Below are 56,169 nucleotides of genomic sequence, written 5' to 3'. Positions count from 1 at the left end.
GCTCGACCGCCTCACCGGCGCCGAGCTGCTGCGGTACACCGGCCTGCTGCGCGGGATGCCGGAGGCGGAGGTCGTCTCCCGCTCCGGTGAGCTCCTCGACGCCCTCGGCCTGACGGAGGCGGGCGACACCCTCGTCGTCGACTACTCGGCCGGCATGAAGAAGAAGATCGGCCTGGCCTGCGCGCTCATCCACGCGCCGCGGCTGCTGATCCTCGACGAACCGCTCGAGGCGGTGGACCCGGTCTCCGGACAGACGATCCGGCAGATCCTCCGCTCCTTCGTGGACGGCGGCGGCACGGTCGTCCTCTCCAGCCACGTCATGGAGCTCGTCGAGTCGCTGTGCGACCGCGTCGCCATCGTGGCCGAGGGGCGTCTGCTCGCCCACGGCGCCCTCGACGAGGTGCGCGCCGGACTCACGCTGCAGGAGCGCTTCCTCAGTCTCGTCGGCGCCCACGACCTCGGAACGGAGACCCTCGCGTGGTTGCGCTCCTCGTAGGTCTGCGGCTGCGACAGCTCGGGCATCAGCTCAGGCGCAACCCCTGGATGATCGTGACCCTCGCGATCGTGGGTCTCATCGCGCTGAGCATGCTCGGGCTGCTCACCGTCGGGCTGATCGCCCTGCGGGTGGGAGCTCCCGACGCCGCCGTGACCGCGATGGTGCTCACCGGCGCCATCATCGTGCTCGGGTGGTGGATCGGGTCGATCCTGGTCAGTGCGGATGACTCGCTGGCGCCCGAGCGCTTCGCCCTGCTCCCGGTGACCGCCCGCACCCTCCTCCCCGGTCTCGTCGTGGCGGGGATGACGACGATCGGCGGCATCGGCACCGCCCTGGCCCTGCTGCTGATGCTCGTGGGATGGTCGGTCAGCGTGCCGGCCCTCCTCGTCGCGGTGCTCATGGTCCCCGTGGCCCTCGCGACCTGCGTCCTCGGCGCCCGCGTCGTCAGCGGTCTGCTCGCGGGGTGGCTCGCCCGTCGGCGGACGCGCGACCTCGTCCTCACCCTCGGCGTCGTGCTGCTGGCGTCCTCCGGCCTCCTCCTGAACATCGGGCTGCAGGCACTGTCGACCGTGCGCGACGTCGGCGGCGCCTTCACCGCGGTCGCCGAGATCGCCGCGTGGACGCCGGTCGCCGCCGTGTTCGGCGTCCCGGCCGCGGTGGCACAGGGCGACGTCATCACCGCCCTCCTGCGGCTGCTCGTCGCCGCCGCCACCCTCGCGGTCTTCTGGGTCGCCGCGCGCCGGATGCTCGCTGCGCGCCTCGTCGCTCCCCTGCAGTCGAGCGGGGGCGGACGCGTGCGCTCGGGAGGCGTGCTCGACCGCCTGCTGCCCGCGGGACCCGTCGGCGCCATCGCGGGACGGACGCTCCGCTACTTCCGCCGCGACCCGCGTCAGGTCGTCAACATCGTGATGCTCCTGCTACTCCCCGCGATCTTCCTCGGGCTCGCGCTCATGAACGGACTGCAGCAGGACAGTGCCGGCTTCGCGCCCGCGATCACCCTCATCCCCGCGATCAACGCCCTGCTCGCCGGGAGCATCGTGCAGATGGCGATCGCCTACGACAACGACGCCGTCGCGCTGCACATCCTGACCGGGGTGAGCGGGACCGCCGACCGCCTCGGACGCCTGCTCGGGTTCGCGCTGGTGGCGGTGCCGATCACGATCCTCCTGTGCGTCGTGACCTGTCTGCTGGCCGGGCGTCCGGACCTGCTTCCGGGCAGCCTGGGCGCTGCTCTCGGACTCATGGCGGTGTCGGCGGGCGCGGGCTCCTGGGTGGGCGCGTTCCTGCCGGGGCGAGCTCCGGCTCCCGAGGCCAACCCGTTCGGACGCGGCTCCTCCGGCGGCGCGCAGTCCTTCCTCGCGATGCTCATCATGTCGCCGATCACGCTGCTGCTCGGCGGCCCCGCCCTCGGCTTCGCGATCGCGTCGATCTGGATCCCGCCGCTGGGCTGGGCGAGCCTCACGGCCGCCGTCGTGCTCGGTGGGGTCGCGCTCTGGGGCGGCACGGTGCTCGGCGGGCGCACCCTGCAGCGGCGCTGGCCCGAGGTGCTCGCCGAGGTCGCCAGCGAGGCCTAGCCGCACCTCGCCGCAACAGGCACTCGCGCGCGTTCAGGCTCCAGGAGCACTGGCTGCCTGAACCCGCGTGGCAGCCTGTTCTCGCGTGGATGCCTGCTCCCGCGACCTCTCGCCGCAACAGGCACTCGCGCGCGTTCAGGCTCCAGGAGCACTGGCTGCCTGAACTCGCGTGATCGCCTGTTCTCGCGGGGTGGAGGCGCGCGAGAACAGGCAGGGATCAGGCGCCGGCGGCGAGCTCCTTCGCGCGGGCGAGAGCGGCGGCAGCGGCGGCGGCGAAGGTGTCGGACAGGTGCGCGTCCTGGAGCACGGCGACCGCGCGCTCCGTCGTCCCCTTCGGGCTCGTCACCCGGCGGCGCAGCTCGGCGGGGTCCTCCCCCGTCGAGTCCAGCAGCGCGGTCGCGCCGATGAAGGTCTGCTCGGCCAGCAGCCGGGCGTCCGCGTCGGCGAAACCCATCTCCCGCGCGGCTGCGGTGAACTGCTCGATGAGGAGGAAGACGTAGGCGGGACCGGAGCCCGAGATCGTCGAGAGCGCATCGATCTGCGCCTCCGGGACCTCCACCACCGCCCCCACCGCCTCGAACAGACGACGCACGAGCGCGACGTCGTCGGGGGTCGCCGCGGCGCCGGCCGCGAGGCCCGTGACCCCCTTGCGGATCGTCGACGGGGTGTTCGGCATGGAGCGGATGACGCGGGCCTCCGGGCCGAGGACATCCGCGAACGTCTGCAGCGTGACTCCCGCGGCGAGGCTCACCACGACGGTCTCGGGGCTGAGGTGCGGCGCGATCTCGCGGAGCAGGTCGGGGACCATCGCCGGCTTCACCCCGACCAGGACCACTCGTGCGCCGGCCACGGCGTCGGCATTGCCCTCCGGCCGCTCGGACAGCGCGATGCTGGTGACGCCGTCCAGGCCCGCGAACGCCTCCGCCTTCTCCGGCGTGCGGTTCGTCGCGGTGATCCCTCCGTCCACAGGGACCCCCGAGGCGAGCACACCGCGGAGGATCGCTCCTCCCATGGATCCGGCACCGAGGAACGCGAGAGACGGGAGCGCATCAGCCATGTCGTCATCCTACGGCGGGCGCTCCTGTGCCGCTCGGGCTCCCGTCCTAGACTCGTCGCATGAGTGCATCCGGAGGCAGCAAGGCCATCGTCGCGGCGTTCCTGGCGAACCTGGGCATCGCTCTCGCGAAGTTCCTCGCGTGGGCCCTCTCGGGCTCGGCCTCGATGCTCGCCGAGGCGATCCACTCCGTCGCCGACTCGGGGAACCAGCTGCTGCTGATGCTCGGCGGCCGCAAGGCGAAGCGCCACGCGGACCGCTCGCACCCGTTCGGCTACGGCCGCGAACGCTACGTCTACGCGTTCGTCGTGTCGATCATCCTCTTCTCCGTCGGCGGGCTTTTCGCGATCTACGAGGGCGTGGAGAAGCTCACCCACCCGCATGAGATCGACCAGACCTGGTGGTGGCTCCCGCTCGTCGTGCTGTTCATCGCGATCGGCCTGGAGTCGTTCTCGCTGCGGACCGCCGTGCGCGAGAGCAACGTCGTCCGCGAGAAAGGCCAGTCCTGGTTCTCCTTCGTCCGGCGGTCCAAGGCGCCGGAGCTCCCCGTGGTCCTCCTGGAAGACGTCGGGGCCCTCACCGGCCTCACCTTCGCCCTGCTCGGCGTCGGCCTCACGCTCCTCACCGGCAACCCTGTGTTCGACGCCCTCGGCACGGTGATGATCGGCGTCCTGCTCGTGCTCATCGCGATCGTGCTGGGCGTGGAGACCAAGAGCCTGCTCGTCGGCGAGGGCGCGACCCCCGCCGATTACGACCGCATCGTGGACGCGATCAACGACGGTCCGGAGATCGAGAAGATCATCCACATGAAGACCCTCTACCTCGGGCCGGACGAGCTGATGGTCGCCGCGAAGATCGCGCTCAACGCCGACAAGCCGCTGCGCGAGGTCGCCGACGACATCGACGAGATCGAGGCCCGCATCCGCGCCGCCGTGCCGGTCGCCCGGGTCGTCTACATCGAGCCGGACGTCTACCGTCCCGCGATCGATCCGGAGCCCTCGACGGACGTGTTCGTCCTCAAGTCCTCGGACTGAGCGTTCAGCGACGGTCCTCGAAGAAGGCACGCAACAGAGCGATGGACGCGTGCTCGTCCACGCCGCCGATCACCTCCGCGCGATACGGCAGGCGGCGGTCACGCAGCACGTCGTACATCGAGCCGGCCGCTCCCGCCTTGTCGTCCCACGCGCCGAAGACCACGCGGCCGATGCGTGCCTGGAGGATCGCGCCGGCGCACATCACGCAGGGCTCGAGGGTGACGACGAGTGTGCAGCCGTCGAGGTTCCACGACCCGCGGACCGATGCCGCGCTGCGGATCGCCTCGATCTCGGCGTGCCCGGTCGGGTCGTGCGTGGCCTCGCGGGTGTTGCGCCCTTCGGCCACGACAAGGCCGTCCGCGTCGAGCACGACGGCACCGACGGGGATCTCCGCGGCGGCGGCGGCCTCGGCGGCGAGCTCGAGCGCACGCTGCATCGCGAGGCGGTCGGCGGCGGTCATGCCCCGAGCCTACGGCAGCACGGGGCGGCCGCCACGGCACCCGATGTCGTGCGCGGACGCGGCGCGCATTAGCCTGTATCCATGCGTGTTCACGTCGCCGACCACCCTCTCATCACCCACAAGCTCTCGGTGCTGCGCGACGCGCGCACCCCGTCGCCGGTCTTCCGCCAGCTGACCGAAGAACTCGTGACGCTCCTCGCGTACGAGGCGACGCGGAATGTGAAGGTCACGCCCATCGAGATCACGACGCCGGTCACCACGACCACGGGTGTGAAGATCTCCGAGCCGCGACCCATCGTCGTCCCCATCCTGCGCGCCGGTCTCGGCATGCTCGAAGGCCTCGTCAAGCTCCTCCCCACCGCGGAGGTCGGGTTCCTCGGCATGGTCCGCGACGAGGAGACCTTCGAGCCCACCACCTACGCAGAGCGGCTTCCGGACGATCTCTCCGACCGCCAGTGCTTCGCGATCGACCCGATGCTCGCGACCGGCGGCTCTCTCGCCGCGGCCATCCAGTTCCTGTTCGACCGCGGCGCGAAGGACGTCACCGCGATCTGTCTGCTGGGCACCCCGGAGGGCGTGGCCGCGATCGAGGCGATGGCCGGCGACCGCGATGTGACCCTCGTCCTCGGAGCTCTCGACGAGCGCCTCGACGAGAAGGGCTACATCGTGCCCGGCCTCGGCGATGCGGGCGACCGCCTCTACGGCACCGTCTGACCTCGCTCGCGCTCTCGACTCAGAGGGTCAGGCGATAGCCGCGCTCCTCGCCGTAACGCGTGAAGCCGGCCCTCGCGAGGATCGGCGCCGAGGTCGAGACGCGGCCCTTGACGAGCGCCGTTGCGGCCCCGCGCGCGGCGCTCTCTCGCAGGCGCTCCGCGAGGACCGCCCGATACACGCCGCGCCCGCGGTCGGTTTCGAGTGTCGCGGCTCCCCACAGGCGGGTGAACCCGTCGACGATCGTGCAGCCGCCGGTGCTCACCGCGCGGCCGTCGATGCGGCCGAGCACCCGGAAGCCCTCCCCCGTAGATAGGCCAGCGGTGAGTTCGGCGAACTCGGCGTCCAGACCGTCCTCGTCCAGCGGCTGCTGCTCCCAGACGGGGACGTTGATCGCGTCGACCTCGCGGAGCTGGTCCCTCGTGCGCACGACCTCGGCGGTGACCCCGGGCGGCACGTCGACCGCGGCTCCGATGGTCGGACGCGCGAACACCGTGACAGTGTCGACGTGCACCGCACCGCGGCGCTGGAGCTCGTCCTCGAGGTCCGGGTCGTCCGCGGGGTTGGTCCAGAATGTGAAGACGTTCTCGCCCCAGGCTCTGGTGCGTTCCAGTGCCCCGTCCAGCACCTCAGCGGCGGGCCGCGTCGACGTCACCTGGGAGCCGCGGACGCCGCCCCCGAACCGCTCCGGGTAGCGCACGAGCAGCAGGTCGTCGCGGACGTCCTCGCTGCCGCGAGGGAACCACGCCCATGCGGCGGCGGCGCGCAGGATCTCATCGACCGTCGGCGTCTCGACGGAAGCGGACAAGGGGACGTACGACATCATGATCCCTCCTCTTCGGCCGCACCCACCAGGCGGGCGAAGGCGCTGAGCCTCGCGACCCCTTCGGGCGTATACGGCAGGTCGTCGAGCAGCGCCGGCGAGTGGATGAGGTAGGCCACGACCTGCGCGCGGGAGATCGCCACGTTGAGCCGGTTCTGCAGCAGCAGGAACTCCGGGCCGCGCGGGGCATCCCGACCGCTCGACGCGGCGAGCGTCGTGATGGAGACGACCGCCTCCTTGCCCTGGAAGTTGTCGACGGTGCCCACCGGGACTCCGCCGAATCCCGCCGCCGCGAGCGCATCGTGCACGAGCTGCCGCTGCGCGTTGTACGGCGCCACCACGATGATGTCCTCCGGCGTCAGCGGGCGGACGGTGCCCTCGGCGTCGTTGTCGTGGAAGGTGCGGCCGACGAGATCGCCGACGATACGCACCACCTCTGCGGCTTCCTCCGGCGACTGAGTCGCGTTGCCGCGGTGCCGCAGGGGCACCACGTGCAGCCCCGGGTCGATGCCCTCCACTGCGCGTCGCTCCGTTCCGGGAGCGGAGGCGAGCTTCCCGGCATAGGCGAGCTTCGACACCGGAGCAGCGACATACGGGTGCATCCGCCAGGAACGGGCGAGGAAGTAGCCGTACTCCGGACGAACGACGGGATCGCCGTCCATCACCCAGCCGAGCGCAGAGGTGTCCACCGGCTCCGGGTGGGCGCCCTGGCTGACCTGGGGCAGCTGCTGAGGGTCGCCGAGGAGCAGGAGCCGCTGCGCACCGGCGGCCACCGCGATGGTCGAGGCGAGCGAGAACTGTCCGGCCTCGTCGATCACGAGCAGGTCGAGCTCTCCCCTGGCGACCCGCTGCGTGTTGCTGAAGTCCCACGCGGTGCCGCCCACGACGGCACCCTCGTTCTCATGCTCGGCGAGGAAGGCGGCCATCCCGGTCTTCGGGATCACCGTGTAGCCGGGATCGGCATCGGCATCCTTGGGGCACTTCGCCACCCGAGCCGGGGCGACGCCGTCGGCGACCACGCGCTCCAGGAGCGTCTCGATGATCGCGTGGGACTGCGCGACGACGCCGATGCGGAAGCCGTGCTCGTTGACGAGCCGGGCGATCACCTGGGAGCCCGTGTAGGTCTTCCCCGTGCCCGGAGGCCCCTGCACCGCAAGGTAGCTGTGGTCGAGGTCGAGGACTCCGCGGACGATCGCGTCGATCGGATCGTCGCCTGCGGCCGGAAGCGCGTTCCCCGACACCGTGCGCGGAGGCAGGCGGCGGAGGATGTCGGTGGCCGCGTCCTCAGGGAAGTCCGGGGCGGCCGCGTGCACCGCGTCCGCCCACTCGTCGATCGCCTGCTGCAGCGACACCACGCGAGGCGGCGCCGCAGGGGTCAGCGCGACGGGGAGGTCGTCCCAGGTCTGTCCCTGCACGGCGGACTCGATCACGAGGTACCCGTCGTCCAGCACCTCGACGACCGTGACCCCGTGCGGTACGTGCACGGCCCGCGACGGGACGTCGGTGTCGAACGGGGCCGGGACGTCGTAGAGCGCGAACGGCTGCGCGCCGGGGCCGAGCGTCGTGCCCGGGGACACCTCCCCGCGGATCTCCAGCTCCCGCGACAGCACTCGGCGCCCTTCGCCGATGCTCCAGTCGCGGCGCACCCGCGATCGGGTGGCATCGACCTTCACCACATCGCGCGTGCCGTCCCACATGGTGACCGGCTCCCGCAGCCGCTGGAAGTGCGCGACCCAGAAGCTCTTCGCCTCGCGGGGGAAGTAGTCGATGGCGGCCGCCGCGATCCGGTGCACGAGCCCGTCGTCACCGGCCTCCACCGCACGCTCTGCGTCGCCGAGCAGAGCGAGCGAGCGCGGAGACGGCTCGTAGATGACCTCGTCCGCATCGTCCGGCGGGGCCGGCGTGACGCCCTCCGCGCGGGCGATGTCGATGAGCCAGTTGCGCAGCCGGCGGGTCGAGACGCAGTCGTAGCGGTTGTAGTCGGCGAGGTCGGCGAACACGGCATCGGCCTCGGACTGCGCCCCCGCCGCCGCGAGCTCCCGCGCGGCGACGTACTGCACGATGGAGTCGTCGCCCTTCTGGACGTCGCTCGTGCGCACGTCCTCCCCCATGTAGAGGGGCTCGAGCTTCTTGATGGAGTAGGACCGCGAACCGACCCGCACGGTGCGCAGCACCAGCGGGTACAGGTCGACGAACACGCCTTCGCGGAGGAGGCGGTCCACCTCGCCCTCGCGCACACCGTGGCGGGCGGCCATCGCGACGAGATGCGAGGTCTCGTAGGGGGCGTAGTGGTAGATGTGCATGCCGGGGTGGGCGGCTCGACGCACCTTCACGAAGTCAAGGAAGGTCTCCAGCGCCCGCCGTTCCTCCGCGAACGAGTGCGCCCAGAGCGCGGTGTACTGGTCGGCGTTGTCGACCCAGCCGAACAGGTAGTCGATGCCCCACTCCGCCTCGCCGTCGGGGGCGGGCTCGGTGTACAGCGGATCGCCCTCGAAGTCGAAGAAGATGTCGCCGTGGCTGGGCACCGGGAGGGTGTGGATCGCCGCGGCGTAGTGCACGTCGTACGTCGCCGCGCCCTCGGCATCCGCCCGCAGCTGCACGCGGGCCTGGGCACGGAGGTTCTCGAACGTGTCGACGTTCATGCCCTCGGGGGCCTGCGTCGCCGCAGCCAGGTCGTCGATCGTGAGGATCCCGGCGGCGCGGAGACGGGCCCGCTGTACCGGACGCATGCGGGCGACCATGAGGAGGTCCCGGTGGGCCAGCACCTGCTCCTCGCACGTGGCGCAGCGCCCGCAGGCGACCACGCGCAGGTCGCCGCGGTCGTCACCCCACGCGAGGGGCGCCCCGGCGACGCCCTCGGCCACGGCGCGGTCCGCGATGAGAGCGCGCAGCCGCGACCGACGCACCCGGAACAGCGGAAGGAGGTCGTCGACCGCGTGCGTGCTGACGCTGTTGTCGCCGTGGATGAGGTCGACCTCGTCGGCTCGAGGGATGCCGAGCCGGTCGAGCTGGTCGACATATGCCGCGAGCTGCATGAGGGCGGTCACCCTGGCCTTGCGCGCGAGCTTCGAGTCCTGCACACGCCAGCGCCCGTCCTCATCGCGGCGGAGGAAGTCGGCGAACCCGACGAACTCGTCGGTGGCGAAGGCCGCCTGGAAGACGACCAGCGCGTCGGACCGCAGAGCGCTCAGCGTCTCGTCGACGGCGGCCGCGAGGGCCTCAGGATCGCTCGAGGAGACCTTGGCGATCCGATGCACCCGTTCGTCGCCGAGCTCCCGGATGTAGCGGTCGAGCACGTTCTGCTCGTGCACGTCTCCCAGCTGGGCGGCGCGGAGGAGCGTCGCATCCTCCGGCTCCTCGACGGCGGGGACCCGCCCCAGCTTCGCGTCGATCGCGCGGGACCACGCGAACTCGCACTCGGCGGCCGCCTTGAGGTCGCTCGCGCTCCAGATGACCCGCCGCGCCTCTGTGTCGATCCGCACGATTCTCCCGTTCTGTCGGCTGCTTCGACACTATCCGCGGCGTCCGACACGGCGAAAAGCGGGCGGTCCCGCGTGCGCGGCTCCGGTCAGCGCCACCAGGTGTCGTCGGGGGTCACCGGGAGGTGACGCTTGTGCTGGGTCGCAAGGTACCGCGCCTCAATGCGGCCGGCGACCTCGGGGTCGACCTCCCGGCCCTCGAGGAAATCGTCGATCTGCTCGTACGTCAGCCCCAGCTCGTCCTCGTCCGTCCGCCCCGGCTGGTCGTCGAGGAGGTCGGCGGTGGGGACCTTGAAGGCCAGGCGCTCCGGAGCGTCCAGGAACTGGAGCAGGGCCCGCCCCTGTCGCTTCGTGAGACCGGCCAGCGGGAGGACGTCAGCGGCCCCGTCGCCGAACTTCGTGTAGAACCCCGTGACGGCCTCGGCGGCGTGGTCGGTGCCGATGACGATCAGTCCCTCGTGCCCGGCGAGCGCATACTGGGTGACCATGCGGAGGCGGGCCTTGATGTTGCCGCGGTTGAAGTCGGAGATGTCGCTGGAGACGGCGGACTCGATGTCCTTCTCGACGCCCTCGACACCGTTCTGGATGTTGACCTCGATCGACGAGTCCGGCGCGATGAAGTCCAGGGCCGCCTGCGCATCGTCGGCGTCGTGCTGGACGCGGTAGGGCAGGCGCACCGCGAGGAAGGTCGCCTCCCCGCCCTCCGCACGTACGCGCTCCACCGCGAGCTGGGCGAGGCGCCCCGCGAGCGTCGAGTCCTGTCCGCCGGAGATGCCGAGGACGAAGCCCTTCGCGCCGGTCGTGCGCAGGTAGTCCGCGAGGAAGCCGACGCGACGCTCCACCTCCGCTTCGGGATCGATGTCGGGCCGGGCGCCCAGGTCTTCCGCGATCTGCTTCTGCAACGACACGTTGTCCTCCGCTCATCGGTTCGGCTCCAGTATCCCCCCTCCATGTTTCGTGCGGGTCACGCCACCGCGCGGACGAGGTATCCAGCGGCGACCTGACAGACTGAGACGGTGAAGCTCCTCGTCGCCGCCCTCGAGTCCGAACTGTCCGCCTTCCCCGAGGAGCTCGCCGGCTTCGACCGGCTGGTCACCGGCCCCGGAAAGCTGCCGGCGACGTACGCCCTGACCCGCGCCCTCGACGCGAAGACCTACGACGAGGTCGTCGTCGTCGGCACCGCGGGCTCCATCGAGAAGGGGCGTGCGTACGCGGTGCACGAGATCGCGACGGCGGTGCAGCACGACGTGATCGACCTGGACGGCGTCGTCGGACGGCACGTCTCGCTTCCGCCGCAGGTGACCACAGGCCGCGAGGGCGTCGTGATCGCCACGGGTGACCACTTCGTGAACGACGCCGAGGTCACCGCCGTGATCCGGCCGATGGGTGCGGCGCTGGTGGACATGGAGACCTACGCCTACATCTGGGTGGCGGGGCAGTTCGGCGTGCCGATCCGCGCGTTCCGCGCCGTCTCCGATCAGGCGGAGGACGGCGCTCTGGCCGACTTCCGCGAGGCCATCGCCCGGTGCAGCATCGAGCTGCGTGAGGTGATCCGCGCCGAGTACGAGGTCTGACCTCAGCGCGTCTCGATGACGCTTGGTCCGTTCGGCAGCGCACGGACCGTGAGCTGCGCGGGGATCTGCTCCTGCATGGCCTCGACGTGGCTGATGACACCGACCGTGCGCCCACCCTGCCGCAGCTCGTCGAGCGTGCGCATCGCGACGTCGAGCGTGTCGCCGTCGAGGGAACCGAACCCCTCGTCGATGAAGAGCGTGTCCAGGCGGATGCCTCCGGCGCGAGCCGTCACGACCTCGGCCAGCCCGAGGGCGAGCGCGAGGGAGGTGAGGAAGGTCTCGCCGCCCGAGAGCGACTGTGGCGGACGGGTCTGCCCGGTGAAGGCGTCGGCGACCACGATGCCCAGCCCGGACGCCGCACCGCGCGCAGCCAGCGCATCGGAGTGCTGCAGCCGGTAGCGTCCTTCCGACATGTCGTGGAGCCGGCGGTTCGCGGCGTCGACGATCTCCTCGAGCTCCGCCGCCAGCACGAAGGTCTCCAACGTCATCTTGCGGGTGTTCGCCCCTCGTCCGGCGATCGTGTCGGCGAGGGCCTGGAGCACCTCGAACGCCGCTGCATCCTCCGCCGTGCGGGCGTACTCGTCCTTCGCGGCGTCGATGAGGCCGGCCAGCCGCACCGCGTCGCCCGCCGCCCTGGTGGCTCCGTCGACGGCGGCGGACCATGCCGACCTGGCCTCGCGTGCAACCTGCTCGACCGGTGCGAGGTCGATGGGCTCCTCGGGCAGCGTCCGCAGCTCGAGGTCGAACAGGAGGGCGCGCTCCTTCTCCCGCTGCACCGCGTGCATCCTCACCCGCTCGTCCAGCTCCATCTGCACCGCCGGCGGACGCAGCGCCGCGGTGGCGGCCTCGACGTCGGAGAATTCGGAGGCGTCGAGGGCGGCATCCCTCTCGGCAGCCGCCTCCGTCGCCGCCTGCTGCCTCCGCGTCCGTTCGGCTTCGGCGTCGAGGAGGCGGCGTGCGACGGCGAGGTGGGCGGTGGCCTCCGTCATGCGCTCAGCCACCGACGCGTAGCTCCCTCGCGCCTCGTCGATCGCGGTACGGGCGGCCTCGTCGCGCTGGACGACCAGGGCGAGCTGCTCGCGGGCTTCGGCGAGGGCCGCCTCGTCCTGGACGCGCCGCTCCTCGAGCGCGCTCTGCTGGGCACCGAGCTCGACGAGCTCGCCGTCGCGCAGCCGCGCGGTGTCGGCCGCGGCGCGGGCCTCCTTCTCGGCAGCCACGGCGGCATCGAGCTCGGCCTTCGCCGTCTCGACGTCTCGTCCGTCCGCACGCGCCAGAGCCGCAGCGAGCTCGACCTGCAGCGACGTGCAGGTCGCCGCCGCCTGCTGCTCGCGGCTCGCCGCCTCGTCCCTCCGAGTCTCCGCAGCCGCGATGTCCTCCACGGAGACCGCGGCGCTGTGGTCTGCCGGCGCCGGATGCTCCCGCGCCCCGCACACCGGGCAAGGGTGATCCTCGATGAGAGCGGACGCCAGCTCCCCGGCCATGCCGTCGATCCGGCGCTGGCGCAGATCGGCCAGAGCCGACTGCGCGGCGGCCTGCGCGGACGTCGCCTCGGCGAGGACCCGGTCGGCCGCGGCGCACTCCTGCTGCAGACGTGCCGCCTCTTCCGCCGCCTCCCGGCGGAGCTCGGCCGCGACGCGCGCGCTCTCCATGGCGGGGAGCCGGTCGCCGAGCCGACGGGCGTCGTCCCGCTCGGCGGTGACGGCGGCGATCCTCCCGGGCAGCGCCCCGCGCTCCGCCTCACCGTCGGCGCACCGGCGCTCGGCGGTGGCGACGGACTCCGCTGCGGAGACGCGCTCGGCGGCGCGGCGCGGTGCCTCGGCCTCCAGCGCGACGGCGCGCTCCCAGACCCCGGACGCCCGTGTCCGGTCGGCGATCCACGCATCGAGGTCGTCGGTCTCCACACCGAGCTGACCCCAGTCCGCGCGTGCGCGCTTCTCCGCAGCCACCGCGTCATCAGCCGCCGTCACGGCACGGTCCGCCGCGGTGATCAAGGACCGCAGCACCTCGGCCGCCCGCGCCCTGGCGAGTTCCGCCTTCGCCTCGGCGATGGCTCCCTCCTCGGCGTCCAGACGCGCCATCGCCGCACGGGCACGGTCGCGCTCGCTCTGGGCACGCTGATCCTCCCGCGCGGCGGCCAGAACAGCATCGGCGGCCTCGAACCGCTTCTCCGCCTCCTGACGCTCGGCAGCGCGCCGTTCGGCCCGGTACGCGGCGCGAGCCTGCGCCCGTTCCAGCTCCGCCAGGCGATCGGCCGTCGTGACGGCCTCCCCCTGCACCTCCGGTCCGACCTCGCCGTCGGCGTCGCCGGCGTCGCGCCCGAGGTCGGCATCCGCCACGAGGCGCTCGGCCTCGTCCAGCCGGGCGGACACCGTGGCGAGACGCGCCCCGAGGCGCTGCTCGGCGTGGCGCCGCCGCTCGTCGAACCGCGCCTGCACGTCTTCGAAACGCTCAGTGCCGAAGAGCCGGCGCAGCAGCGCCTGCCGGTCCCTGCTGCCCGCGAGCAGGAACTCCGAGAACCGGTTCTGGGCCAGCAGGATCACCTGCAGGAACTGCTCGCGGCTGAGCTGAAGGATGTCGTCGAGCTCGTGCGCCACGTCGACGGCCCGCGCCGCGCGACCGACCCAGCCGTCGTCCGTGAGCTCCTCCAGGGAGACCGCCGCCGCCTGCTTCGTCAGGCCGCCTCCCCGCCGGGCCGGCCGGAGGTACTCCGGCGAACGCGTGACCCGGTAGCGGCCAGACGGCGTGCTGAACTCGACGACCACCTCGGAGAGGTCGTCCGGTTCACTGTGGTCGCTGCGAAGCCTCTTCTCCCCGCCGTCGTACCGCGGCACCCCGCCGTACAGCCCAAAGCAGACCGCATCGAGGATGCTCGACTTCCCCGCTCCGGTACGGCCGGCGATGAGGAAGATCCCGTCGTCAGCGAAGGCGTCGAAATCGACGGTCTGCCGCGCCCGGAAGGGCCCGAACCCCTCGACCTCCAGTCGATGCAGCCGCACTAGACGAGGGCTTCCGCGCGGACCCGGTCGTCGAGCACCTCACGGATCAGCTCGCGTTCGACCTCGGTGACTCCGTGGCCGGCCCGGACATGCTCGAGGAACGCCTCGATCCGGTCGGCATCGGTCACCGCTGAGCGCAGCCGCTCACCGTACGAGCGCTCCTGCACGCCCGTGACCACCGCGGGCTGATGGAGCACCATGGCACAGTGCGGGTACGCCTCGCGGAGCCGTCGCATGGGCTCGGTCTGCGGCACGGCGTCGGTGTAGACGGCGCACACCCAGGCGTCGGCGTGCGCGGCCACGCTCTCTGCGGAGAGGATCTCCTCGAAGGTGCCGGTCAGCGTGACCAGTCGCCGCGGAACCGGCAGCTCCAGCCACTCGACGCCCGCAAGGCCGTCGGCATCCAGGTCGACGAGCCAGGAGCCGCGCGGCTTGTGCTGTTCGCCGAAGCTGTAGTGCAACGGAGCGCCGGCGTATCGCACCCGCTCGCTGACCTGCTGACGACCGTGGATATGACCCAGTGCGACGTAGTCGGGTCCGTCGAACGCACGGAGGGGGACGACGTCGAGGCCGCCCTGTCGCACCTCGCGCTCCAGGCCCTCCGTCGGCTCCACGCCCGCGGCGAAGCAGTGGGCGATCGCGACCGAACGACCCGCGTGCTTCTGCATGCCCGCGCGGACGAGGGTCATCGCGTGCGTCATGGTCTGCGCCTGCGTGCGCAGCTGCCGTCCCTCGGCGTCGCCCTCCGGCCAGTGCTGGCGGACGATCGCAGGCTCCAGATACGGGATCCCGAAGAAGTGCACGGGACCGTGGGCGTCGTCGATCGTGACGGGGGTGCCGACCGCGAGGGGATCGGTGAGCACGTGGATGCCGTCGCGCAGGAGCCGAGCCTGGAATCCCAGGCGGGCGGCGGAATCGTGATTCCCGCTGGTGACGACCACGCGTGCGCACGTCTCGTGCAGAGCGACGAGGGCATCGCCCAGCAGCGTGTAGGCAGCGGCCGAGGGCGTGGCGGAGTCGAACACGTCGCCCGCGACGATCACGACGTCGACCTCGTGCTCCCTGACCTGCGTGGTCAGGGCGGCGAGCACCTCGGCGAGCGCATCCATGGTGGAGTTGCCATGGAACGTCCGGCCGATGTGCCAGTCCGAGGTGTGCAGGATCCGCATACCCCCACGGTACGAAGACCCTCGGACATTCCCTCCGAGGCGTGCCGGGAGCGCCGTCTCCCGAGGCACGAGGAGGAAGCGGAAGGTCCCCTGACCCACCCTCGTCGCGGCGACCGGCACGCGGTGATGCGAGATGCGCTGTGCACCTTCACCTGTGCGGCGTGCGGGGCTGCGCGATGCGAGATCAGGGCTGCCCTCCGCCCACAGGGGCCGGCTTGCCCCGCCGGCTGAGGGTTGTGCCCGCTCCGTCGCGACTACCGACTTCCGCTCTCCTCCTCGAGGTCGTGCGACCAGTTCGCCTGCTGGATCCGGTTGTCGAGCTCGCGGAGCTCCTGGGCGACCGCATCCGCCCGCGCACGCAGCGCGGCGACGGGCAGCGCCGACACCTGCCGCAGCTCGGAGCGCATCTGGCGCAGGTACTGCTCGTTCGCGCCCGAAGCCGCGGCCGCCGCGTCCGTGAGCACGGCGTGGCGCAGGCGCAGCACGTCCCGCGCGGCCAGCGCATCGGTCATCGTCCCGTCCGGGCCGAGGTCGAGCCGGGCGTTCGTCGCGTTGACGCGGCGGATGAGGCTCTGCAGCCGGGTCAAAGCGACCTCCGCCTCCTCGATCAACGCCGTCGCGTCCTCGGCGGGCTCCTCGCCCTCCTGGTACCGGGCGTTCGCGACGATGCGCGCCCGCAGCTGCTCGATGCGGCGCTGCAGGTCGGCGCGGGCGGCGAGGGCTTCGGCGAGTCTCATGCCCTCATCCTCGCAGGCGGCGGCCGTAACAGTTCGTCATACAGGCGGAAGGTCAGCGCGTGCGGAGAAGACCCGACTGCTCGGGGTGCGCGGCGAACCACTCCGCCACGTACCAGCAGACGGCGTCCACCTTGCGGTCGCCTCGCTCCGCGATGTCGGCCACGGCCCCCTCGACCACCTTCCCGGCGTACCCGTTCCCGCGGAATGCCGGGACCGTGTAGGCCCGGGTGAGGGCGACCGTGTGGCCGTCGTCCCGGTAGTCGAGCACGCTGACGAGCTTCCCGTCGCGCGTGAGGGTGTACCGCGATGCGTCCTTCTCGTCGGTCAGGATGAAGCCGCCGACGGTGTGCGAGATCGTCATCCGTGTCACGTTACGCCTCTTGCGACGCGCCCGGGCGTTTTGACATGTCCCGTCACGATCGGACATAATCCCCCCATGACCATCAACGCACGCCCTTTGTCCGCCCAGGAGGCGAACGGGACTGCCGGGATGATGATGCCCGGTCGCGTTGACATGTGTTGCCGAATGTGTCGCTGAACGAACAGCCACCCCGCCTGACCTGACTCCTCGCCATCTGCGAGGGCAGTGTCCCGAGCACACACCCGTGCTCGCTTCCCCGGCTCCGCCGGTCATTCGTGCAACGCATCCGAGCCCTCTCCCGTCGGGCTCACGTCCTGAGGACCCATCATCATGTCGAACTCCGCCCTTCTCGAGCGTCCCGCCGTCACCGCCCCGAACCGCACCGTCCGACCCGCCGAGTCGTCGGCTCCCCTGGCCCCGGCCGGCGCCGACCTCCCCGCCGTCCGCTCGCCCCGCGGCTTCGCCCTCTACGTCGGCCTGGACGAGATCAAGGCCGCCGAAGCCGGTGTGAGCCTTCCGCTGCTCGTCGACGCGCTCCGCCGCACGCTGGCCGAGCTCGCGCCCGGCGCCGAGACCCACGCCACCGTCGCCCTCGCACCGCACGGCTCCGGCGGCCGAGACCTCGACGTCGTGCGTCTCGCCCTGCAGGAGCCCGGCGCGATCGCCCGCACCAAGGCCGCCGCCGAGGAGGAGACCGCGCCCGAGGAGTCCGGCGTCACCGTCGACATCTCCCGCAAGCGCGTGCTCATCGACGGCGAGTCCGCCGCCTTCACCTACAAGGAGTTCGAGCTGCTGCAGTACCTCGTCCTCCGCGAGGGCCGCACGATCGAGCGCAGCGAGCTCGTCGCCGCCCTCTGGCAGGCCCAGGACGACGAGACCCCGGGCGAGCGCACGATCGACGTGCACGTGCGCCGGCTGCGGGCGAAGCTCGGCCGCTACGAGGACATCGTCCGTACCGTGCGCGGCATCGGCTACCGCTTCGACCGTCACGCCGACGTCGTCATCCGCTACGGCCACGGAACCCCGTCGCCGGACCGCTTCTGACCCGCCCCTGCTCAGCCCGGAGGCCGGTGTCAGGAGCCGCGCGTAGGGTGGGCGCATGACCCTCGCCGCCGCCCCCGCGACGGCGGGCGCCGTCCACGCGGATGCCCCGCGGGAGACGACGTACCGCCCGCCGCACCCGCTCGATCTCCGGCGCACCGTCGGTATGCTGCGCCGCGGCGGCACCGATCCGACGACGGTCTTCGACGGCCCCGTCATCTGGCGCGCGGTCCGCACGCCGCAGGGTCCGTCGACGTTGGCCCTGCGGATGTCGGGGAACGAGGTCAAGGCGACCGCCTGGGGTCCGGGCGCGGAGCACGCTCTCGCCCTCGTGCCGGCGTTGTGCGGCGCCGGCGACGACCCGACCGGCTTCGATCCCTCCCTGCACCCCCTCATCGCCGAGGCGGCCCGGCGACACCGCGGCATCCGGCTCGCACGGACGGACGAGGTCTTCGATGCCCTCGCCTGCGGCATCCTCGAGCAGAAGGTCACCTCCATGCAGGCCTTCGGCGCGTGGAGGTACCTCGTGTCGCGTTACGGCGACCCGGCACCGGGGCCGACGCCGCGACCGATGGCCGTCGCCCCCACGGCGGCGCAGTGGCGACGCATCCCCTCGTGGGCGTGGCACCGCGCCGGAGTGGAGCCGCCCCAGTCGAAGACCATCGTGCGGGCGGCGGAGCGCGGCGACCGCATCGCCGCTGCCGTCCGAGCGGCCACGACCGGCGCTGACCGTGACCGCGTGCTCACGAGCCTGCCCGGAGTCGGGGTCTGGACCGCCGCGGAGACCCGGATCCGCGCGCTGGGCGACCCCGATGCCGTCAGTGTCGGCGACTACCATCTGGCGCACGAGGTCGGGCATGCCCTGACCGGGCACCGCACGGACGATGCCGGCATGATCGAACTGCTCGCTCCCTGGGCCGGCCACCGGCAGCGCGTCATCCGGCTCATCTTCGCGAGCGGCGTCGCCGAGGCACGGCGCGGGCCCCGGCTCGCCCCGGAGGACCACCGCCGACGCTGATCGGTCTGTGATCGCAGCGACCGACGTATGCTGAGCGCATGTCCCGTACCGCCCTGCGCATCTTCGTCACGGTCGGCCTGCTGATCGCCGGTGTCGTCCTCGGCCTCATCTTCCAGAACGTCTGGCTGGGCGTGCTGCTCGCCGCGATCGTGTGGTTCGGCTGGTTCCTCGGCTACGAGTCCCGCCGCGGTCACAACGCGGGCGTGAACGACGAGGACCACGGCGTCGAGCTCTGACGTCCGTCAGTAGTAGACGGCGAGGGGGCCCGAGGGCCCGTCCACGACCTGTACCGGGGTGTCGAACACGCGGCTCAGCACGTCGTCCGTCATGATCTCCGCCGGCGGGCCGAACTCCACCACCCGGCCGTCCTTCATGGCGCAGATGTGGTCGGCGTAGTGCCCGGCGAAGTTGATGTCGTGCAGCACGATGACGATCGTGCGCCCGAGCTCCTCCGCCGCCCGCCGCAGGTGCTTCATCATCTGCACGGCGTGCCGCATGTCGAGGTTGTTGAGGGGCTCGTCCAGCAGCACGAACTCCGTGTCCTGCGCGAGGACCATGGCCACGTAGGCCCGCTGCCGCTGTCCTCCGGAGAGCTCGTCGAGGTAGCGCCCCTCGAGCGTCCCCAGATCGAGGAAGTCGATGGCCTGGCTGATGACCTCCTCGTCGGCCCTCGTCAACCGCCCCTGGGAGTGCGGGAAGCGGCCGAAGCCCACGAGCTGGCGCACGGTGAGCCTGGTCACGAAGTGGTTCTCCTGACGGAGGATCGAGACCACCTTGGCCAGATCCTTCGACTTCGTGGAGGCGACGTCGAGCCCGGCGATCTCGATGGCTCCGGCGTCCATCCCGTTCAGCCGGCCGATCATGGTCAGGAGCGTCGACTTGCCCGCACCGTTCGGCCCGATGAGGGCGGTGATGCCGCCGGTCGGGATACGGAGGTCGACGGGGCCGATCGCCACCTCGCTGCTGTAGTCACGGCGGACGCCGTCGAGTGCGATCACAGTCTGCCCTTTCGGAGGATGACGATGAGGAACACGGTGCCACCCACGATCTCGATGAGGATCGACACCATGCCCTGCGCGTAGAAGACGTTCTTCATGACGAAGTACGCCCCCGCCAGGATCGAGAACGCGGTGAGGACGGCGACCGGGAAGATCAGCCGATGGTCGTGCGTGTCGGCGAACTGGTAGGCGAGCGTCGCCACGAGGAAGCCCAGGAAGGTCATCGGTCCGACCAGGGCGGTGGAGGTGGCCATCAGCACCGCGACGAGCGTCAGGACGAGGAACTGCTCCCTGCGGTGGTCGAGCCCCAGCGATCGCGCGGCATCGGGACCGAGCGCGAGCACGTTCAACCGCCGGGACCGCAGCCACAGCAGGGCGGACGCCGCGATCACGAGCGGGACCGCGAGCGGGAGGTACGAGGGGTCGGCGTTGGAGACGTTGCCGAACAGCCGGGCGGCGAGCACATCGAACTCGCTGGGGGTGAGCAGCCGCTGCATGAAGGTGGCGATCGCCCCGAGGCCTCCCCCGATCACGATGCCCACGAGCAGCATGATCTGGAGGTTGCCGTATCGCCCGGACAGCAGCCACCCGTAGAGGACGACGGCGAGCCCGACCATGATGAGCACCTGGAGGGCGAACTGGCCGACGCCCTGGATCGCCACCAGCCCCGCGACCCCGAAGAGGTACACGGTCGTGGTCTGGACGACGCGGTACAACGACTCGAAGCCCATGATCGAGGGAGTGATGATCCGGTTGTTCGTGACCGTCTGGAAGCTCACCGTGGCGACGGCCTGGGCGACGGCGACGAGCGCCATCACGACCACGGCGGTCGCGCGGTGCTGCGCGATGCGCCAGAAGCCGGGGGTGCCGACGGGGAGCGGGTTGTCCCAGGCGAGGAGACCGAAGGCGGAACCGAGGGCGATCACGCCGAGCACCACCAGCACGACGATGTAGCGGCGGCGCGCCCGTGGGGTCGTGAACGCCCCGGCCGACCGCGTCGTCCGGGGGGCCTCGGTCGCCGTCATCGTCGCTTCAGCCACGACGACGCTGCCGAAGGAGGAGGAGCACGAACACGACCGCGCCGACGACACCGAGGATCAGCGACACCGGCACCTCGAACGGCATGATGATCGTCCTCCCGATGATGTCGCAGACCGTGACGATGGCGATGCCGAGCAGGCACACCCACGGCAGGTTGCTGCGCAGGTCGTCACCGCGGACCATCGAGACGATATTGGGGACGATGAGCCCCAGGAAGGGGAGGTTGCCGACGACGACGGTCACCACGCCGGTCGTCACCGCGATCAGCGCGGTGCCGAGCAGGATCATCCGGTTGTAGTTCACCCCGACGTTGGTGGCGATCTCCTCCCCCAGCCCGGCGATGGTCAGCCGGTCGGCCACGAGGAAGACGATGACGCCGATGATCGCGACGATCCACAGCATCTCATACTGGCCGCGCATGACCGACGTGAAACTGCCCGCGAACCAGACGCCGATGATCTGCAGCGAGTTCGTGACGAGGGCGAAGTAGGTCGTGATCGCGCCGACCACCGCACCCAGCATGATGCCGACGATGGGCACGATCAGCGACGACTTCAACGCGACCCGGCGGAGGAACGCGAAGAACACCATCGTGCCGACGAACGCGGCGAGCACGGCCCCGGCCATGCGCAGCGGAAGGGAGGGCTGCGGTACGAGCACCATCACGATGAGGAGCCCGAGCCCTGCCCATTCCGTCGTCCCGGTGGTGGTCGGCTCGACGAAGCGGTTCTGCGTGAGGAGCTGCATCACGAGGCCGGCCATCGCCATGGCCGCGCCGGCGAGCACGAGCGCGATGGTCCGGGGGACGCGGGTGATCTGGAACATCTGCGCGCCGTCGTCCGCGCCGGCGATGTCGTACACACCCGTGAAGAGCGAGATCGCCAGAAGCACCGCCACGACGAGGATGCCGACGAGCAGCTTCGGATCGAACAGCCGTGCGGACGATCGCGGTGTCGATGTGAGGAGAGGAGAGGTCATGGGGGATGCCGGCGGCGGCGCCCCGGCCGGGACGCCGCCGCACAGCCCTTACTTGTCGGCGCTCTTCTCGAGCGCGTCGGCGAGGTCGTTGAGGAACGTCGTGTACGTCTGGATGCTCTCGTTGAGGTAGGTGTCCGTGGGCATGTAGACGATCTGGTCGTCCTTCACGGCGGTCACGCCGGCGAGCGCCTCGGAGCTCTCGATGATCTCCGCTGCCTGCACGTAGTCCGGCGTCTCCGCGGCGAACACGGCATCGCGGTCGAGCACGAGGATCCAGTCGGGGTTCGAGGCGGCGATCGCCTCGACCGAGATCTCGTCGCCCTGGTGGTCGTCGGTCGCGTCGTCGACCTGCAGTGCCGGCGTGAGGCCGAGCATGTCGTAGATCGGTCCCAGCGAGCGTCCGACGGTCGGAGCGAGGTAGCCGATCTGTCCGCCCGAGGTGTTCACCGCCATGACGGTGTCGGCGTCGTCGTAGGCCGCCTTCGCGCGGTCCACAGCAGCGTCGAACTCCTCGACGAGCTTCTGGGCCTCGTCCTGCTTGCCGAAGATCTCGCCCAGGGCGGTGGTCTGCCGCTTGAGCTCCTCGTCGAACGGCTCGCCGTCCCGCGGCTCCAGGTCGATGATCGTGGCGTCAGGGACGAGCTCCGCGATGGCCTCGTTGTGCTGCGTGAACCGCTGCCCGCTGATGATGAGGTCGGGGTCGGCCGCCACGATGGCCTCGAGATCGGGTTCCGTGTGCAGGCCGATGTCGACGACGTCCTCGTCCTTCACGTAGGAGACGGTCTCCGGCATGAGCGAGACCGCACCGGCGGAGAGCTCGATGCCCCAGTCGGAGAGGGTCTGGAAGGTCCGGTTGTCCAGAGCGACGACCGAGGCCGGCGGCGTGGTGATCTCGTGCGTGCCGGTGTTGTCCTCGATGGTCACGGTCCCCGATCCCGCCGTCGTCTCTTCGGGTTCGGCTTCGCCGCCGGACGCGCAGCCGGAGAGGGCGAGCAGGCCGACGAGAGCGACGCTCGTGGCGGTGAGGGTTCTGGGCACGGACATGGAGAGACTCCTGTTCTGCGGGGATGTGCGCGCCCTCGTGGGGCGCCGGTCCGACGGGCGGGCGAGCCGACCACGTCGGTTTTTAGGTTAGCCTTACTTTATGAGCGATACGAAATCCGGTTTCTCGATCGAGCGTCGCGGCCTCGAGCTGCGCTTCCGCAACGTCACGCTGAGCGCCCGCGAATGGCTCGCTCCGGATTTCGTGCGCGTCCGCCTGTCCGGGCCCGACCTCGTCGGCTTCGACTCCCCTGGCTCCGACGACCACATGCGGCTCTTCTTCCCGAGCGGCCCGGTGGACTCGGTGGAGGAGCTGCGGGCCTCCCCGAGCCGCGAGTACACGCCCCTCGCCTGGGGTGACGACTGGCTCGACGTGGAGTTCGCCGTGCACGGCGATCAGGGCGTGGCCGCCCCGTGGGCCGCGAACGCCCCGCTCGGGTCGACCATCGGCGTCGGCGGGCCACGCGGCGCCGCCGTCCTCACCGGCGAGCCGGGATCCTGGCTCCTCGTCGGCGACGAGACCGCCATCCCCGCGATCCGCCGCTTCGCCGCCCTCATCCCCGAGGGCGCCCCCGCACGCATCGTCATCGAGACGGTGTCGGCAGGTCGCGAGGTCGAGATCGACGCTCCGGTGCCGGTCGAGTGGCTGCACCGCGGCGAGGCGCCGGCCGGCTCCGCGCTGATCGCCTTCCTCGACGCGCTGACCGCGGAAGATGTCGTGGGAGACGACCCGTTCGTCTTCATCGCCGCCGAGCAGTCCATCGTGAAGCCCGGCCGTGCCCTGCTCGCACGCTGGGGCGTGGACAGCGCGAACGCCGTCGTGAAGGGCTACTGGAAGCGCGGCGAAGCCGAATACCACGCTCCGCACTGACAGGCGACCGCTGCGCTGACAGACTGGGCGCATGGCTCTCCTCGATCACCTGGGCATCACCGTCGCCGACCTCGAGCGCGGACGCGCGCAGTTCCATCCCGTGCTCACCGCGCTCGGCTACGAGCTCGGTGGGGAGGACGATCACTCGATCTCCTGGCACACCGGCGACGAGACCGAGATCATCCTCTACACGTGGGACGACGACTCCACCCCTCACCGCCACGGCCGCGTCGGCTGGCAGCACATGGCCTTCGCGGTGCCGTCGCGCGCCGAGGTCGACCGACTCCACGACCTCGCTCTCGACGCCGGCTGGACCGCGGTGCGCGAGCCGAAGGAGTATCCGCGGTACAGCGAGCGGTACTACGCCTCCTTCGTCGAGGATGCCGACGGCATCCGGCTCGAGTTCATGTACAACCCGCCGAAGGACGCTTGACGCCCGGGCGTGTCGCCGCCTAGGGTGGCAAGGCTGTGCCGACCGGCGCCGCACACCAGCCGAGGAGACGACGGATGACCGCCCCGCGGAATCTTCCCCAGAACGTGGCATTGCCGCTTCAGCCGAAGTGCAATGACCGCGACGAGTCGTACCCTCCGGCGCGCGCCGTGTGACAGCATCCGCTCTCGCAACGCCCCGCACCGTCAGGTCCGGGGCGTTTTCCGTCGGAAGACTCCCTGACCTGTGGCCGGACACCACCACAAGGAAAGGAATCATGGAGAGGCTCTCCGCGCGGCTGCTGTCGTGGGCGTCCCTGATCGATGAGAAGACCCTCGATCAGGCCCGCACCACCTCACGCATGCCGTTCATCCACCCGCACCTGGCGCTGATGCCGGATGCGCACCTCGGCAAGGGCGCGACCGTCGGGTCTGTCATCCCGACGCTCGGCGCGATCATCCCCGCGGCCGTCGGCGTCGACATCGGCTGCGGCATGATCGCCGTCCGCACGCCGTTCACGAAGGACGACCTCGACGGGCGCGACCTCGCCGGGCTCCGGGAGCAGATCGAGCGCGCGATCCCGCTGTCCGCCGGGCGCTACAACAACAAGGTCGTGGCGACGGCCGCACCGCGCATCGCCGAGCTGGAGGAGCGAGCACGTGCGGCCGAGTTCGACCCCGAGGGCTACGCGAAGAACTGGCGGCTCCAGCTCGGCACGCTCGGCTCGGGGAACCATTTCATCGAGGTGTCGGTGGACGAGCTCGACCGGGTCTGGCTGTTCCTGCATTCCGGGTCCCGTGGCGTGGGCAACAGGATCGCCGGGCACCACATCGCGGTCGCGCAGCGGCTGGCGAAGCAATGGTGGATCGACCTGCCCGACCCCGATCTGGCCTACCTCGTCGAGGGCACGCCGGAGTTCACGCGCTACATCCGCGAGCTCCGGTGGGCACAGCACTTCGCGCTGCTGAACCGCGAGGAGATGATGGACCGCGTCATCCGGCAGCTCTCCGAGTTCCTCGGCGCCCCGGTCGAGGAGGAGGAGCGGATCAACTGCCATCACAACTTCACGGAGTCGGAGATGCACTTCGGAAAGCGCGTCTGGGTGTCCCGCAAGGGCGCGATCCAGGCGGACGCGGGTCGGCCCGGACTCATCCCCGGGTCGATGGGCACGGCATCGTACGTGGTGGAGGGACTCGGCGATCCCCTGTCGCTGAACTCCTCGCCGCACGGAGCCGGGCGGGAGTACTCGCGGTCCGCGGCGCGGAAGACGTTCACGCACGCGCAGCTGCGGGAGGCGATGGCCGGAATCGAGTTCCGGGACACCGACGCCTTCATCGATGAGATCCCCCAGGCCTACAAGCCCATCGATCGTGTGATGGAGGATGCGGCGAGCCTGGTGCGGATCCGGCACACGCTGCGCCAGCTCGTCAACGTGAAGGGCGACTGACCGAGGGCCGGGTGAGGAGGGATCCTCTCCCGGCCCTTCCTCCCCGATCCCCGCGATTCCCGGTGTCTCCACAGAGCGCGAGTCGCCGGGCGTGGCGTCCGCCAGGATGCTGGCAGGCTGAAGGATCCGGTGCCACGATGAGGGGATGGAAACCATGGACGGTGCACAGGTCTGGACCATGATCGGCGCGTTCACGGCGCTGATGATGGGCATGCTGACGGTCTTCTCGACGCTGTTCATCCGCGTCCTGCGCAGCGAGATCGGCGGCCTGCGCAACGAGATGACCGGTCAGCTCGGCGGCCTGCGCAACGAGATGACCGCGCGCTTCGACGCGGTCAACACCCGGTTCGACGCGGTCGGCACGCGCATCGACGGCGTCAACGCCCGCATCGACGGTCTCGACCGTGATGTGCAGGCGCTCGTGAAGCGCACTTTCGGGCTGGATCGGGAGTGAGGATCGACGCATGAGGATCGTCGTCGCAGGAGGGACCGGCGTCGTCGGCACGCCCACCGTGGAGGCCGTCCGGAGCGCCGGTCATGAGGCCGTCGTGCTCAGTCGTTCGCACGGCGTCGACCTGGTCAGCGGGCGCGGGCTGGAGGCGGCGCTGACCGGAGCCGATACCGTGATCGATGTCGTGAGCGTCGAGACCCTGAAGGCGAGCACGGCGATCGAGTTCTTCACGGCCGCCACCGGGAACCTCCTCACCGCCGCCGCGGACGCCGGGGTGGGACACGTCGTCCTGCTCTCCATCGTCGGCATCGACCGGATCCCCTACGACTACTACGCGGGCAAAGTGGCCCAGGAGAAGCTGGTCTCCGCGTCCGCCGTCCCCTCGACGATCCTCCGCGCCACCCAGTTCCACGAGTTCGCCGCGCAGATGTTCGCGCGCGCGAAGGCGGGGCCGCTGCATCTCGCCCCGCGTGCGCGCACGCAGCCGGTGGCGGCCCGCGAGGTCGCGGAACAGCTCGTCACGCTCGCGACCGGGGACGCGCGGGGTCGCGTGCCTGATCTCGCCGGCCCGCGCGAAGAGCAGCTCGCCGACATGGTGCGGGCGTACGCGCGACGCATCGGGTACCGCGGCTGGATCCCGGCGCTGAACGTACCCGGTCCGCAGATGGCGGGGATGCGGGCGGGGAAGGCGCTGCCGGGACCGGATGCCGTGCGCGGGACGCAGACGTTCGCAGAATGGCTTGCCGAGGCGGTGCCGGCGCGCGCAGACTGAGGAGGGGCGGGGGTCTTCCAGCAGTCGAGCGACCAGGAGCACGCATGGCGAACCTCAATCCCTACCTGTCCTTCCGCACCGAGGCCCGCGAGGCCATGGAGTTCTACCGGCGAGTCCTCGGCGGGGATCTCGACATCACGGTCTTCGGCGACTTCCCCGACATGGTGCAGGATCCGAGCCAGAAGGATCTCGTGATGCATGCGCAGCTCACGACCCCCGACGGGCTGGTGCTCATGGCCTCCGACACCCCGGCGGGCATGACCTACGAGAAGCCGCAGGGCGTCTCCGTGTCGCTGAGCGGCAACACCCAGGAGGCCACCCGACAGGTGTGGGACCGGCTCTCCGAGGGCGCCACGATCACGATGCCGCTCGATGTGCCGCCGTGGGGCGGGACGTTCGGCATGCTCGTCGACCGCTTCGGGATCGCTTGGATGCTGCACGGCGACCCGGAGTGATCACCGGGCCGTGAGCGCCGGACTTAGCGCGGCAGCACCGCGCGGCACGCGAGATGCAGTGCCAGCCGCGCCTCGGGGTCGCTCATGTCGATCCCGAGGAGTTCCTGGACCCGTCGGATCCGCACGGCGACCGTGTTGCGGTGCAGCCCGAGTGCGGCCGCGGTGGCCGCGATGCCGGACTCGTGGTCGAGGTACGCCGACAGAGTCCTGAGCAGCTCGCCGCTCCCCTCGGCCAGAGGGGCGAGCAGCGACTGCGCGGCCGGGACGAAGGTGTCGTTGCCGGTCCAGGCGAGCAGGAGTTGCTCGAGCCCGAGGCTGTCGACGCGGACGAACCATCCGGTCGCCGACCGGGCCGCAGCGATCCGTGCGGCGTCGCCTGCTTCGTCCAGCGTCGCCGCCAGTCCTTCCGGCCCGGTCTGCGCCGAGCCCACCCCGGTCGCCACCGCGAAGTCGCGCAGTGCCGCGAGGTGAAGGTCGCGCAGTGCCGTCACGGCCCGCTCGATGCGGTCGGGCCCCGGGGCCTCGGCGAACGAGAGCCAGCCGCTGAGGCCCCGACCCGCCGTCGTCGCGTGCGCCTCAGCGTCGATCGCGCTGAGCCCGGGCCTGATCGCACGGAGGAGTGCGAGCGGCTCCACCCGGCTGCGCGCCACCATGCGGAAGCCGAGGTGATGCCCGCCGGTGCGCCACCCCCGCTCCGCCATGCGCCGTTCCACGTCGGCGTCGGCGGCTCCACGGAGCTCGACGAAGTCCCGCAGCAGCCCCGACGACGCGGCGACGTCGTTGACGGCCGCGATCTCGTCGATGAGGATGCGGGCGGCCACCGCGGGCATGGCGACCTCCGCGGCGACCAGGAGCGACCGCAGCTGCGCCTCTCCGAAGCCGTGGCCGAACAGGACGAGACGCAGACCGGACCGGCCGGGGCTGTCCACCCGCACCGAGGCGGCCGCGCCCTCCCCCGCCCTGGCACTGTCGCTCCACGCATCGAAGCGGATCGCCGCATGCAGCGCGGCATCCAGGTGTCCGCCGGCCTCACGGAGCACTCCCGCGGCGTCGACGAGGGCGACGCCGAGACCGAGGTTCGCCGCGAGGTGTCCGAGCAGGTCGCCGAGGTCGTCGGCGGCGTACTCGAAGGACTGCGCGACCTTGCGCACCCGCGTGAGCGTGAGGGCGTCCCTGGCCTCGATGAGCATCCAGCAGGCGCGGGCGAGCTGGACCGGCCTCTCGACGTCGAGGAGAGCGAGACCGATCCGGTCCGCGAGGCGGAGCGCCCCGGGGTCGACGCCGGCGGCGCCGGGGAGCGCGAGTCCGGTGAACCCGCGGTCGCGGACCCGGCGCAGCATCGCGTCCTGCTGCCAGGTGGCGATCGGCGCCCCGGCGGTGAGGATCGCGAGCCGGCCGGTGCCCTCGTCGGGCAGGTCGGACTCGCCGGCTTCCACCACCACCGCATCCCACGCCACATCCCGAGGGCCTGCGACGTGGCGGAGAGCACCGTTCTCCTCCTGGGCCAGCAGTGCCGGCAGCGCCAGCGCCCCGCTCACGCCGCGTCCAGATCGACGAGGCCGTAGGCGGAAGGCACCACCCGCGCCCGACGCTCGGGGCGGGCGTTCCACCACTCGGGGGCGGGAAGGACCAGGGCCGCCACGGTGCGCCCCGGTGCGAGTTCGGTGACCTCGAGGATCTCGCGCGACACGGCGTCCAGGAGGACGATGATCTCGGGCGCCGCGGCCACCAGCAGGCCGTCGGTGAGCACCGCGAGGGTCTCGGAACGGGTGACGATCCGGTGCACCGCTCCGCCGAGTCCGGCGATCTCGACCGCGTTCACGTGCGGATCGGTGCCGGAGGACGCACCGGCCACGATGCGACCCTCGGCGAGCAGCGTCCCGCCGAGCACGTCGGCGAGGACCGGCAGCGGTGCCGCCCGGTGCGCCAGGAAGCTGCGGCCGAGGGCGAGCGCGCGGGCGAGGTGGTCGGCGATGGCGTGCTCGCGCAGGTCGCCGACGGTGAACCCGGCGAGCACGGCGCAGCCGACGCCTCCGGCCTGGACGATGGCCGAACGCACCACGCGCTCCGCATCGATCGCCCTCGTCGCCTCCACGAGCGCCACCCCGTCAGCCCCGGTCTCGCACGCGAAGACCAGTCCCGGCACGCGGTCGACGAACAGCGACATCTGATCGAGCCCCGGCACCGCACGCCCCGTGCAGTCGGCGTCCACCACGGTGTGCGATCCGGCCAGGGTGAGCGGCGCGAGGCCGTTCATCCCTCCGCCCTCGAGCGAGCACACCGCCGGGACGGGATGCCCGAGCCATCTCTCCACCGCCCGCAGCAGCGGGGCGAAGGGCGCGGCACCGGGCATCCGCTCGCCGAGCAGCATCGTCGACCCGACGAAGGCCACGCCGAGACAGGGCGTGGCGGGGTCCAGCGCGTCCACCGGCGCGATGTCGAGGGGCCAGGGCGCGGTGGTGCCGAGGATGAGTTCGAGCATCGTCGTGGACCCGCCGCCGCCGGAGCCGAGCAGGGCGTACCCGCGGGCGAGCGCCTCCAGGTCGTCCCGCTCCAGCCTCATGGGATCCAGCCTAGGACGCGGCCATCCCCTCGACGGGAGCGAACTCCTCGGTCAGGCCGAAGGCGGAGGGCCCGAAGGCGGCCAGCGCCTCGGGGGTGCGCATCATCGCCGGCGTCGAGATGCCGAGCACCCGGACGCGCTGACCGTAGCGGAGTCCCTCCGTGGTGATGGGTTCGGCGGTCTCGTGATCGACGACGCAGATGAGATCGGGAACGATCGCGACGAGCCGTCCACCCCGCCGCGCGGTGAGGTTCTCGTTCTGGAACGCGATCTCGAACGTGTCGCCCTCCGCGGCGCCGAGCGGAGCGATGACCGCCCGCCCCTTCGCGAAACCCTCGGTGGTCCGTCGTTCGACATCCACCACCTTCCCGACGCAGAGCTCGCGCACATGCGGGTAGAGCGTGGTCGCGAGCGTCGCGGCGATCGCCTCGAACGGCGAGCGGTGCTCCTCCCTGGCGAGGCGGATCGCCCGGCCCAGGGCGAGGGCCATCGAGATGGTGCGCGGCACCGCCGTGCGCCGCACGTCGGCCCCGCTCATGGCGTACTCGGCGATGTGACCGACGCCACCCAGCCGGATCGTTATACCGCGGGCGAGCCACTCCATCTGACGATCGTCGTCCCCGGTGTCGATGACGACGCGCTCCCCGCGCTCTCCGGCGAGGGCGAGCGGCGAGCCGTGCACGCCGTAGACCGCGAAGGTCTCCATCGACAGCTCGGGGAAGGCCCGGCCCATGCCGTCCGCGTCGACGACCGGAAGACCGGTCTCCGCGGCGACGATGAGCGGGATCATCGAGTTGATCCCCCCGCACTCGATCGGCATGGTGGCATCGGCCCGGCGTCCCAGGTGATCCTCCAGGGTGCGCAGCGCGAGCGTGGGCTCGGTGCCGGCGGGGATCTTCTCGACCATCACGGTCGGCGCCCCCATCTGCGCGGTCGGGATGACGAAGAGGTCGTCGGCGAGGTCGTCCGGATCGAGGATCGTGATCGCTCCGGCGCCGAGCACCCGCTCGACCAGCATCTTGCCGATGTAGGGGTCGCCCCCGCCGCCGGTGCCGAGCAGCGTCGCGCCGCGAGCGAGGTCGGGCAGGTCCGCCGCGGTCAGCTCCCAGCTCATGCGGCGGCCCCTGCCGCGGCGTCTCCGGCGGAGACCGTGCCGTCGAACCGGTGCGCCGGGATGTCGTAGCCGAAGTACCCGGGGCCGACCATCGCGAGAGCCGCGTCCGAGTGCCAACGCTCGTCAGCGGGAGCGGCGATCACGCGGACGCGCTGGCCGTAGCGCAGCCCCTCGGTCGTGACGGGCTCCCCCGACTCGCCGTCGAGGACCATGATGAGGTCGGGGGTGGTCGCCAGCACCTGCCTGTCCGCCTCCGCGACGAGGTGCTCGTTCTGGAACTGCAACGTGAGCGAGGTGCCCCCGTCTCCGTCGATCCGTGCCCGGCCACGGGCGAAGCCGGTCGTCGTGGCCCGGTTCACGTCGGCGACCTTGCCACCGAACAGCTCGCGACCGCCGAGGAGCTCCACGACAGCGGCGACCGGGTCGGTCTTCGCCTCACGGGCCTCCGCGATCCGCTGACCGATGTCGATGCACCGGGACAGCGACCCGGCCACCAGCGACTGGCGTGCGGCGGCACCCGACATCGAGAAGCCGGAGATCATGACGGAGCAGCCCATCTCGACGCACGCGACGCGCGCGATGCGCTCGGTCCAGGAGTTGTCGGCGGTCTGCAGCACGCCCGTGTTCCCCTTCTCGTCGCTGAAGGCGAGCGGCGAGGCCGTCACGCCGTACAGCGTCGGGAGCACCATCTGCAGTTCGGGGAATGCGCGTCCCATGCCGTCCGCGTCGACGAGGGGCAGCCCGAGCGCTGCGGCGGCGGCGATCGGGATCGTCGAGTTCACGCCGCCGACCTCGGCGCAGGCGATGTGCGTGACCGGGCGGCCGAGATGGATGCCGAGCGCCTTGACCGGCTCGATGACCTCCGCGAGGCTCGGCAGCTTCTCCACCATGACGGTGGGCGCGCCCATCATCGCGACGAACAGCACGAGGGCGTCGTCCGGCACCTCGTCGAGCGCCACGACCGTGACGTCTCCCGAGGCGAGGGCCTGGCGGGCGAGGAGGGCGCCGATGTACGGGTCGCCGCCCCCGCCGGTGCCGAGCACGGCCGCACCGCGGGCGAGACCGTCGATGTCGGCGGCGGTGATCGTCGTGCTCATGTCAGGCCCCCATGTCGAGGTCGCCGACGGCCTTCACGCGGATGCGCGTGGCGTTGCCGGGAAGATACGGGATGGGGACCTCGTCGAAGTCGATGATCGACACGGTCGCGGGCTTGGCACCGGCCGCGATGGCCTTGTCGACGGCCTCCGCGCGCACCTCGGCGATCGTCTCATCGCGACGGCCGGGCTCGATCGCGTAGACCTTGTCGATCTCGCCACCGACCTGCGCGATCGAGGCGCCGATGGCGTTGGCGACCGCGTAGTTCTCCGGCCGATGCACGGTGCCGAACAGGGGCAGCTCGTCGGGCAGCAGGATGGACCCGCCGCCCACGGCCACGACCGCGATGGGCTCGGGCGACGTGCGCATCCGGTCCACCGCCTCCGCGACGCGCTCCGCGATGCGGGCGAGCACGCGCTCCACGAACGCGGGGTCGAGGTGCGCGACCTTGGCGGGGTCCCCCACCTGCGCACGACCGGCGGCGACCGCGATGTCGGTGGCCGTGAGGGTCGAGCCGCCGAAGACCAGCGCCTCCGTCGTCAGCCGGTAGCCGACCGAGGCCGGGCCCACCTCGGCCGTCTCCTCGTCGACGATGCTGCCACCGCCGATGCCGAGGGAGAGCACGTCCGGCATGCGGAAGTTCGTGCGGATGCCGGCGACCTTCACCTCGTTCGCCGTCTCCCGGGGGAAGCCGTTGATGAGCAGGCCGATGTCGGCCGTGGTGCCGCCCACGTCGATGACGGCGCAGTCGACGAGGCCGCTGGTGGCCGCCGCCCCGCGCATCGAGTTGGTGGGGCCGGAGGCGAAGGTCGCGACCGGGTACCGGCGCACGTAGTCCTCGTCCATGAGCGTGCCGTCGTTCTGGCTGAGGAAGATCGGCGCCTCGATGCCCTGCGCGCGGACCGCCGAGGTGAGCCCGTCGACGATCTCCGACGCGAGCTCACGGAGGGCGGCGTTGATGATCGTCGCGTTCTCGCGCTCCAGCAGTCCGATGCGGCCGATCTCGTGCGACAGCGAGATGGCGGCGTCCTCCCCCAGCACCGAGGCGACGATCTCGGCCGCCCGCACTTCGAGGTCGTGGTTGACCGGGCTGAACACCGACGAGATGGCGACCGAGCGGATGCCGTGCGCCTTCATGTCCTCGGCGTGCGCGCGGATCTCGTCCGGGTCGAGCGGCGAGATCGGGCGGCCGTCGAACTCGTAGCCGCCGTGCGCGAGGTAGCTGCGCGCCTGGGTGGCCGCGACGAGAACCTCCGGCCAGTCGATCAGCGGCGGCAGCGCGCGCGTCGCGGGCAGACCCAGCCGGAGCGCCGCGACCGGAGCGAGCCGGCTCGCCTGCACGAGCGCGTTGATGAAGTGCGTCGTGCCGATCATCACCGCGTCGATGTCGCCGCCCTCGAAGGAGTGCCCCGCACGGAGGTCTTCGATGGCCTGGACGATCCCGCTCGTCACGTCCGGGGTCGTGGAATGCTTGACCCCGGCCAGGGTGCGGGTGCCGTCCATGAGGACGGCGTCGGTGTTGGTGCCGCCGACGTCGATGCCGATGTGCATGATGCTCGCTTTCGTGGAGGTGGTTCGTGTCCGGCGGGTCTGCTCAGACCGCGGCGGGGGCGCTGTCGACGGGGTTCGCCTGTCGGGTGGTCGCGACGCCGACGCCGCGCACCCAGCCGAGCTTGCCGGCGACGATGTAGAGCACCATCGACAGGAAGAGGCTGAGCAGCGAGGGGATGCCCCAGGTCACGAAGTAGCCGACCAGCGAGGAGACCAGCCAGACGACGATCGTGGCCGGGACGATGCGGGGCGCGGTGCCGGGCAGGGTTCCGGTCTCGCGGGTCGCGTCGAGCTCAGGACGCCAGCGGCGCACCACGTAGTACTCGGCGACCATGATCCCGGCGATCGGCGGGAACGCGACGCTGAGCACGACGAGGAACTCGGTGAACTGTCCGAGGATGCCGACGGCCGCCAGCACCGATCCGACGACGCCGAGGACGATCGTGGTGGTGACGCGGTGCAGGTTCTTGCCGAAGGCCGTGGAGATGAAGTTCACCAGGCCGAGCGTGGAGGAGTACAGGTTCCAGTCGTTGATCTTCAGCGTGCCGGTCAGCACGATGAACAGGCCGACGAACCCGACGGACGAGGTGACGATCGCGACGATGTCGCCGGTCGCCGCCGCGTGGGCGAGAAGCACGCCGGCGAGGCCGATCACGAACTCGCCGAGGGAGACGCCGAGCACGGTCTGCTTGACGACGTCGGCCCGCGAGCGGTTGAAGCGGGTCATGTCGCCCGTGATGATCGCGCCGACGATGAGACCGCCGGCGACGATGCCGGTGCCCGCCCAGACGCTCATGGTCGGGCCGGGCGCCGGGCCGGTGAGCAGCTCGCCGATGTCGTGGCGGGTGAGCTCGGAGATGACGGACCAGCCGACGAGGATCAGGAACAGCGGCACGGTGATGTTCGCGAGCCACTGCATCCCGACGAAGCCGAAGGCGACGATCGCGGTGACGGCGAGGCCGAAGATGAGGCTCCACGCCCAGACCGGCAGGGCACCGGGCATGAGGGCGTCGAGCGACTGCGCCGAGATGGCGGACTGGATGCCGAACCAGCCGATGAGGCTGATGCCGATCGCGAGGCCGACGAGCGACGCGCCGATCTCGCCGAAGCCCGTCCAGCGGGCGAGGAGCGCGGTGTTCAGGCCCTCGCGCTGGCCGATGAAGCCGACCACGCACATGATCACCTCGAGGATGAGCGAGCCGAACAGGAAGGCGAGGACGGCCTCGCCGAAGGTCATGCTGTAACCGAGGGTCGCGCCGAGGAGGAACTGCGAGAGGGCGGAGACCTGTCCGAATCGCTGGACGGCGATTCCGAACCAGGGCTTGCGGGCCTCTGGAGTCACTCGGGAGAGCGCGAAGTCGTCTGCGTGCGCCGTGCGTGCCATGGGGAGTCCTTCGGGAGGAGGATACGGGTTGCCCGCCACGGTACTCACCCCCTCTCCGCCCCGACATGTGCACTCCGCCTCAATCCCCCTTCCCTCTGTGCACACTGCCCACCCCCCGCATTTCCCTCTCTTGTCGCCGAGACCTCGGGTTCACGTCGAAACCCCCTGTCTCCGGCGTCCGGGACAGGGGGTTTCGGCGCGAAAGCGGGGTCTCGCGGGTCAGTGGAGGGCGTTCTCCTCGATGAAAGCACGGAGAGCGTGCTCGTCGTCGGGCATCTCGGTCACGTGCTGGGGGGCGTCGAGCATGGCGCGCAGCTCGGGGGCGTACGCCAGCTCGACCCCGATGGCCTCGTGGATCGTCTCGGCGAACTTCTCGGGCTTGGCCGTCTCCAGCACCAGCATCGGCACTCCGGGCTCGACATACTCCCGCGCGACCTTCACGCCGTCGGCGGTGTGCGGGTCGATCACCTCGCCGGAGGCCTCGTACACGTCGCGGATGGTCGCGAGCCGATCTTCGTGCGTCGAGGTGCCGCTCACGATGCCGAACTCCTCCGCGAAGCGCGCCTGCTCGGCCGAGAAGTCGAAGAAGCCCTGGGCCTCCAGGTCGTCCCACGCGCCGACCACTCGCGCCGGATCGCGGTCGACGAGCTCGAAGATGAAGCGCTCGAGGTTCGAGGCCTTCGAGATGTCCATCGACGGGCTCGAGGTCGCCAGCGTCTGGGCGGCGCTGCGGGGGCGATACACCCCCGTGCGGAAGAACTCGTCGAGCACGTTGTTCTCGTTCGCGGCCAGGACGAGGCGCCGGATCGGCAGTCCCATCTGCTTCGCGAAGAATCCGGAGAGGATGTTGCCGAAGTTCCCGGAGGGGACGGTGAACGACACCTCCGCCCAGCCGCCGGCGTCGGTCGCGCGCAGCCACGCCCAGAAGTAGTAGACCGTCTGCGCGGTGATGCGGGCGAGGTTGATCGAGTTCACTGCGCCCAGGTGCTGAGCACGCTTGAAGTCGAGGTCGCCGGCGAGCTTCTTCACGAGGTTCTGGCAGTCGTCGAAGACGCCCTCCACCGCGATGTTGTGCACGTTCGCATCGTCGAGCGAGAACATCTGCGCCCGCTGGAACGCGCTCATCCGGCCCTGCGGCGAGAGCATGAACACCGCGACACGCTCCTTGCCGCGCAGGGCGTGCTCCGCGGCCGAGCCGGTGTCACCCGAGGTCGCGCCGAGGATGTTGAGGACCGAGCCCTGGCGCTCGAGCGTGTACTCCAGCACCTGCCCGAGGAACTGCATGGCCATGTCCTTGAACGCCAGCGTGGGGCCCTCGGAGAGTCCGACCAGCGTGAGGTCGTCGTCCACGCGACGCAGCGGGACGACGCCGTCCGGGAAGTCCGCGTACGCCGCCGCCGTCATCCGGGCGAGGTCCTCCCGCGGGATGTCGGTCGCGAAGAGGCCGAGCACCTCGGTCGCGAGCTGCGGATAGGTCAGGGCACGCCAGCGCTCGAGCGTCTCGCCGTCGACCTCGGGCATGACGTCGGGGACGGCCAGGCCACCGTCGGGCGCCAGGCCCTCCAGCAGCGTCTCGCTGAACGACTGCGGCTGCATACCGCCGCGGGTGGAGATGAACGGCACGTGTGCTCCTCGGCTCGGGACTCGGCGCCTCCATTCTCGCAGGCCGCGACCCTCGGAACGGACGCGTGACGACGGTCAGATCCAGCCGCGCTCCTCAGCGACGAGCACGGCCTGCTGACGGGTGCTCACCGAGAGCTTCCCGAGGATGACGGAGATGTGGTTGCGCACCGTCCCCGGCGCCAGCGCGAGCGCCCGCGCGATCTGTCCTGTGGTCTCCCCTCGACGCCCGGCCCGGAGCACGTCCAGCTCCCGATCGGTGAGCGGCGACCGCTCGTCGCTCAGCGCATCCGCCGCGATCTCCGGATCGACGTACCGGGCGCCGGCCGCGACGCGGCGGATGATCGCGGCGAGCTCGTCCGCACCTCGCGACTTGGGCACGAACCCGGAGACGCCGGAGGCGAGCGCCCGCCGGAGCACCCCGGGACGCGCGTGCCGGGTGACGACGATGCAGCGGGTCGCGATCGTGCGGTTGAGCCTCTCCGCGACCTGCACGCCGTCGAGTCCGGGCATCTCCAGATCGAGCAGGCACACGTCGGGTTCGAGCCGGACGGCGGCGGCGACGGCCTCCTCGCCGTCCGCGCACTCCGCGACGACGTCGATGTCTGCCTCGAGACGCAGCAGGGCGGCGAGCGCGGAGCGGATCATGCCCTCGTCGTCGGCGAGCAGCACCCGGATCATCGGACGATCTCCGCCCCCGCGGGCACGGTGACCGTCACGACGAACTCGTCGGCATCGCGCCGCTGCTCGAACGTGCCGCCCGCCTCGCCGATCCGCCGGCGGATACCCTCGAGCCCGGAGCCGACCGCCCCGTCCTCGGCCGCGGGTGCCGCGTCGTTGGCGACCTCGTACCGCCAGGCGTCCGCCGTCCGGTCGAGGATCAGGCGCGCGTGACCACCGCGTCCGTGTCGCAGGACGTTCGTGGTCGTCTCCCGGATCACCGGACCGAGGTCGGCCGCGGGTGCCGCGTCCGCATCCGGGTGGATCCGCGCCTCCACGATGAGCCCTGCGGCCGTGAGCAGATCCCGGGCGTTCGCCAGCTCGTCGCCGAGGGGCACCGAGCGGAATCGCGTGGCGAGGTCTCTGGTGCCCTGCCGCGCGTCGTCGACGCTCGCCCTGGCGGCGCGGAGCTGCTCCATCCCCGCCTGCGGATCGGTGGGCAGCAAGCGCTCCGCCAGTTCGAGCTGCAAAGCGATCACCTGGAGATGATGCCCCTGGAGGTCGTGCACGTCGGTCGCCACGCGCAGGCGCTCCTGCGTCGCCGCCAGTCGCGCCTCCGAGGCGCGCGCCCGGTCCAGGGCCACGAGCACGTCCCACCACCACAGCGAGCTCACGGTCATCCCGGGGAGCATGACTCCGTAGAGCACCGGCACCCACGCCGGGACCCCGGAACCGAGGGGGGTGGTCGAGTCGAGCAGCGCGAGAGCGACGAGCGCGACCGTCGCCGCCACGGCCACACGCACCCGGATCCCGCGGGGCCAGCTCACCAGCACGAAGACCTGCACCACGGGCATCGCGGCGAGCTGCCAGCTGCCGACCAGAGCCCCCGCCGCGCCGCCGTAGATCAGGGCGACGACGGTCGGCACGGCCAACCGCACCCAACCCACCCCGGGGCCGGCGTCGACGCGATGACGGTAGTCGACCAGCAGCAGGACGGTCGACGCCGCCCAGAGCACCCCGCCGACCCCCACGACGAGCAGCGCGACGCCCGAGCGATCCAGTGCCACGGCGATGCCCAGCCAGGCGGCCACCAGCATGAGCTCGATGAAGATCACCCCGCCGACCGTGTACCACCAGGTGGCGGTGATGCCCCGCGCGAGCTGGCGGGCACCGGGACCGGGATCGGGGAAAGCGGGGGAAGGACTGCTCACGCTCCCCACGATAGAGGCGTGACACATGTCACGGGATCCGGGGCGAACCGCACGGAGAGCGGTGACGCGGCGGCACTGCCACCGCGGGGCGCCATCGACTGGACTGGGATCATCGCGACGGAGAGACCGTCTGCACCGACACCCGGAGCTTCCCCCATGAACCTCATCGAGACCTTCCAAAACCTCGTCGCCCAGGTCCCCGACCTCGTCCAGCCCCTCATCGTCGCCCTCGCTGGAGCGGTGCCGTTCGTCGAAGGCGAGGGTGCCGCGAGCATCGGCATCCTCGGCGGCATCCCGCCCGTGGTCGCGGCCATCGCCGCGATGGTCGGCAACTTCCTCTGCGTCGCGATCCTGGTGCTCGCCAGCGCGGGCGCCCGTCGGGCCATCGTGGACCGCTCGCGGGCGAAGCGGCCGGTGACGGTGGGCGGCGGCACGAGCCTGGAGGCCGACGGCGTCCCGGTGGAGACCGGACGCGGCTCCGCGCGCCGCGAGAAGTTCCAGCGCGCGTTCGAGCGCTACGGCGTCCCCGGGGTGAGCCTGCTGGGACCGCTGCTGCTGCCGACGCACTTCACCGCTACCATGCTCGCCGCGTCCGGCATCGGCAAGGGGCGCATCCTCGTGTGGCAGGCCGTCGCGATCATCGGCTGGACTACCGTCATCGCGGTGATCGTGGGGAGCGCCGTCTACGCCATCCGCTGAGCCGAGGCGATGTCGGACGCCGGGGGCAGGATGAGCGCATGATCACTCTGCTGTCGGCCCCCAGCAACCTCGGTCTGCGCCCACCGGAGCCCGGCAGCGTGCCCGGCTCCGCGAAGGCGCCGGAGGCGTTCCGGGAGGCGGGGCTGTTCCGGCGTTTCACCGATCAGGGCGCGAGCGACGGCGGCATCGTGCTCGCCGGACGCTACGTGGACGACGACGCGACACGGCCCGCGGGGCGAGTACGCAACGAGGCCGCTTTCGTCGACCACTCCCTCCGCCTGGCGGCGCGCATCGGGGAGGTCCTCGACGAGGGCCGCGCCCCGCTCGTGATCGGCGGCGACTGCGGCATCCTCATCGGCGCCGGGATCGCCGTGAAGCGCCGTGGAGGCGCGGGCCTCGTGCACATTGACGGGCACACCGACTTCCGCCACCCGGGCAACAGCGACGAGTGCGCGAGCGTGGCCGGCGAAGCGCTGGCGGGCGCCGTCGGCGTGCATTGGCCGGCGATCGCCGACATCGACGGACTCGCGCCGTACTTCTCCCCCGCCCGCACGGCCCACATCGGGCATCGCGCCGACGACGAGGAGCAGGCGGAGGTCCGCGGCCTCCTCGCGCGCGTCACGCCGGCGGCCGACGTCCTGGCACGAGGAGCCGACGCGGTCGCTGCCGAGACCGCCGCGGCCGCCGACGGTCGCTACTGGCTGCAGCTCGACGTCGACGTGCTCGACCCCTCGGTGATGCCCGCCGTCGACAGCCCGGACCCGGGCGGCCTCGGTGCCGCGGAGCTCACCGCACTCCTGCGCGCCCTCGCCCCGCAGGCGATCGGGGCGAGCATCACCGTGTTCGACCCCGACCTCGATCCGGACGGCCGCTACGCCCAGCTCCTGACCGAGGTCCTCAGCGATGGGCTTCGCGCGCTGGGCAGCGGAGCGCGCGACTGACGCGCCCCGCCACCCGGCGGTCCGTCAGTCTTCGACGCCCCGCTCGGCACCCGGATCGGTGAGCATCGAGACGCGCACGCGTGCGATGCGGCGGCGATCGATCTCCACCACCTGGATGGTCGCGCCCGGCACCTCGACGGTGTCGCCGACCACGGCGAGACGGCCGAGCTGCTCGGTGACGAATCCGGCGATCGTGTCCGAAGACCCCCGAGGCATCGCGAGCCCCGTCGCCTCCTCGAAGTCCTGCAGGTTGAGGCGCCCGTCCAGTCCGTCGTCGGCGGAGAGGAAGACCTCGGCGTCGTACTCGTCGAAGATCTCGCCGACGACCTCCTCCACGAGGTCCTCCAGAGTCACGAGACCGTCGGTGCCCCCGTACTCGTCCACGACGACGGCGATGTGGTGTCCCTCGGCCCGCATCCGGGTGAGGGTGGGCAACACCCCCGCCGTGGACGGGATGTACGGGATGTCGCGGACGAGCCCCTGCAGCGGGCGCTCCGGGTCATCCGCGGCAGCCTCGAAGAGGTCACGCACGTGCACGAAGCCGGTGATGTCGTCGATCGACGTCTGGGACACGGGGTACCGGGAGAAGGGCAGCTCGCGGACCTGCTCCATCGCCGACCCGACCGTGGCAGCCTCGTCGAGCGCCACGACCTCCGGTCGCGGGCGCATGACCTCGCTCACCTGGCGTCCCCGCAGCGAGAGCACGTCGTCGAGGATGCGGCGCTCGTCGTCGGGCAGGCCCTGGTGGGTCGCCACGATGTCGCGCACCTCCTCGTCGGTGAGCTCGTCGCTCGTCTTGTGCGGGTCGCCGCCGAGCACGCGGACGAGCGCGTTCGTCGAGACCGACAGCAGCCAGATCACCGGGCGCATGACGGTCGCGAAGCCGTTCAGGGCCGGCGCGACCGCGTACGCGAACTGCGCGTTGCGCTGGATCGCCAGCCTCTTCGGCACGAGCTCGCCGAGCACGAGCGACAGGTACGCGATGATCAGCGTCAGCACGATCGTGGCGAGCGTCATCGCGAGCGGAGGCGCGACACCCCAGCCCTCCAGCAGCGGCGCGACGGACGGCGCGATCGAGGTCGCTCCGTAGGCGGCGGACGCGAAGCCCGCCACGGTCACGCCGATCTGCACCGCCGAGAGGAAAGTGTTGGGATTGCGGGCCAGGGCGGCGACCTTCGCTCCGCGACGGCCGCGAGCGGCGATCGCGTTGAGCTGGCTCTCACGCAGCGTGACCAGGGCCATCTCCGTCGCAGCGAAGACACCGCCGATCAGCACGAAGAGCAGGACGAGGGCGATGTTCCAGAGCAGATCGCCCATCAGCGGGCGACCTCCTCGGTGGCGGGGTGAGCACCCGGGATGAACCGGGTGCTCGTACTGTCAGAGTCCGAAGAGTCAGAACAGCGCTGCGCGCTCAAGAGTGCTCCTTGTCGATGGTGGGGGTGGAATCGGTCGAGGACGAGACGGCGTTGCGGTGCCGGCGCGTCTTCATCAGGCTCGCGACGGTGGCGACCGCGATGGTCGCGGCGATGAAGAGCAGCGAGAACCAGATCGGGATCTCGGGCGCCCACAGCATCGGCTCACCGCCGTTGATGAACGGCACCTCGTTGACGTGCAGGGCGTGCAGCACGAGCTTCACGCCGATGAACGCGAGGATGACGGCGAGGCCCTGAGCCAGGTACACCAGGCGCTCCAGCAGCCCGCCGATGAGGAAGTACAGCTGGCGCAGACCCATCAGGGCGAACGCGTTCGCGGTGAAGACGATGTACGCCTGGTCGGTGAGGCCGTAGATGGCGGGGATGGAGTCGACGGCGAAGACGAGGTCGATGAAGCCGATCGCGATGATCGTCAGCAGCATCGGCGTGACGTAGCGCTTGCCCTTCTGGACGACCGTGAGCTTGTCGCCGTTGTACTCCTCGCTGACGGGGAGGTGGCGACGGACGAACGTCATGAAGCGGCCGTTCGCGGGGTTGCTCTCGTGGCTGCTGAAGGCCTGGCGGTACGCGAGGAAGAGCAGCAGCGCGCCGAAGACGTAGAAGATCCAGGAGAAGTTCTCGATGAGGGTCGCACCGACGGCGATGAAGACGCCGCGGAGGATCAGCGCGATCACGATGCCGATCATCAGCACCTTCTGCTGATAGATCTTCGGCACCGCGAAGCCCGTCATCACGATGAGGAACACGAAGAGGTTGTCGATCGACAGCGCCTTCTCGGTGAGGTAGCCGGCGAAGTACTCGCCGCCGTAGGTCCAGCCGGACACCATGCCGATGCCCACGCCGAAGAGCAGCGCGAGGCTGATGTAGAAGATCGACCAGCGCGCGGATTCGCCGATGCTCGGCTCGTGCGGCTTGCGGACGTGCGCGAAGAACTCGTACACGAAAAACGCGATGGTGACCGCGATCGTGATGACCCAGATCAAAGGGGTGATTTCCAACGGGTACTCCAGACTCGGGCGTGACGGAACAGCGCCAAAGTCTTCCCCATCCCGCCGAGCGGGACCGGTGGGCCGGGATGCAGACGCATCCGTAATGACGACCCGACCGTGTCGGAGTACTCCCCTTGGATAATCCAGGGTACGAGACGGTGCCCGAGCGATTCTGTGGATCTGCCGAGAACGCCCCTAGACTGGACGCGGCGACCGCCGGGGCGTGACGACCCCCGGCCTCCGTGCAGGCGGTCCCCGCGCGTCCGGCGTACCGACGAGAGGCCGGCTTCTCACCGGCGAAGGTGTGGTGGCACCGCGATCTGGCCCCCGCCCACACCTCCAGGGCTCCCACAACCTGGAGGAGAAATGAGATCACCCGACCCCGCCCGCACTCTCGCCGCGGAGCTCGCCGAGGCCGCCCCCGGCCGCCGTGTCATGCTGCTCGGTCACGTCCATCGACGGAGGGAACTCGCCACCGTCGCGTTCCTGATCATCCGCGACCGTTCGGGCCTCGCCCAGGTCGTCGTCCGTGCCGCCGAGCTTCCGACGGACGGCCTCCCTCCGGAGGAGACGGTGGTCCGCGTGACGGGGACCGTCGCCGCGAACCCGCAGGCCCCCGGCGGCGTCGAGATCGTCGACCCGCAGATCGAGAGCCTGTCGGAGCCGGCTGCACCGCCGGTCGTTGAGCTGTGGCGCCCGACGCTCGAGACGAGCCTGCCGACTCTGCTCGACCACGCGGCGGTGACCTGGCGCCACCCCGCACGCCGCGCCACCTGGCAGATCGCCGCGGCGAGCGCGCGGGCGTTCCGCCGGGTGCTCGACGCTGCGGACTTCACCGAGGTGCAGACCCCGAAGATCGTCGACACCGTGACCGAGTCGGGGGCGAACGTGTTCCCCGTGGACTACTTCGGGAGGACCGGGTACCTCGCGCAGAGCCCGCAGTTCTACAAGCAGCAGCTCGTCGGCGTGTTCGAACGCGTCTACGAGGTGGGGCCGGTCTTCCGGGCCGAGCCCCACGACACCGTGCGGCATCTGTCGGAGTACGTGTCGCTGGACGTCGAGCTCGGGTTCATCCGCGACCACCGCGACGTCCTGCGACTCCTCGGCCACGTGCTGCGAGGCATGGTCGACGGCATCCGCGCCGACGCAGCGGAAGAGCTCGCGCTGCTCGACGTGACGCTCCCCGTCATCCCCGAGGACATCCCCGTCGTGCACTTCCGCGACGCGCTGCGCCGGGTCGGGGCTCCGGCCGACGAGCCCGACCTCTCCCCGGCGCACGAGCGGGCGCTCGGGGCGTGGGCGAAGGAGGAGTTCGGCAGCGACGTGCTGGCCGTCGAGGGGTATCCGATGCGCAAGCGTCCGTTCTACACGCACCCGCAGCCCGACGACACGGAGTGGAGCAACAGCTTCGACCTCCTGTTCCGGGGTCTGGAGCTCGTGACCGGCGGACAGCGGCTGCATCGACACAGCGAGGTCGTCGCCGCGATCGAGGCGCGGGGCGAATCGCCCTCGACGTACGCCGGCTACCTGGAGGCGTTCGCGCACGGGATGCCTCCGCACGGCGGCTTCGCGATCGGACTGGAGCGCTGGGTGGGCCGACTGGTCGAGGCGGCCAACGTCCGCGAGGTGACGCTGTTCCCGCGCGACGTCCATCGCCTCACGCCGTAGCCCCGGAACGCGACGAGGGCGACCGCGGTGTGCGGTCGCCCTCGTTCGTCAGCGCAGGATCACTCCGAGATCTCGGCCAGTCCCGACTGCTCGGCCCGATCGATGATCGCCGGGAGCGTCTCGTCGAAGAAGGTCACCAGCACCGCACGGGTCTTGACCGCGTCGCGCTCCGACGTCGCCTCGCGGATCGCGCCGACGAACTCCTCGACCGCGGACCAGTCCACGGCGTCCTTCGCGTGCTGGGTGAACCGGCGGATCTGCGGGCCGAGGCGCTCGATGGAGTTGGCGCGCGTGGCGTTGCCCTCGATCCGGGCGAAACCCGTCGCCGCGCTGCGGAGCGCCGCGCCGAACGCGATGATGTCCCGCGCCTGCACCGACGCCGCCATGTCGTCGGCCAGCTCCACGAGATAGGCCACATCGTCGTCCTGGATCACCGGCATGACGTGACGAACCGAGCCGATCCAGATGTCGCCGAACAGGTCGACGGCGTTGCGCACCCGTTCCAGATCGATCGGGGCCACGCGGGTGTATCGGTTGCGCTGCATCTCGACGAGGCCGTTGTCGGCCAGGCGGTCGAGGGCATGGCGGATCGGCGTCTTCGAGGTGCCGAGGCGTTCGGCGAGCTCGTAGTCGCGCAGGCGCTCGCCGGGCTGGAGTTCGCCGCTGATGATCGCATCCTGCAGGCGCACGAAAGCCTCGTCGCTCATCGACCGGCGTTCGAGGGGGCCGCCAGAGAGTGTCACACTGCCTCCAGTGGGGGTCATGGAGAGTGAAGTTCTACGTCTCAAGCAATATATCTCAAATGCGCGGGCGGCCCGCTCCGGACGTCAGGCGGAGGGCGTGACGCGCACGAGCATCTTCCCCGTGTTGGCTCCGCGCATCATGTCGAGGAACGCGTCGACCGTGTTCTCGATCCCGTCGACGATGGTCTCGTCGTAGGCGATCCGCCCTTCCGCGAACCAGCGGGTCATCCGCTCGCTGAACTCCGGCGACAGGTGCAGGTAGTTCGCCAGGGTGAAGCCCTGGAGACGGAGCCCGCGGGTGATGATGTTCGCCATGTTGTCGGGCCCGGGCACGCGCTCGGTCGTGTTGTAGCTCGTGATGGCGCCGCACAGGGCGATCCGGCCACCGTCGTTCATCACGTCGAGCGCAGCTTCGAGGTGGTCGCCGCCGACGTTGTCGAAGAACACGTCCACACCCTCGGGCGCGAGGGCGGCGAGCTGCTCGCGCACCGGGCCGTCCTTGTAGTTGAACGCCGCGTCGTAGCCGTACTTCTCGGTCAGCAGGGCGACCTTCTCAGGCGAGCCCGCCGAGCCGATGACGCGGCCCGCGCCGAGGAGCTTGGCGATCTGACCGACAGCCGTGCCGACGGCACCGGCGGCGCCGGAGACGAAGACGGTGTCGCCCGCGGCGAGTCCGGCGATCGCGGTGAGGCCGACGTAGGCGGTGAGGCCGGTCATGCCGAGGATGTGCAGGCGCAGCGACAGCGGCATGCCGGGCACCTCGGGCACGGCCCGGAAGGTCGACGCGTCCGCCTGCACGACATCGCTCCAGCCGTGCTGGTGCAGCACGACGGTGCCGACGGGGAGGTCGTCCGCCGCAGAGGCGACGACCCGGCCGATGGCGCCACCCGCGATGACCTCGTCGAGGGCGTAGGGGGCGACGTAGCTGCGGACGTCGTTCATCCGCCCGCGCATATAGGGGTCGACGGAGACGAACTCGTTCGCCACGCGCACCTCCCCCGGCGCCGGATCGCTCAGCTCGACCTCGACGGTGCGGAAGTCGTCGTGGGTCGGCCACCCCTCGGGGCGGCGGGCGAGCTGGATCTGGGTGCTGATGGCGTGGGACATTTCTCTCCTTCGTGAGGATCTGGGGGGGTGCTGCGGCCGGACTCAGACGAGGAGGCCGATGGCCAGCGCGATGACGCCGAGCGCCGGGAGGACGCCCTGCTTCAGGGCGGCGGACGCCTTGTCGGGGCTCGACAGCAGCAGCACGAGGCTCGCGGCGACCATCGATCCGGCGCCGGTGAAGACCAGGGTCGCGCCGACGGCCGTCGCTCCCGTGGCGAAGAGGACGATGCCGAGGAGGACGGCGACCGCGAGGAACAGGTTGTAGAAGCCCTGGTTGAAGGCGAGCTCCTTCTGTCGCGCGGCCTCCTCCGCTGTGCCGGTGCCGAACGTGCGGCGAGCGCGCGCACCGGTCCAGGCGAACGACTCCAGCCAGAAGATGTAGACGTGCACGAGCGCCGCGACGCCGGTGAGCACGAGTCCTGCGATGACCATAGCGGTCCCCCCTTCGACGCGGCGGGGCCGCGCATTCTGTATCGTTCGTTCCAATATATACTGGATCGAGCGATTCACAAAAGAGCAGGAGCAGGGTGGATGGGGCGCACACAGACCTTCGACACCGCGGAAGCGGTCCGCGCGGCACGCGGCGTGTTCTGGGAGCGCGGCTTCGAGAGCGCGCCGCTGCCGGAGCTCGAGCGAGCGACCGGCCTCAGCCGCTCCAGCATCTATCACGCCTTCGGTTCCAAACGAGGACTCTTCGACGCTGCCGTCGAGAGCTACCTGGACGAGGTCATCCGTCCGCGCCTCGCTCCGTTGACGGGCGAGACCGTGGCGCCGGAGGCGCTGGAGACCTATCTCGGCGGACTGCGTGCGGCGCTGCTGACCGCGGGGAGCCTCCCGGCGACGAGCGGCTGCCTGCTGGTCAACACCGCCGCCGCCCCCATCGGCACTGACGACGCGGTCGCCCGGGTCGTGGCGTCCTATCGCGGGGAGCTCCGAGAGGCGTTCGCCCGCGGCGTCGGGGCCGCTCTCCCCGAGCTCGCGGGAACGGAGGTCGACACCCTGGCGGACGCCTGCACGGGCCTGGTGGTCTCCGCCTTCGCCCTCGTGCGCGTGGCCCCCGACGCGGCGGCGAGCGCGATCGATGCGGCGCTCGCCCTCCTCGCCGACCGGCGACGCTGCAGCTGAAGCCGCACCGAAACGACGAACGCCCGGGAGGGCGATCCCTCCCGGGCGTTCGAGGGCGATGTCAGGGGACGATGACGGCGCGTCCGCGGATGCTGTTCGACGCGAGGTCCTCGTACGCCTTCGGACCGTCGTCGAGCGTGTAGCTCTCGGTCTGGACGTGGATCTTGCCGGCGCGGGCGAGGTCCAGCACCTCGATCAGCTCGGCGCGCGAGCCCCAGTAGGGGATGCGCACGGCCGCGTCATAGGCGATCGAGCCGAAGCCGAGCGTCATGCTGCCCCCGCCGATGCCCACGATCGTGATGTCGGCCTCGAGTGCGGCAACGCTCTGCGCCAGGGCGATCGTCGGGTTCGCGCCGACGAAGTCGAACACGGCGTTCGCGCCGAGACCGCCGGTGAGCTCGCGGATCTTCTCGGCTGCCGACGCGTCGCTGATCAGCACGTGATCCGCGCCGACCTCGGTGGCGAGCGTCAGCTTCTCGTCGTTCACGTCGAGGGCGATGACCGTGGCACCCGAGATGGCCTTGAGGATCTGGATGCCGACGTGGCCGAGACCACCAGTACCGATCACGACGGCGACCGTGCCGGCGCCGAGCTTCGGAAGCGAGTTCTTGATCGCGTGGTAGGGGGTGAGGCCCGCGTCGGTCAGCGAGACGTTCTGCACGGGGTCGAGGTCACCGAGCGGCACGAGGTGACGTGCGTCGTCGACGATCATGTACTCGGCCATCGAGCCCTGGCTGCCCAGCCCCGGAGGACGGATGCCCTCGGCGGCGGCATTCGTGCAGTAGTTCTCCTTGCCCATCGAGCAGTTGTGGCAGCGACCACAACCCCACGGACCATAGACGGCCACGGCATCCCCGACCTTGGGCGTCGAGTCGACGCCCTCGCCGACCTCGTGCACGATGCCGGCGCCTTCGTGGCCGAGCGTCAGCGGCAGCGGGTAACCCTGCTCGTGGTAGTCCTTCTCGGGAAGCCCCATGACGTAGTCGTCGGAGTGGCAGACGCCACCCGCGGTGATCTTGAGCAGGACCTGTCCGGGGCCGGGCTTCGGAATCGGGATGTCGACCACCACCGGGGGCTTGCCGATCTCGACGTAGCGGAGAGCTTTCATGAGCATCTTCTTCCTGGCGTTCGAGAGGTCTGCCGCGCGGTGCGGAGGCGGGGGCTCTCGATACCGTCCCTTCCAGTATCCGCCCGAATCATCGTGATCAAACCGTTGCATTCGTTACCTCGCCGTTATACAGTGATCACACGGTGAATGTTTGCTGTGGCATCCACCGCATGTGATTGCAGGACACTCTTGGTGCAAGGGACAAGGGCCGGTCGGGAGCCTCTCCGACCGGCCCTTTACTGCGCCCGGTACTCTGTGAGGATGACCGATCGGAAGCTCGCGCTGGAGGCCTGGGAAAGCCTCTTCCGCGCGCAGCACGAACTGTTCACCGAGATGGCGGCCGACTTCGACACCAGCGACATCACGCAGGCCGAGTACGACGTGCTGCTCACCGTCACGCGCTCGCCGGAGATGACCGCCCGCCTGCGCGACATCACCGCCAACATGCTCATCAGCCAGCCGAGCGTCTCCCGCCTCGTCGACCGGATGGTGACGCGGGGACTGGTCGCGAAGTGCGCCGACCCGGACGACGGCCGCGGCGCCCTGATCCGCGCGACGGACGAGGGCGCCCGGGCCTTCCGTGCGCTCGCGACCGTGCACGGCCGGTCGATCGCCGACCGGATGTCACGCCTCGACGACGAGGAGCTGCGCCTGCTGCGCGACCTCGCGGAGAAACTCCGCACCCGCTGACCGCTCCCCTCCTCCACAGGCAGGGCGACGGGAGGAACGCCCACCGATACCGGCATGATGGCGCCCGACGCGGTGGCGGGCGTCTCTTTTCTGGCAGGGTGGGTTGCGCACGCCCACATCGACCGTGGGCATATCGGACCGCCCCCTCGGGGGGAACCAGGGAGGTCATCCATGGAGATCGCCGGAATCGTCGGCATCCTCATCGTCATCGGGATCGCGGTCGTCGCCGCGATCGTCGTCCTGCTGATCCTGCTGCTGTTCGCCCGCAGCTGGATCAAGGTGGCTCGCGCCGACGAAGCGCTCGTCATCTCCGGACGCAAGCAGAAGGTGCAGCGTGCCGTGATCGGCGCCGACGGCACGAGCAGCTCGGAGATGTCGGAATCGCCCGTCACGGTCATCGTGAACGGGAAGTCGCTCGTCAACCCGATCACCCAGCGCCACGAGATCATCTCCCTCCGCTCACGGCAGGTGTCGCTCAACGCCGAGGCCCAGTCGCTCGACAACGTGACGCTCAACGTCGACGGCGTCGCCATCGTCAAGATCGGCTCCGACCCGCTGCTGGTGCGCCGGGCCGCCGAGCGCTTCGCCTCCCAGGACAAGGCCATCGAGCAGTTCACCACCGAGCAGCTCGAGGGCGCCCTGCGCGGCATCGTCGCGACGCTCTCCGTCGTGGAGCTCATGCGGGAGCGCAAGAAGTTCTCCGACCAGATCGCCGCCGACGTCTCCCAGGAGCTCGCCGAACAGGGCCTCATCCTCGACTCCTTCCAGATCAAGGGCATCACCGACAAGGTCGGCTACATCCAGTCCCTCGGTGCGCCGGAGATCCAGGCGAAGCGCCAGGCCGCGGAGATCTCGCAGACCAACGCCGACCGCGCGATCAACCAGAAGAACATCGCCAACCAGGAGGCGAACCTCGTCGAGCAGACCGCCCTCGACACCAACACCGCCAACGCCAACGCGGGCATCGGCCGCGCACGCGCCGAAGCGGAGCAGGCCGAGCAGCTCGCCCGCGCCCAGGCCGAGCAGGCCGTGCTCCAGCAGCAGGCCGAGAACAAGCAGGCGCAGCTCGACGCCGACGTCAAGCGCGTCGCGGACGCGCAGCGGTACGAGGCGGAGACCCGCGCGCAGGCCGAGCTGTACACGCGTGAGCGGGCGGCCGAGGCGGCGGCGATCGAGCAGGTCAAGCAGGCCGAGGCGCGCACCCGCATCGCCGAGCAGCAGGCACAGGCCGACAAGGCGCGCGCCGACGGTGAGGCGGCGGCCGCGATCGCGAAGGCCACCGGTGACGCCGACGCGCTGCGCGCCCAGGCGGAGGCGGAGGCCGAGGCTCGTCGGCTGCGCGCCAACGCCGAGGCCGAGGCGATCCGCGCCGAGGGTGAAGCCCGTGCCGCCGCTGTCGAGGCCGAGGCCAAGGCCATCGCCTCCAACCAGGATGCCTTCCTCTCGCAGCGCGTGCTGGAGGTGCTGCCGTCGATCATGTCGGAGTTCGCGAAGGGCTACGCCGCCATCGGCAGCGTCTCGATCGTCGGCGGATCCGGCGAGGACGGCGCGTCCAACGTCGTCGGTGCCGACAGCGCGAAAGCCCTGCGTTCGGTCTTCGACAGCGTGCACTCCGCGACCGGCCTCGATCTCGCCGGCATCATCCAGGGACAGGCCGTCGGCCGCGGCTTCGGGGCGGGAGTCGCCGAAGCGTCCGCACCGGCCCCCGCGCCGCGCACACCCGCACCGACCACCCCGCCGCCGCCCGCTCCCCCGGCTCCCGACGCGGAGTAGCAGCACATAACAGCGGATGCCGCGACCGACTCGGTCGCGGCATCCGCTGTACTGTCGTCGGGCACCACCTCCGCCGGTTCACAACTCAGGAGATCGGAGGCACGGACGCGGCGATCCCTCTCTGCGCTCCGAATCCCCCCGCATCTCCTGAGTTGTGAACGGCTCCGGGCGTCGATCGACCGGGCAGACTGGACGGGTGACCCGCGCTGCCTTCGACCTCACCGCCATCGGCGGCGGTCTGTCTTTCGCGGGCGCCCTCGACGAGCTCTCCGCCGCCCTCGACACGAGCGGATCCGTGGTCGTGACCGCGCCGCCGGGCACGGGCAAGACCACCCTCGTCCCGCCGCTGCTCGCCTCACGCCGCACCGGCCGCGTGATCGTCACCCAACCCCGCCGGGTCGCCGCGCGTGCCGCCGCCCGCCGACTCGCACACCTCGATGGCTCCCCGCTCGGATCCCGGGTGGGCTTCACCGTCCGCGGCGAGCGCACTGTCGGGCCGGACACGAGGGTCGAGTTCGTCACCGCCGGCGTGCTCCTGCGACGGATGCTGGACGACCCCGGACTTGACGGCGTGAGCGCGGTCATCATCGACGAAGTGCACGAACGGGCCCTCGAGACCGATCTCCTCATCGGCCTGCTCTCCGAGGTTCGCGAGCTGCGAGATGACCTCGTCGTCATCGCCATGTCCGCCACCCTCGACGCCGACCGGATCGCTGCGGTCATCGGCACCGAGGAGGCTCCCGCGCCGATCATCGACCACGACGTCCCGGCCTTCCCCCTCACCGAGCGCTGGGCACCGAGTTCCGCGCCCCGCCTCGACGAACGCGGAGTCACCCGTGGCTTCCTCGACCACGTCGCGAGTGTCACCGCCACCGCCACCGCCGAGCTCGTCCGGGATGATCCCGAAGCGGATGTGCTCGTATTCGCCCCCGGCGCGCGCGAGGTGTCGGAGATCGCTCGACGCGTCCGGGACCGGAACAGCACCTTCGATGTGCGAGAGCTGCACGGCCGGATCCCGTCAGCGGAGCAGGACGCCGTGATCCGTGGTCGTGCGCCGGAGGCCCCGCCCCGCATCATCGTCGCCACCTCGCTCGCCGAGTCTTCTCTCACAGTGCCGGGTGTGCGGCTGGTCGTGGACAGCTGTCTGGCACGGCAGCCGCAGCGCGACGCCGCGCGCGGAATGACGGGCCTGGTCACCACCGCCGCCTCCCGTTCCTCCTGTGTGCAGCGTGCCGGACGCGCCACCCGGCAGGGCCCCGGCACCGTGATCCGCTGTGTGGACGAGCGCACCTATGCTGCCGCTCCCGCGCGGCCATCCCCGGAGATCGCCACGGCCGACCTCACCGACGCCGCCCTCCTGCTCGCCTGCTGGGGCGCCCCGGGCGGTGCCGACCTGCGCATGATCGAACCGCTGCGAGCCGACAGCCTGGCCGATGCTGTCACGGTGCTCCGCGGTCTCGGAGCGATCGACGACGACGGGCGCGCCACGGCAGAGGGCCGTGCCCTGGCACGAATCCCCACCGATCCGCGGTTGGCCAGAGCGCTGCGTGACGGCAGCCCCGCGGTGGGGAGCCGGCTCGCCGCCGAGGTCGTGGCGCTCCTGGGTGGCGATCAGCGCACCCCGGACGCCGACGTCGCCCGCGCTCTCGTCACGTTGCGCGGAGGGGGCACTGCCGAGGCCCGGCGCTGGCGAGAGGACGCGCGTCGTCTGGAACGCCTCGTCGACATGACGCCCGACACGCGCGCGGGTCTCGACGGCGTCGGGCTCGTGATCGCGCTGGCCTTCCCCGAGCGTGTCGCCCGCCGCGTCGAGCACTCGGGATCGGGAGCGACCTTCCTGCTGGCGTCCGGCAGCCGGGCCGGTGTCAGCGGCGCTCCGGCCGCGTCGGAATGGCTCGCCGTGGCCGACGTCGCCCGAACCTCGTCCCGGACGGCAGCCGGCTCCGGTGCGGTCATCCGCGCCGCAGCGGCCCTCACCGAGGAGCAGGTGGAGCGCGCGGCAGGCCCCCTGATGAGCGACCGCGTCGAGGCCGAGTACGTCGGAGGCCGTGTACAGGCCCGCCGCGAACGCCGGATCGGGGCGATCGTGCGCTCATCGGTGCCGGTGCGCCCGTCGGCCTCGGAAGGCCGGGATGCCGTGGGCCGAGCACTCCGACGCGATGGCCTCGGCATGTTCACGTGGTCCGACGGCGCGGAGGCCCTGCGGCGCCGACTCGCACTGCTGCGACGTGAACTCGGAGACCCCTGGCCCGATGTGTCGGACGCGGGTCTGCTCGAATCGCTCGATGTGTGGCTGGCACCGGAGCTCGACGCTCTCGCCTCCGGCACGCCCGCGAGTCGGCTGGATCTGTCATCGGCGCTGCGTCGTCTGCTGCCCTGGCCCGAGGCCGTGCACCTCGAGACGCTCGCCCCGGAGCGGCTCGACGTGCCCAGCGGCTCCCGGGTACGCATCACCTACCCGGAGCCCGACGGCGACGCGACCGCACGGCCCGTCGTGGCGGTGAAGCTGCAGGAGTGCTTCGGGTGGGCGGAGACTCCCCGACTGGTGGACGGCCGCGTCCCCGTCCTCTTCCATCTGCTGTCCCCGGCGGGGCGGCCGCTCGCGGTCACGGACGACCTCGCCTCGTTCTGGTCGGGCCCCTATGCGCAGGTGCGCGCCGAGATGCGCGGCCGCTACCCCCGGCACCCCTGGCCCGAGGACCCCTGGGCCGCCGTGCCGACGAAGCACACCAAGAACCGCGCCGCGCGCTGACCTGGGCCAGGACTCCGGCTCAGCGTGTGGGCCGCCGCAGCGTGAGGGCGGCGAGCACCAGAGCGCCGACCGCGAAGGCCACGACGATGAGCAGCGGACCGAACACGTCCCACTCTTCGTCCCCCGCCGTGACGGCGTTGATCGTGTCGATCGCGTAGCTGAGCGGCAGCCAGTCGGAGATGGCGTACAGCACGTCGGGCATCTGGTCGCGCGGCATGAACAACCCGCCGAGGATGATCTGCGGGAACACCAGCAACGGCATGAACTGCACGGCCTGGAATTCGGTCTGGGCGAACGCGCTCGCCAGGAGGCCGAGGGCTGTGCCGAGCAGTGCGTCGACCACCGCGACGAGACCCAGCTGCCACAGCGGCCCGTCCACGTCGAGCCCGCACACCCCGACCGCGAACGACACCGTGATCACCGCCTGCAGCACGGCCATCAGCCCGAACGCGAGCGCATACCCGAGGATGAAGTCGGCCTTCTCGAGCGGCGTGGTCATCAGCCGTTCGAGCGTGCCGGAACGGCGTTCGCGCAAGGTGGTGATCGACGTAATGAGGAACATCACGATGAACGGGAACAGCGCCAGGATGGCACCTCCGAATTGATCGAACACACCGTCCTGCTCGCTGAACAGCCAGGCGAAGAGACCGACGAGCAGGCTCGGGGCGATGAGCATCAGGGCGATCGACCGCGGGTCGTGTCGGAGCTGCGTGAGCACACGGCCGGCGGTCGCGAACAGCCGTCGGCCGCTCATGTCCCGTCCTCCTCCTGGCGCTCGTGCGCTTCTCGGCGTGCGCGCCTGGTGGTCGCGGTGCCGGCGGCCCTGTCGCGTTCGATCAGCGCAAGGAACGCGGCCTCGGCGTCGGTCGTTCCGGTGTCGGCGAGCAGTACGGACGGCGTCGTGTCGGCGATGATCCTCCCCTCCCGCATCAGCAGCAGTCGGTCGCAGCGCACCGCCTCGTCCATCACGTGACTGGACACGATGAGCGTGACGCCCCGATCGGCCAGGCGGCGGAACAGGGTCCAGAGTTCCGCCCGCAACACGGGGTCGAGACCGACCGTCGGCTCGTCCAGCACGATCAGTTCCGGGGAGCCGATCAGTGCCACCGCGAGCGACACCCGCGTCGCCTGGCCGCCGCTCAGCGCATCGACGAGTTGCCCCGCCTGCGCGCCGAGGCCCACCTCCTGGATGACCCGGTCGACATCGCCCTTCGGCGCTTTCAGGAGTGACGCGAAGTAGGCGAGATTCTGCCGCACGCTGAGATCGCCGTAGACCGAGGCGCCCTGCGTGCCGTATGCGACGCGGTGCCGGAGCGGGCGGGACCCGCCCGGCTCGCCGAGGACAGTCACATCACCGGAGGCGATCCGCTGCACACCGACGATCGACCGCATGAGCGTGGTCTTGCCGCACCCCGAGGCGCCGAGGAGACCCGTGATCTGGCCACGCGGCACGGCGAGATCGATGCCGTCGAACACGGACACGGCCCCACGCCGCACGCGCAGCTGCGTGATCTCGACGGCCGCATTATTCATCATGCGATGAATTATGCGCCTCGCCTCGTCGGGCGTCAACGGCTCTCGGGTGGGCACAGCTCCGGAGCTCCGGATCGACACGCCGTCGCCGGCCCGCGCCGTCCGGCGCGGCGGCCGAGATCTCCGAATGTGTGCCCGCCGCGGTGAGGGTCAGTCGAAGAGGTAGCGCTGGACGGTGGGGCCGACGCGGCCCACGAGCTCGTCGACGGAGGCGCCGGCGAGCGCGGGGAGCCGCAGGACGTAGCGGCCGATGAGCATGCCGGCGATCTGCGACGCCACGAGGGCGGCGCGGAGGTCGGCATCGGGCACATCGAGGCGGCGCGCCACACGGGAGAGCAGTTCGCGGGAGAGGAAGCCGGCGAGCAGGGGCGTCGTCAGTCTGCTCCCGATCGCCGTCCGCAGGAGCAGCACACCGCGGCGGCGCACGTCGGGCTTCTCGAACGCGTCGAGCACATAGCGGACGAGCCGCGTCCCCGCTTCGTCCTTCGGCCCCGCAAGGATCTCGGGGACGTCGAGGTCGGGGCGCAGCGGTATTCCGGCGGCCTCGGCGAAGAGGTCGGCCTTGGTGCCGAAGTAGTGGTGGACGAGCGCGGAGTCGACCCCGGCGCGGGCGGCGATCGACCGCACCGTGGCGCCGTCGTACCCCTGCGCGCCGAACTCGTCGACGGCCGCGGACACGATGCGCTCGCGGGAGTCGGTGCCGCCACGCGGGCGCCCGCGTCGTCTCGGCGCCTTCTGCTCGGTCATGCCCGTCAGCCTACGGCTCCGCGGATCCTCACTCGCCGAGCAGATGCCGGAGATACCGCTGCGGCTGCCCGAGGAACGAGCGCCAGTGGTTCACGATCTCGAGGTCCTCCCAGGTGGCCGGGCGGAGCCCGCACTCCCCGACCTCCAGGATGGCCGTACCCGGAAGCGCCGCGAGCACCGGCGAGTGCGTGGCGCACAGCACCTGGCCGCCCTCGTCGGCGATGCGCTGCAGCACGGCGATCAGCGTGAGAGTCGGGTGAAACGACAGGGCGGCCTCCGGCTCATCCAGGCAGTAGAACCCCGGATCATCGAAGCGGCTGTCGAGCAAGGCGAGGAACGATTCCCCGTGGCTCATCTCGCGGAAGGGCACATCGCCGCGCAGGGAGGGGTTCTCCTCGAGATACGTGTAGAACGAGTGCACCGTCTCCGCCCGGAGGAAGCACCCCCAGCGGTGCGCCCCGACGCCCCGTTGGAGGCGCGGCCAGTCCGACAGCGGCGACTCGCTCGGCCGCGTCCGGTGCTGCGCCTGGTGGGTGCCGTTCTCACCGCGGGGATGTTCTCTCCCCTCCTCCGTCGAGCCACCCCTCTGTGTGCCTGCCACCCCCCTCCGTGCGCACACAACGGGCCGGGGCGCGCGAAAGGGGGTGGGTCG

Annotated in this window: 53 protein-coding genes (1 of these 53 only partly in view); 21 read left to right on the top strand and 32 right to left on the bottom strand. The window is 71.0% G+C overall.

Annotated features, from left to right (window positions below; genetic code table 11):
- Positions 1-496: the 3' portion of an ABC transporter ATP-binding protein gene (locus KZC57_RS13065; RefSeq protein ID WP_247641938.1), read on the top strand. Its footprint begins 281 nt before the window's first position; the window shows 496 of its 777 coding nt (coding positions 282-777); its start codon lies beyond the left edge, outside the window; its stop codon occupies positions 494-496.
- Positions 478-2,070 carry a hypothetical protein gene (locus KZC57_RS13060; protein WP_247641937.1) on the top strand — a complete coding sequence of 531 codons (1,593 nt, stop codon included), beginning with the start codon at positions 478-480 and terminating at the stop codon, positions 2,068-2,070. The genes KZC57_RS13065 and KZC57_RS13060 overlap by 19 nt, the downstream gene beginning before the upstream one ends.
- Positions 2,071-2,287: 217 nt before the next feature.
- On the opposite strand, the gene proC is transcribed toward KZC57_RS13060, so the two are convergent.
- Positions 2,288-3,127, bottom strand: a complete 840-nt coding sequence (gene proC / locus KZC57_RS13055; RefSeq protein WP_247641936.1) for a pyrroline-5-carboxylate reductase — start codon at positions 3,125-3,127, stop codon at positions 2,288-2,290.
- Positions 3,128-3,186: 59 nt separating this feature from the next.
- On the opposite strand from proC, the gene KZC57_RS13050 reads away from it, so the two are divergent.
- Entirely contained in the window at positions 3,187-4,158 is a 972-nt protein-coding gene (locus KZC57_RS13050) for a cation diffusion facilitator family transporter (protein ID WP_060921696.1), read from the top strand.
- A 4-nt stretch (positions 4,159-4,162) separates the two neighbouring features.
- Here KZC57_RS13050 and KZC57_RS13045 read toward each other — a convergent pair whose 3' ends face one another.
- Positions 4,163-4,618, bottom strand: coding sequence for a nucleoside deaminase (locus KZC57_RS13045; protein WP_060921695.1), 456 nt, complete (start codon positions 4,616-4,618; stop codon positions 4,163-4,165).
- 81 nt (positions 4,619-4,699) lie between these two features.
- Between KZC57_RS13045 and upp the strand changes: the two genes are divergently transcribed.
- A complete protein-coding gene (gene upp / locus KZC57_RS13040) occupies positions 4,700-5,332 on the top strand; it encodes a uracil phosphoribosyltransferase (protein ID WP_025104476.1) in 633 nt (210 codons plus the stop codon).
- Between the two features lie 19 nt (positions 5,333-5,351).
- On the opposite strand, the gene KZC57_RS13035 is transcribed toward upp, so the two are convergent.
- The 3 genes from KZC57_RS13035 to nadE all read right to left on the bottom strand — a co-directional run bounded on the left by KZC57_RS13035 (position 5,352) and on the right by nadE (position 10,539).
- Entirely contained in the window at positions 5,352-6,155 is an 804-nt protein-coding gene (locus tag KZC57_RS13035) for a GNAT family N-acetyltransferase (RefSeq protein ID WP_234024214.1), read from the bottom strand.
- The gene (locus KZC57_RS13030; RefSeq protein ID WP_105949288.1) at positions 6,152-9,634 is read right to left on the bottom strand and encodes a bifunctional RecB family nuclease/DEAD/DEAH box helicase; all 3,483 of its coding nucleotides are present in this window, start codon (positions 9,632-9,634) and stop codon (positions 6,152-6,154) included. Before KZC57_RS13030 ends, KZC57_RS13035 begins: the two co-directional genes overlap by 4 nt.
- Positions 9,635-9,720: 86 nt before the next feature.
- A complete protein-coding gene (nadE, locus tag KZC57_RS13025) occupies positions 9,721-10,539 on the bottom strand; it encodes an ammonia-dependent NAD(+) synthetase (protein WP_025104479.1) in 819 nt (272 codons plus the stop codon).
- Between the two features lie 108 nt (positions 10,540-10,647).
- Between nadE and KZC57_RS13020 the strand changes: the two genes are divergently transcribed.
- Positions 10,648-11,205, top strand: coding sequence for a nucleoside phosphorylase (locus tag KZC57_RS13020; RefSeq protein ID WP_247641935.1), 558 nt, complete (start codon positions 10,648-10,650; stop codon positions 11,203-11,205).
- 2 nt (positions 11,206-11,207) lie between these two features.
- Here KZC57_RS13020 and KZC57_RS13015 read toward each other — a convergent pair whose 3' ends face one another.
- From KZC57_RS13015 to KZC57_RS13000, 4 genes are all read right to left on the bottom strand, one after another.
- Positions 11,208-14,201: an AAA family ATPase gene (locus KZC57_RS13015; protein WP_247641934.1), complete on the bottom strand. Its 2,994-nt coding sequence runs from the start codon at positions 14,199-14,201 to the stop codon at positions 11,208-11,210.
- The gene (locus KZC57_RS13010) at positions 14,201-15,370 is read right to left on the bottom strand and encodes an exonuclease SbcCD subunit D (RefSeq protein WP_247641933.1); all 1,170 of its coding nucleotides are present in this window, start codon (positions 15,368-15,370) and stop codon (positions 14,201-14,203) included. Before KZC57_RS13010 ends, KZC57_RS13015 begins: the two co-directional genes overlap by 1 nt.
- A gap of 254 nt (positions 15,371-15,624) precedes the next feature.
- Positions 15,625-16,107: a DIP1984 family protein gene (locus KZC57_RS13005; RefSeq protein ID WP_247641932.1), complete on the bottom strand. Its 483-nt coding sequence runs from the start codon at positions 16,105-16,107 to the stop codon at positions 15,625-15,627.
- Between the two features lie 52 nt (positions 16,108-16,159).
- Entirely contained in the window at positions 16,160-16,468 is a 309-nt protein-coding gene (locus KZC57_RS13000; protein WP_025104484.1) for a GNAT family N-acetyltransferase, read from the bottom strand.
- A 330-nt stretch (positions 16,469-16,798) separates the two neighbouring features.
- On the opposite strand from KZC57_RS13000, the gene KZC57_RS12995 reads away from it, so the two are divergent.
- The 3 genes from KZC57_RS12995 to KZC57_RS12985 are packed head-to-tail and all read left to right on the top strand — an operon-like array spanning position 16,799 to position 18,763.
- The gene (locus KZC57_RS12995) at positions 16,799-17,512 is read left to right on the top strand and encodes a winged helix-turn-helix domain-containing protein (protein WP_247641931.1); all 714 of its coding nucleotides are present in this window, start codon (positions 16,799-16,801) and stop codon (positions 17,510-17,512) included.
- Between the two features lie 55 nt (positions 17,513-17,567).
- Positions 17,568-18,527 (top strand): DNA-3-methyladenine glycosylase, encoded by a 960-nt coding sequence (locus KZC57_RS12990; protein WP_247641930.1) that lies wholly within the window; start codon positions 17,568-17,570, stop codon positions 18,525-18,527.
- A gap of 38 nt (positions 18,528-18,565) precedes the next feature.
- Entirely contained in the window at positions 18,566-18,763 is a 198-nt protein-coding gene (locus KZC57_RS12985) for a hypothetical protein (RefSeq protein WP_025104487.1), read from the top strand.
- Between the two features lie 6 nt (positions 18,764-18,769).
- Here KZC57_RS12985 and KZC57_RS12980 read toward each other — a convergent pair whose 3' ends face one another.
- From KZC57_RS12980 to KZC57_RS12965, 4 genes are read right to left on the bottom strand one after another with little or no spacing between them, the layout of a single operon-like run.
- Positions 18,770-19,525, bottom strand: a complete 756-nt coding sequence (locus KZC57_RS12980) for an ABC transporter ATP-binding protein (protein WP_025104488.1) — start codon at positions 19,523-19,525, stop codon at positions 18,770-18,772.
- A complete protein-coding gene (locus KZC57_RS12975) occupies positions 19,522-20,550 on the bottom strand; it encodes an iron chelate uptake ABC transporter family permease subunit (RefSeq protein WP_217584107.1) in 1,029 nt (342 codons plus the stop codon). The genes KZC57_RS12980 and KZC57_RS12975 overlap by 4 nt, the downstream gene beginning before the upstream one ends.
- Positions 20,551-20,557: 7 nt before the next feature.
- Positions 20,558-21,544, bottom strand: a complete 987-nt coding sequence (locus KZC57_RS12970) for an ABC transporter permease (protein WP_060921397.1) — start codon at positions 21,542-21,544, stop codon at positions 20,558-20,560.
- 48 nt (positions 21,545-21,592) lie between these two features.
- The gene (locus KZC57_RS12965; RefSeq protein ID WP_105949282.1) at positions 21,593-22,588 is read right to left on the bottom strand and encodes a siderophore ABC transporter substrate-binding protein; all 996 of its coding nucleotides are present in this window, start codon (positions 22,586-22,588) and stop codon (positions 21,593-21,595) included.
- A 100-nt stretch (positions 22,589-22,688) separates the two neighbouring features.
- Between KZC57_RS12965 and KZC57_RS12960 the strand changes: the two genes are divergently transcribed.
- The 6 genes from KZC57_RS12960 to KZC57_RS12935 all read left to right on the top strand — a co-directional run bounded on the left by KZC57_RS12960 (position 22,689) and on the right by KZC57_RS12935 (position 27,011).
- Positions 22,689-23,456, top strand: coding sequence for a siderophore-interacting protein (locus tag KZC57_RS12960; protein WP_105949281.1), 768 nt, complete (start codon positions 22,689-22,691; stop codon positions 23,454-23,456).
- Positions 23,457-23,487: 31 nt separating this feature from the next.
- Positions 23,488-23,889 (top strand): VOC family protein, encoded by a 402-nt coding sequence (locus tag KZC57_RS12955; RefSeq protein WP_025104493.1) that lies wholly within the window; start codon positions 23,488-23,490, stop codon positions 23,887-23,889.
- 274 nt (positions 23,890-24,163) lie between these two features.
- On the top strand, positions 24,164-25,333 hold the full coding sequence (locus KZC57_RS12950; RefSeq protein WP_247641929.1) for an RtcB family protein: 1,170 nt from the start codon (positions 24,164-24,166) through the stop codon (positions 25,331-25,333).
- Positions 25,334-25,478: 145 nt separating this feature from the next.
- A complete protein-coding gene (locus KZC57_RS12945; RefSeq protein ID WP_105949279.1) occupies positions 25,479-25,787 on the top strand; it encodes a hypothetical protein in 309 nt (102 codons plus the stop codon).
- Positions 25,788-25,797: 10 nt separating this feature from the next.
- Positions 25,798-26,556: an SDR family oxidoreductase gene (locus KZC57_RS12940; RefSeq protein ID WP_105949278.1), complete on the top strand. Its 759-nt coding sequence runs from the start codon at positions 25,798-25,800 to the stop codon at positions 26,554-26,556.
- Positions 26,557-26,600: 44 nt separating this feature from the next.
- Positions 26,601-27,011: a VOC family protein gene (locus tag KZC57_RS12935; RefSeq protein ID WP_247641928.1), complete on the top strand. Its 411-nt coding sequence runs from the start codon at positions 26,601-26,603 to the stop codon at positions 27,009-27,011.
- 23 nt (positions 27,012-27,034) lie between these two features.
- Here the strand turns inward: KZC57_RS12935 and KZC57_RS12930 are convergent, their stop codons facing one another.
- The 9 genes from KZC57_RS12930 to KZC57_RS12890 form a co-directional block, all read right to left on the bottom strand.
- Entirely contained in the window at positions 27,035-28,549 is a 1,515-nt protein-coding gene (locus KZC57_RS12930) for a helix-turn-helix domain-containing protein (protein WP_144880649.1), read from the bottom strand.
- Positions 28,546-29,574: a DUF917 family protein gene (locus tag KZC57_RS12925; protein WP_060921389.1), complete on the bottom strand. Its 1,029-nt coding sequence runs from the start codon at positions 29,572-29,574 to the stop codon at positions 28,546-28,548. Before KZC57_RS12925 ends, KZC57_RS12930 begins: the two co-directional genes overlap by 4 nt.
- A gap of 10 nt (positions 29,575-29,584) precedes the next feature.
- Positions 29,585-30,688, bottom strand: a complete 1,104-nt coding sequence (locus KZC57_RS12920; protein WP_060921388.1) for a DUF917 domain-containing protein — start codon at positions 30,686-30,688, stop codon at positions 29,585-29,587.
- On the bottom strand, positions 30,685-31,785 hold the full coding sequence (locus tag KZC57_RS12915) for a DUF917 domain-containing protein (RefSeq protein ID WP_105949273.1): 1,101 nt from the start codon (positions 31,783-31,785) through the stop codon (positions 30,685-30,687). The genes KZC57_RS12920 and KZC57_RS12915 overlap by 4 nt, the downstream gene beginning before the upstream one ends.
- 1 nt (position 31,786) lies before the next feature.
- Positions 31,787-33,334 carry a hydantoinase/oxoprolinase N-terminal domain-containing protein gene (locus tag KZC57_RS12910; RefSeq protein ID WP_105949272.1) on the bottom strand — a complete coding sequence of 516 codons (1,548 nt, stop codon included), beginning with the start codon at positions 33,332-33,334 and terminating at the stop codon, positions 31,787-31,789.
- A 43-nt stretch (positions 33,335-33,377) separates the two neighbouring features.
- The gene (locus tag KZC57_RS12905) at positions 33,378-34,718 is read right to left on the bottom strand and encodes a cytosine permease (protein ID WP_060921385.1); all 1,341 of its coding nucleotides are present in this window, start codon (positions 34,716-34,718) and stop codon (positions 33,378-33,380) included.
- A gap of 219 nt (positions 34,719-34,937) precedes the next feature.
- The gene (thrC, locus tag KZC57_RS12900; RefSeq protein WP_126894359.1) at positions 34,938-36,341 is read right to left on the bottom strand and encodes a threonine synthase; all 1,404 of its coding nucleotides are present in this window, start codon (positions 36,339-36,341) and stop codon (positions 34,938-34,940) included.
- Positions 36,342-36,416: 75 nt separating this feature from the next.
- Positions 36,417-37,019, bottom strand: a complete 603-nt coding sequence (locus KZC57_RS12895; protein ID WP_025104505.1) for a response regulator transcription factor — start codon at positions 37,017-37,019, stop codon at positions 36,417-36,419.
- The gene (locus tag KZC57_RS12890; RefSeq protein ID WP_247641927.1) at positions 37,016-38,209 is read right to left on the bottom strand and encodes a histidine kinase; all 1,194 of its coding nucleotides are present in this window, start codon (positions 38,207-38,209) and stop codon (positions 37,016-37,018) included. Before KZC57_RS12890 ends, KZC57_RS12895 begins: the two co-directional genes overlap by 4 nt.
- Before the next feature lie 156 nt (positions 38,210-38,365).
- Here KZC57_RS12890 and KZC57_RS12885 point away from each other — a divergent pair, with 156 nt between their 5' ends.
- Positions 38,366-38,908 (top strand): small multidrug efflux protein, encoded by a 543-nt coding sequence (locus tag KZC57_RS12885; RefSeq protein ID WP_217584109.1) that lies wholly within the window; start codon positions 38,366-38,368, stop codon positions 38,906-38,908.
- Between the two features lie 38 nt (positions 38,909-38,946).
- Entirely contained in the window at positions 38,947-39,849 is a 903-nt protein-coding gene (locus KZC57_RS12880; RefSeq protein WP_247641926.1) for an arginase family protein, read from the top strand.
- Positions 39,850-39,873: 24 nt separating this feature from the next.
- On the opposite strand, the gene KZC57_RS12875 is transcribed toward KZC57_RS12880, so the two are convergent.
- Positions 39,874-41,166: a hemolysin family protein gene (locus tag KZC57_RS12875; RefSeq protein WP_144880640.1), complete on the bottom strand. Its 1,293-nt coding sequence runs from the start codon at positions 41,164-41,166 to the stop codon at positions 39,874-39,876.
- A 94-nt stretch (positions 41,167-41,260) separates the two neighbouring features.
- Positions 41,261-42,280 (bottom strand): TerC family protein, encoded by a 1,020-nt coding sequence (locus KZC57_RS12870; protein WP_060921381.1) that lies wholly within the window; start codon positions 42,278-42,280, stop codon positions 41,261-41,263.
- A 357-nt stretch (positions 42,281-42,637) separates the two neighbouring features.
- On the opposite strand from KZC57_RS12870, the gene aspS reads away from it, so the two are divergent.
- A complete protein-coding gene (gene aspS, locus KZC57_RS12865) occupies positions 42,638-43,939 on the top strand; it encodes an aspartate--tRNA(Asn) ligase (RefSeq protein WP_144880639.1) in 1,302 nt (433 codons plus the stop codon).
- Between the two features lie 59 nt (positions 43,940-43,998).
- Here aspS and KZC57_RS12860 read toward each other — a convergent pair whose 3' ends face one another.
- From KZC57_RS12860 to KZC57_RS12850, 3 genes are all read right to left on the bottom strand, one after another.
- Entirely contained in the window at positions 43,999-44,646 is a 648-nt protein-coding gene (locus KZC57_RS12860; protein WP_060921379.1) for a GntR family transcriptional regulator, read from the bottom strand.
- 120 nt (positions 44,647-44,766) lie between these two features.
- Positions 44,767-45,789 (bottom strand): NADP-dependent oxidoreductase, encoded by a 1,023-nt coding sequence (locus tag KZC57_RS12855; RefSeq protein ID WP_144880638.1) that lies wholly within the window; start codon positions 45,787-45,789, stop codon positions 44,767-44,769.
- Positions 45,790-45,831: 42 nt separating this feature from the next.
- Positions 45,832-46,221, bottom strand: coding sequence for a DUF1304 domain-containing protein (locus KZC57_RS12850; RefSeq protein ID WP_247641925.1), 390 nt, complete (start codon positions 46,219-46,221; stop codon positions 45,832-45,834).
- A gap of 99 nt (positions 46,222-46,320) precedes the next feature.
- On the opposite strand from KZC57_RS12850, the gene KZC57_RS12845 reads away from it, so the two are divergent.
- Positions 46,321-46,914, top strand: a complete 594-nt coding sequence (locus tag KZC57_RS12845) for a TetR/AcrR family transcriptional regulator (RefSeq protein ID WP_060921376.1) — start codon at positions 46,321-46,323, stop codon at positions 46,912-46,914.
- A gap of 61 nt (positions 46,915-46,975) precedes the next feature.
- On the opposite strand, the gene KZC57_RS12840 is transcribed toward KZC57_RS12845, so the two are convergent.
- Positions 46,976-48,022 (bottom strand): NAD(P)-dependent alcohol dehydrogenase, encoded by a 1,047-nt coding sequence (locus KZC57_RS12840; protein ID WP_247641924.1) that lies wholly within the window; start codon positions 48,020-48,022, stop codon positions 46,976-46,978.
- Between the two features lie 261 nt (positions 48,023-48,283).
- Between KZC57_RS12840 and KZC57_RS12835 the strand changes: the two genes are divergently transcribed.
- The 3 genes from KZC57_RS12835 to hrpB all read left to right on the top strand — a co-directional run bounded on the left by KZC57_RS12835 (position 48,284) and on the right by hrpB (position 53,237).
- Positions 48,284-48,712 carry a MarR family winged helix-turn-helix transcriptional regulator gene (locus KZC57_RS12835; protein WP_105949268.1) on the top strand — a complete coding sequence of 143 codons (429 nt, stop codon included), beginning with the start codon at positions 48,284-48,286 and terminating at the stop codon, positions 48,710-48,712.
- A gap of 171 nt (positions 48,713-48,883) precedes the next feature.
- Positions 48,884-50,485 carry an SPFH domain-containing protein gene (locus KZC57_RS12830; protein WP_083371007.1) on the top strand — a complete coding sequence of 534 codons (1,602 nt, stop codon included), beginning with the start codon at positions 48,884-48,886 and terminating at the stop codon, positions 50,483-50,485.
- A gap of 196 nt (positions 50,486-50,681) precedes the next feature.
- Positions 50,682-53,237, top strand: coding sequence for an ATP-dependent helicase HrpB (gene hrpB, locus KZC57_RS12825; protein ID WP_247641923.1), 2,556 nt, complete (start codon positions 50,682-50,684; stop codon positions 53,235-53,237).
- A gap of 19 nt (positions 53,238-53,256) precedes the next feature.
- Here the strand turns inward: hrpB and KZC57_RS12820 are convergent, their stop codons facing one another.
- From KZC57_RS12820 to KZC57_RS12805, 4 genes are all read right to left on the bottom strand, one after another.
- Positions 53,257-53,991, bottom strand: coding sequence for an ABC transporter permease (locus KZC57_RS12820; protein ID WP_247641922.1), 735 nt, complete (start codon positions 53,989-53,991; stop codon positions 53,257-53,259).
- Entirely contained in the window at positions 53,988-54,773 is a 786-nt protein-coding gene (locus KZC57_RS12815) for an ABC transporter ATP-binding protein (RefSeq protein WP_199787687.1), read from the bottom strand. The genes KZC57_RS12820 and KZC57_RS12815 overlap by 4 nt, the downstream gene beginning before the upstream one ends.
- Before the next feature lie 147 nt (positions 54,774-54,920).
- Positions 54,921-55,517 (bottom strand): TetR family transcriptional regulator, encoded by a 597-nt coding sequence (locus KZC57_RS12810; protein ID WP_247641921.1) that lies wholly within the window; start codon positions 55,515-55,517, stop codon positions 54,921-54,923.
- Positions 55,518-55,545: 28 nt separating this feature from the next.
- Positions 55,546-56,118: an AAA family ATPase gene (locus KZC57_RS12805; protein WP_247641920.1), complete on the bottom strand. Its 573-nt coding sequence runs from the start codon at positions 56,116-56,118 to the stop codon at positions 55,546-55,548.
- Positions 56,119-56,169 lie beyond the last annotated feature (51 nt).

The sequence above is a fragment of the Microbacterium sp. KSW4-4 genome (genome assembly GCF_023091185.1).
Classification (GTDB): domain Bacteria; phylum Actinomycetota; class Actinomycetes; order Actinomycetales; family Microbacteriaceae; genus Microbacterium; species Microbacterium paraoxydans.
Note: the sequence above shows the minus strand (reverse complement) of the source record. Positions and strands in the feature narration are given on the sequence as shown.

Bases quoted from the DNA above. Each gene is read 5' to 3' on its own strand.
- proC (WP_247641936.1), bottom strand. From the start codon at position 3,127: ATGGCTGATGCGCTCCCGTCTCTCGCGTTCCTCGGTGCCGGATCCATG.
- KZC57_RS13050 (WP_060921696.1), top strand. From the start codon at position 3,187: ATGAGTGCATCCGGAGGCAGCAAGGCCATCGTCGCGGCGTTCCTGGCG.
- KZC57_RS13045 (WP_060921695.1), bottom strand. From the start codon at position 4,618: ATGACCGCCGCCGACCGCCTCGCGATGCAGCGTGCGCTCGAGCTCGCC.
- upp (WP_025104476.1), top strand. From the start codon at position 4,700: ATGCGTGTTCACGTCGCCGACCACCCTCTCATCACCCACAAGCTCTCG.
- KZC57_RS13035 (WP_234024214.1), bottom strand. From the start codon at position 6,155: ATGATGTCGTACGTCCCCTTGTCCGCTTCCGTCGAGACGCCGACGGTC.
- KZC57_RS13010 (WP_247641933.1), bottom strand. From the start codon at position 15,370: ATGCGGATCCTGCACACCTCGGACTGGCACATCGGCCGGACGTTCCAT.
- KZC57_RS13005 (WP_247641932.1), bottom strand. From the start codon at position 16,107: ATGAGACTCGCCGAAGCCCTCGCCGCCCGCGCCGACCTGCAGCGCCGC.
- KZC57_RS13000 (WP_025104484.1), bottom strand. From the start codon at position 16,468: ATGACGATCTCGCACACCGTCGGCGGCTTCATCCTGACCGACGAGAAG.
- KZC57_RS12995 (WP_247641931.1), top strand. From the start codon at position 16,799: ATGTCGAACTCCGCCCTTCTCGAGCGTCCCGCCGTCACCGCCCCGAAC.
- KZC57_RS12990 (WP_247641930.1), top strand. From the start codon at position 17,568: ATGACCCTCGCCGCCGCCCCCGCGACGGCGGGCGCCGTCCACGCGGAT.
- KZC57_RS12985 (WP_025104487.1), top strand. From the start codon at position 18,566: ATGTCCCGTACCGCCCTGCGCATCTTCGTCACGGTCGGCCTGCTGATC.
- KZC57_RS12975 (WP_217584107.1), bottom strand. From the start codon at position 20,550: ATGACGGCGACCGAGGCCCCCCGGACGACGCGGTCGGCCGGGGCGTTC.
- KZC57_RS12970 (WP_060921397.1), bottom strand. From the start codon at position 21,544: ATGACCTCTCCTCTCCTCACATCGACACCGCGATCGTCCGCACGGCTG.
- KZC57_RS12965 (WP_105949282.1), bottom strand. From the start codon at position 22,588: ATGTCCGTGCCCAGAACCCTCACCGCCACGAGCGTCGCTCTCGTCGGC.
- KZC57_RS12960 (WP_105949281.1), top strand. From the start codon at position 22,689: ATGAGCGATACGAAATCCGGTTTCTCGATCGAGCGTCGCGGCCTCGAG.
- KZC57_RS12955 (WP_025104493.1), top strand. From the start codon at position 23,488: ATGGCTCTCCTCGATCACCTGGGCATCACCGTCGCCGACCTCGAGCGC.
- KZC57_RS12950 (WP_247641929.1), top strand. From the start codon at position 24,164: ATGGAGAGGCTCTCCGCGCGGCTGCTGTCGTGGGCGTCCCTGATCGAT.
- KZC57_RS12945 (WP_105949279.1), top strand. From the start codon at position 25,479: ATGGAAACCATGGACGGTGCACAGGTCTGGACCATGATCGGCGCGTTC.
- KZC57_RS12940 (WP_105949278.1), top strand. From the start codon at position 25,798: ATGAGGATCGTCGTCGCAGGAGGGACCGGCGTCGTCGGCACGCCCACC.
- KZC57_RS12935 (WP_247641928.1), top strand. From the start codon at position 26,601: ATGGCGAACCTCAATCCCTACCTGTCCTTCCGCACCGAGGCCCGCGAG.
- KZC57_RS12925 (WP_060921389.1), bottom strand. From the start codon at position 29,574: ATGAGGCTGGAGCGGGACGACCTGGAGGCGCTCGCCCGCGGGTACGCC.
- KZC57_RS12920 (WP_060921388.1), bottom strand. From the start codon at position 30,688: ATGAGCTGGGAGCTGACCGCGGCGGACCTGCCCGACCTCGCTCGCGGC.
- KZC57_RS12915 (WP_105949273.1), bottom strand. From the start codon at position 31,785: ATGAGCACGACGATCACCGCCGCCGACATCGACGGTCTCGCCCGCGGT.
- KZC57_RS12910 (WP_105949272.1), bottom strand. From the start codon at position 33,334: ATGCACATCGGCATCGACGTCGGCGGCACCAACACCGACGCCGTCCTC.
- KZC57_RS12905 (WP_060921385.1), bottom strand. From the start codon at position 34,718: ATGGCACGCACGGCGCACGCAGACGACTTCGCGCTCTCCCGAGTGACT.
- KZC57_RS12895 (WP_025104505.1), bottom strand. From the start codon at position 37,019: ATGATCCGGGTGCTGCTCGCCGACGACGAGGGCATGATCCGCTCCGCG.
- KZC57_RS12885 (WP_217584109.1), top strand. From the start codon at position 38,366: ATGAACCTCATCGAGACCTTCCAAAACCTCGTCGCCCAGGTCCCCGAC.
- KZC57_RS12880 (WP_247641926.1), top strand. From the start codon at position 38,947: ATGATCACTCTGCTGTCGGCCCCCAGCAACCTCGGTCTGCGCCCACCG.
- KZC57_RS12875 (WP_144880640.1), bottom strand. From the start codon at position 41,166: ATGGGCGATCTGCTCTGGAACATCGCCCTCGTCCTGCTCTTCGTGCTG.
- aspS (WP_144880639.1), top strand. From the start codon at position 42,638: ATGAGATCACCCGACCCCGCCCGCACTCTCGCCGCGGAGCTCGCCGAG.
- KZC57_RS12860 (WP_060921379.1), bottom strand. From the start codon at position 44,646: ATGAGCGACGAGGCTTTCGTGCGCCTGCAGGATGCGATCATCAGCGGC.
- KZC57_RS12855 (WP_144880638.1), bottom strand. From the start codon at position 45,789: ATGTCCCACGCCATCAGCACCCAGATCCAGCTCGCCCGCCGCCCCGAG.
- KZC57_RS12850 (WP_247641925.1), bottom strand. From the start codon at position 46,221: ATGGTCATCGCAGGACTCGTGCTCACCGGCGTCGCGGCGCTCGTGCAC.
- KZC57_RS12845 (WP_060921376.1), top strand. From the start codon at position 46,321: ATGGGGCGCACACAGACCTTCGACACCGCGGAAGCGGTCCGCGCGGCA.
- KZC57_RS12840 (WP_247641924.1), bottom strand. From the start codon at position 48,022: ATGAAAGCTCTCCGCTACGTCGAGATCGGCAAGCCCCCGGTGGTGGTC.
- KZC57_RS12835 (WP_105949268.1), top strand. From the start codon at position 48,284: ATGACCGATCGGAAGCTCGCGCTGGAGGCCTGGGAAAGCCTCTTCCGC.
- KZC57_RS12830 (WP_083371007.1), top strand. From the start codon at position 48,884: ATGGAGATCGCCGGAATCGTCGGCATCCTCATCGTCATCGGGATCGCG.
- KZC57_RS12820 (WP_247641922.1), bottom strand. From the start codon at position 53,991: ATGAGCGGCCGACGGCTGTTCGCGACCGCCGGCCGTGTGCTCACGCAG.
- KZC57_RS12815 (WP_199787687.1), bottom strand. From the start codon at position 54,773: ATGATGAATAATGCGGCCGTCGAGATCACGCAGCTGCGCGTGCGGCGT.
- KZC57_RS12810 (WP_247641921.1), bottom strand. From the start codon at position 55,517: ATGACCGAGCAGAAGGCGCCGAGACGACGCGGGCGCCCGCGTGGCGGC.